The organism is Kribbella sp. NPDC056345 (assembly GCF_042262745.1).
Classification (GTDB): Bacteria; Actinomycetota; Actinomycetes; order Propionibacteriales; family Kribbellaceae; genus Kribbella.
Genome location: NZ_JBHJQQ010000004.1, coordinates 392,495 through 447,848 on the forward strand (window position 1 = coordinate 392,495; position 55,354 = coordinate 447,848).

General features: G+C 67.0%; 63 protein-coding genes and 1 pseudogene (2 of these 64 cut by a window edge). 56 read left to right on the plus strand and 8 right to left on the minus strand.

The window, feature by feature from the left end; all coding sequences use genetic code 11:
• The 39 genes and pseudogenes from ACFCV3_RS16765 to ACFCV3_RS16955 all read left to right on the plus strand — a co-directional run.
• Positions 1–157, plus strand: the final stretch of a protein-coding gene (locus ACFCV3_RS16765) for an MCE family protein (protein ID WP_376030901.1). 854 nt of this gene lie to the left of the window's left edge; only the last 157 of its 1,011 coding nucleotides appear in the window; the start codon falls outside the window, past its left edge; it ends in the stop codon at positions 155–157.
• The gene (locus ACFCV3_RS16770) at positions 154–1,353 is read left to right on the plus strand and encodes an MCE family protein (protein WP_376030902.1); all 1,200 of its coding nucleotides are present in this window, start codon (positions 154–156) and stop codon (positions 1,351–1,353) included. The genes ACFCV3_RS16765 and ACFCV3_RS16770 overlap by 4 nt, the downstream gene beginning before the upstream one ends.
• Positions 1,350–2,561, plus strand: coding sequence for an MCE family protein (locus tag ACFCV3_RS16775; protein WP_376030903.1), 1,212 nt, complete (start codon positions 1,350–1,352; stop codon positions 2,559–2,561). The genes ACFCV3_RS16770 and ACFCV3_RS16775 overlap by 4 nt, the downstream gene beginning before the upstream one ends.
• On the plus strand, positions 2,558–3,847 hold the full coding sequence (locus ACFCV3_RS16780; protein ID WP_376030904.1) for an MCE family protein: 1,290 nt from the start codon (positions 2,558–2,560) through the stop codon (positions 3,845–3,847). The genes ACFCV3_RS16775 and ACFCV3_RS16780 overlap by 4 nt, the downstream gene beginning before the upstream one ends.
• A 32-nt stretch (positions 3,848–3,879) precedes the next feature.
• Positions 3,880–4,344, plus strand: coding sequence for a hypothetical protein (locus tag ACFCV3_RS16785; protein ID WP_376030905.1), 465 nt, complete (start codon positions 3,880–3,882; stop codon positions 4,342–4,344).
• Positions 4,344–4,985: a hypothetical protein gene (locus tag ACFCV3_RS16790; RefSeq protein ID WP_376030906.1), complete on the plus strand. Its 642-nt coding sequence runs from the start codon at positions 4,344–4,346 to the stop codon at positions 4,983–4,985. Before ACFCV3_RS16785 ends, ACFCV3_RS16790 begins: the two co-directional genes overlap by 1 nt.
• Positions 4,986–5,260: 275 nt before the next feature.
• On the plus strand, positions 5,261–8,746 hold the full coding sequence (rpoB, locus tag ACFCV3_RS16795) for a DNA-directed RNA polymerase subunit beta (RefSeq protein WP_376031357.1): 3,486 nt from the start codon (positions 5,261–5,263) through the stop codon (positions 8,744–8,746).
• Positions 8,747–8,813: 67 nt separating this feature from the next.
• A complete protein-coding gene (locus ACFCV3_RS16800; RefSeq protein WP_376030907.1) occupies positions 8,814–12,674 on the plus strand; it encodes a DNA-directed RNA polymerase subunit beta' in 3,861 nt (1,286 codons plus the stop codon).
• A 169-nt stretch (positions 12,675–12,843) separates the two neighbouring features.
• Positions 12,844–14,175, plus strand: coding sequence for a nuclear transport factor 2 family protein (locus ACFCV3_RS16805; protein WP_376030908.1), 1,332 nt, complete (start codon positions 12,844–12,846; stop codon positions 14,173–14,175).
• 409 nt (positions 14,176–14,584) lie between these two features.
• On the plus strand, positions 14,585–14,959 hold the full coding sequence (gene rpsL, locus ACFCV3_RS16810) for a 30S ribosomal protein S12 (RefSeq protein WP_012923692.1): 375 nt from the start codon (positions 14,585–14,587) through the stop codon (positions 14,957–14,959).
• The gene (rpsG, locus tag ACFCV3_RS16815; protein WP_344144583.1) at positions 14,959–15,429 is read left to right on the plus strand and encodes a 30S ribosomal protein S7; all 471 of its coding nucleotides are present in this window, start codon (positions 14,959–14,961) and stop codon (positions 15,427–15,429) included. The genes rpsL and rpsG overlap by 1 nt, the downstream gene beginning before the upstream one ends.
• A gap of 122 nt (positions 15,430–15,551) precedes the next feature.
• Entirely contained in the window at positions 15,552–17,612 is a 2,061-nt protein-coding gene (fusA, locus tag ACFCV3_RS16820; protein WP_376031359.1) for an elongation factor G, read from the plus strand.
• 72 nt (positions 17,613–17,684) lie between these two features.
• Entirely contained in the window at positions 17,685–18,878 is a 1,194-nt protein-coding gene (tuf, locus tag ACFCV3_RS16825) for an elongation factor Tu (RefSeq protein ID WP_132402666.1), read from the plus strand.
• Positions 18,879–19,269: 391 nt separating this feature from the next.
• Positions 19,270–19,578, plus strand: coding sequence for a 30S ribosomal protein S10 (gene rpsJ, locus ACFCV3_RS16830; RefSeq protein ID WP_012923688.1), 309 nt, complete (start codon positions 19,270–19,272; stop codon positions 19,576–19,578).
• Between the two features lie 16 nt (positions 19,579–19,594).
• Entirely contained in the window at positions 19,595–20,251 is a 657-nt protein-coding gene (rplC, locus tag ACFCV3_RS16835; protein ID WP_376030909.1) for a 50S ribosomal protein L3, read from the plus strand.
• Complete coding sequence (rplD, locus tag ACFCV3_RS16840) at positions 20,248–20,943, plus strand: 50S ribosomal protein L4 (RefSeq protein WP_132402660.1); 696 nt, start codon at positions 20,248–20,250, stop codon at positions 20,941–20,943. Before rplC ends, rplD begins: the two co-directional genes overlap by 4 nt.
• A complete protein-coding gene (rplW, locus tag ACFCV3_RS16845; RefSeq protein WP_329003464.1) occupies positions 20,940–21,245 on the plus strand; it encodes a 50S ribosomal protein L23 in 306 nt (101 codons plus the stop codon). The genes rplD and rplW overlap by 4 nt, the downstream gene beginning before the upstream one ends.
• A complete protein-coding gene (gene rplB / locus ACFCV3_RS16850; RefSeq protein WP_132402654.1) occupies positions 21,245–22,078 on the plus strand; it encodes a 50S ribosomal protein L2 in 834 nt (277 codons plus the stop codon). The genes rplW and rplB overlap by 1 nt, the downstream gene beginning before the upstream one ends.
• 15 nt (positions 22,079–22,093) lie before the next feature.
• Positions 22,094–22,375, plus strand: coding sequence for a 30S ribosomal protein S19 (gene rpsS, locus ACFCV3_RS16855; protein ID WP_130441496.1), 282 nt, complete (start codon positions 22,094–22,096; stop codon positions 22,373–22,375).
• 51 nt (positions 22,376–22,426) lie between these two features.
• Positions 22,427–22,903 (plus strand): annotated as a pseudogene (rplV, locus tag ACFCV3_RS16860) (50S ribosomal protein L22); the annotation flags it as partial.
• A 124-nt stretch (positions 22,904–23,027) separates the two neighbouring features.
• On the plus strand, positions 23,028–23,879 hold the full coding sequence (gene rpsC, locus ACFCV3_RS16865) for a 30S ribosomal protein S3 (RefSeq protein ID WP_376030910.1): 852 nt from the start codon (positions 23,028–23,030) through the stop codon (positions 23,877–23,879).
• Positions 23,880–23,882: 3 nt separating this feature from the next.
• Positions 23,883–24,302: a 50S ribosomal protein L16 gene (gene rplP / locus ACFCV3_RS16870; protein WP_376030911.1), complete on the plus strand. Its 420-nt coding sequence runs from the start codon at positions 23,883–23,885 to the stop codon at positions 24,300–24,302.
• The gene (rpmC, locus tag ACFCV3_RS16875; RefSeq protein WP_376030912.1) at positions 24,302–24,595 is read left to right on the plus strand and encodes a 50S ribosomal protein L29; all 294 of its coding nucleotides are present in this window, start codon (positions 24,302–24,304) and stop codon (positions 24,593–24,595) included. The genes rplP and rpmC overlap by 1 nt, the downstream gene beginning before the upstream one ends.
• Positions 24,592–24,888 (plus strand): 30S ribosomal protein S17, encoded by a 297-nt coding sequence (rpsQ, locus tag ACFCV3_RS16880; protein ID WP_132402639.1) that lies wholly within the window; start codon positions 24,592–24,594, stop codon positions 24,886–24,888. The genes rpmC and rpsQ overlap by 4 nt, the downstream gene beginning before the upstream one ends.
• A gap of 95 nt (positions 24,889–24,983) precedes the next feature.
• Complete coding sequence (gene rplN / locus ACFCV3_RS16885) at positions 24,984–25,352, plus strand: 50S ribosomal protein L14 (protein ID WP_077019238.1); 369 nt, start codon at positions 24,984–24,986, stop codon at positions 25,350–25,352.
• Between the two features lies 1 nt (position 25,353).
• Positions 25,354–25,743, plus strand: a complete 390-nt coding sequence (rplX, locus tag ACFCV3_RS16890) for a 50S ribosomal protein L24 (protein ID WP_132402636.1) — start codon at positions 25,354–25,356, stop codon at positions 25,741–25,743.
• Positions 25,743–26,312 carry a 50S ribosomal protein L5 gene (gene rplE, locus ACFCV3_RS16895; protein WP_132402633.1) on the plus strand — a complete coding sequence of 190 codons (570 nt, stop codon included), beginning with the start codon at positions 25,743–25,745 and terminating at the stop codon, positions 26,310–26,312. The genes rplX and rplE overlap by 1 nt, the downstream gene beginning before the upstream one ends.
• A 1-nt stretch (position 26,313) precedes the next feature.
• Complete coding sequence (locus tag ACFCV3_RS16900) at positions 26,314–26,499, plus strand: type Z 30S ribosomal protein S14 (protein ID WP_132167346.1); 186 nt, start codon at positions 26,314–26,316, stop codon at positions 26,497–26,499.
• A 91-nt stretch (positions 26,500–26,590) separates the two neighbouring features.
• The gene (gene rpsH, locus ACFCV3_RS16905) at positions 26,591–26,998 is read left to right on the plus strand and encodes a 30S ribosomal protein S8 (protein ID WP_132402631.1); all 408 of its coding nucleotides are present in this window, start codon (positions 26,591–26,593) and stop codon (positions 26,996–26,998) included.
• 27 nt (positions 26,999–27,025) lie between these two features.
• Positions 27,026–27,568 (plus strand): 50S ribosomal protein L6, encoded by a 543-nt coding sequence (gene rplF, locus ACFCV3_RS16910; RefSeq protein ID WP_132402628.1) that lies wholly within the window; start codon positions 27,026–27,028, stop codon positions 27,566–27,568.
• 2 nt (positions 27,569–27,570) lie between these two features.
• Positions 27,571–27,954, plus strand: a complete 384-nt coding sequence (gene rplR / locus ACFCV3_RS16915) for a 50S ribosomal protein L18 (RefSeq protein WP_132402625.1) — start codon at positions 27,571–27,573, stop codon at positions 27,952–27,954.
• Positions 27,955–27,985: 31 nt separating this feature from the next.
• The gene (rpsE, locus tag ACFCV3_RS16920; RefSeq protein ID WP_132402622.1) at positions 27,986–28,585 is read left to right on the plus strand and encodes a 30S ribosomal protein S5; all 600 of its coding nucleotides are present in this window, start codon (positions 27,986–27,988) and stop codon (positions 28,583–28,585) included.
• On the plus strand, positions 28,585–28,767 hold the full coding sequence (rpmD, locus tag ACFCV3_RS16925; RefSeq protein ID WP_132167341.1) for a 50S ribosomal protein L30: 183 nt from the start codon (positions 28,585–28,587) through the stop codon (positions 28,765–28,767). Before rpsE ends, rpmD begins: the two co-directional genes overlap by 1 nt.
• Position 28,768: 1 nt before the next feature.
• Positions 28,769–29,209 (plus strand): 50S ribosomal protein L15, encoded by a 441-nt coding sequence (gene rplO, locus ACFCV3_RS16930; RefSeq protein WP_132402619.1) that lies wholly within the window; start codon positions 28,769–28,771, stop codon positions 29,207–29,209.
• Positions 29,210–29,344: 135 nt separating this feature from the next.
• A complete protein-coding gene (gene secY, locus ACFCV3_RS16935) occupies positions 29,345–30,646 on the plus strand; it encodes a preprotein translocase subunit SecY (RefSeq protein WP_376031360.1) in 1,302 nt (433 codons plus the stop codon).
• Entirely contained in the window at positions 30,646–31,218 is a 573-nt protein-coding gene (locus tag ACFCV3_RS16940; protein ID WP_376030913.1) for an adenylate kinase, read from the plus strand. Before secY ends, ACFCV3_RS16940 begins: the two co-directional genes overlap by 1 nt.
• Before the next feature lie 7 nt (positions 31,219–31,225).
• Entirely contained in the window at positions 31,226–32,050 is an 825-nt protein-coding gene (map, locus tag ACFCV3_RS16945; protein WP_376030914.1) for a type I methionyl aminopeptidase, read from the plus strand.
• A 59-nt stretch (positions 32,051–32,109) separates the two neighbouring features.
• A complete protein-coding gene (locus tag ACFCV3_RS16950) occupies positions 32,110–32,559 on the plus strand; it encodes a DUF1707 domain-containing protein (protein WP_376030915.1) in 450 nt (149 codons plus the stop codon).
• Positions 32,556–33,338, plus strand: coding sequence for a hypothetical protein (locus tag ACFCV3_RS16955; protein WP_376030916.1), 783 nt, complete (start codon positions 32,556–32,558; stop codon positions 33,336–33,338). The genes ACFCV3_RS16950 and ACFCV3_RS16955 overlap by 4 nt, the downstream gene beginning before the upstream one ends.
• Here the strand turns inward: ACFCV3_RS16955 and ACFCV3_RS16960 are convergent.
• Positions 33,322–34,182: an NAD(P)-dependent oxidoreductase gene (locus ACFCV3_RS16960; RefSeq protein WP_376030917.1), complete on the minus strand. Its 861-nt coding sequence runs from the start codon at positions 34,180–34,182 to the stop codon at positions 33,322–33,324. The two genes, ACFCV3_RS16955 and ACFCV3_RS16960, sit on opposite strands and share 17 nt — an antisense overlap.
• A gap of 191 nt (positions 34,183–34,373) precedes the next feature.
• On the opposite strand from ACFCV3_RS16960, the gene infA reads away from it, so the two are divergent.
• The 13 genes from infA to ACFCV3_RS17025 all read left to right on the plus strand — a co-directional run bounded on the left by infA (position 34,374) and on the right by ACFCV3_RS17025 (position 44,530).
• The gene (infA, locus tag ACFCV3_RS16965) at positions 34,374–34,595 is read left to right on the plus strand and encodes a translation initiation factor IF-1 (protein ID WP_012923661.1); all 222 of its coding nucleotides are present in this window, start codon (positions 34,374–34,376) and stop codon (positions 34,593–34,595) included.
• 35 nt (positions 34,596–34,630) lie between these two features.
• On the plus strand, positions 34,631–34,744 hold the full coding sequence (gene rpmJ / locus ACFCV3_RS16970) for a 50S ribosomal protein L36 (protein WP_008361054.1): 114 nt from the start codon (positions 34,631–34,633) through the stop codon (positions 34,742–34,744).
• Between the two features lie 187 nt (positions 34,745–34,931).
• A complete protein-coding gene (rpsM, locus tag ACFCV3_RS16975; RefSeq protein WP_132402604.1) occupies positions 34,932–35,303 on the plus strand; it encodes a 30S ribosomal protein S13 in 372 nt (123 codons plus the stop codon).
• Between the two features lie 38 nt (positions 35,304–35,341).
• Positions 35,342–35,749 (plus strand): 30S ribosomal protein S11, encoded by a 408-nt coding sequence (gene rpsK / locus ACFCV3_RS16980; RefSeq protein ID WP_012923659.1) that lies wholly within the window; start codon positions 35,342–35,344, stop codon positions 35,747–35,749.
• Positions 35,750–35,774: 25 nt separating this feature from the next.
• Positions 35,775–36,383: a 30S ribosomal protein S4 gene (rpsD, locus tag ACFCV3_RS16985; RefSeq protein ID WP_132402601.1), complete on the plus strand. Its 609-nt coding sequence runs from the start codon at positions 35,775–35,777 to the stop codon at positions 36,381–36,383.
• A gap of 100 nt (positions 36,384–36,483) precedes the next feature.
• Positions 36,484–37,509 carry a DNA-directed RNA polymerase subunit alpha gene (locus ACFCV3_RS16990; protein WP_132402598.1) on the plus strand — a complete coding sequence of 342 codons (1,026 nt, stop codon included), beginning with the start codon at positions 36,484–36,486 and terminating at the stop codon, positions 37,507–37,509.
• Positions 37,510–37,557: 48 nt separating this feature from the next.
• The gene (gene rplQ / locus ACFCV3_RS16995) at positions 37,558–38,229 is read left to right on the plus strand and encodes a 50S ribosomal protein L17 (RefSeq protein ID WP_376030918.1); all 672 of its coding nucleotides are present in this window, start codon (positions 37,558–37,560) and stop codon (positions 38,227–38,229) included.
• A gap of 65 nt (positions 38,230–38,294) precedes the next feature.
• The gene (gene truA, locus ACFCV3_RS17000) at positions 38,295–39,107 is read left to right on the plus strand and encodes a tRNA pseudouridine(38-40) synthase TruA (RefSeq protein WP_376030919.1); all 813 of its coding nucleotides are present in this window, start codon (positions 38,295–38,297) and stop codon (positions 39,105–39,107) included.
• A complete protein-coding gene (locus tag ACFCV3_RS17005) occupies positions 39,100–39,711 on the plus strand; it encodes a class I SAM-dependent methyltransferase (protein WP_376030920.1) in 612 nt (203 codons plus the stop codon). Before truA ends, ACFCV3_RS17005 begins: the two co-directional genes overlap by 8 nt.
• Before the next feature lie 17 nt (positions 39,712–39,728).
• Entirely contained in the window at positions 39,729–40,250 is a 522-nt protein-coding gene (locus ACFCV3_RS17010) for an RNA polymerase sigma factor (protein WP_238176013.1), read from the plus strand.
• Positions 40,243–41,019, plus strand: coding sequence for a hypothetical protein (locus ACFCV3_RS17015; protein ID WP_376030921.1), 777 nt, complete (start codon positions 40,243–40,245; stop codon positions 41,017–41,019). The genes ACFCV3_RS17010 and ACFCV3_RS17015 overlap by 8 nt, the downstream gene beginning before the upstream one ends.
• A 48-nt stretch (positions 41,020–41,067) precedes the next feature.
• Complete coding sequence (locus ACFCV3_RS17020) at positions 41,068–42,750, plus strand: ABC-F family ATP-binding cassette domain-containing protein (protein ID WP_376030922.1); 1,683 nt, start codon at positions 41,068–41,070, stop codon at positions 42,748–42,750.
• Positions 42,751–42,790: 40 nt separating this feature from the next.
• Positions 42,791–44,530, plus strand: a complete 1,740-nt coding sequence (locus ACFCV3_RS17025; protein ID WP_376030923.1) for a hypothetical protein — start codon at positions 42,791–42,793, stop codon at positions 44,528–44,530.
• On the opposite strand, the gene ACFCV3_RS17030 is transcribed toward ACFCV3_RS17025, so the two are convergent.
• The 3 genes from ACFCV3_RS17030 to ACFCV3_RS17040 form a co-directional block, all read right to left on the minus strand.
• Positions 44,527–45,498, minus strand: a complete 972-nt coding sequence (locus ACFCV3_RS17030) for a hypothetical protein (protein WP_376030924.1) — start codon at positions 45,496–45,498, stop codon at positions 44,527–44,529. The genes ACFCV3_RS17025 and ACFCV3_RS17030 overlap by 4 nt on opposite strands.
• Entirely contained in the window at positions 45,495–46,043 is a 549-nt protein-coding gene (locus tag ACFCV3_RS17035) for a TetR/AcrR family transcriptional regulator (protein WP_376030925.1), read from the minus strand. Before ACFCV3_RS17035 ends, ACFCV3_RS17030 begins: the two co-directional genes overlap by 4 nt.
• Before the next feature lie 225 nt (positions 46,044–46,268).
• The gene (locus ACFCV3_RS17040) at positions 46,269–47,555 is read right to left on the minus strand and encodes a citrate synthase (RefSeq protein WP_376030926.1); all 1,287 of its coding nucleotides are present in this window, start codon (positions 47,553–47,555) and stop codon (positions 46,269–46,271) included.
• Positions 47,556–47,843: 288 nt separating this feature from the next.
• Between ACFCV3_RS17040 and rplM the strand changes: the two genes are divergently transcribed.
• The 3 genes from rplM to glmM are packed head-to-tail and all read left to right on the plus strand — an operon-like array spanning position 47,844 to position 50,198.
• Positions 47,844–48,287, plus strand: coding sequence for a 50S ribosomal protein L13 (gene rplM / locus ACFCV3_RS17045; protein WP_131360941.1), 444 nt, complete (start codon positions 47,844–47,846; stop codon positions 48,285–48,287).
• Positions 48,288–48,322: 35 nt separating this feature from the next.
• The gene (gene rpsI, locus ACFCV3_RS17050) at positions 48,323–48,844 is read left to right on the plus strand and encodes a 30S ribosomal protein S9 (protein WP_376030927.1); all 522 of its coding nucleotides are present in this window, start codon (positions 48,323–48,325) and stop codon (positions 48,842–48,844) included.
• 7 nt (positions 48,845–48,851) lie between these two features.
• Positions 48,852–50,198: a phosphoglucosamine mutase gene (glmM, locus tag ACFCV3_RS17055; RefSeq protein WP_376030928.1), complete on the plus strand. Its 1,347-nt coding sequence runs from the start codon at positions 48,852–48,854 to the stop codon at positions 50,196–50,198.
• Between the two features lie 47 nt (positions 50,199–50,245).
• Here glmM and ACFCV3_RS17060 read toward each other — a convergent pair whose 3' ends face one another.
• A complete protein-coding gene (locus tag ACFCV3_RS17060) occupies positions 50,246–51,706 on the minus strand; it encodes a ketol-acid reductoisomerase (RefSeq protein ID WP_376030929.1) in 1,461 nt (486 codons plus the stop codon).
• Positions 51,707–51,780: 74 nt separating this feature from the next.
• Between ACFCV3_RS17060 and ACFCV3_RS17065 the strand changes: the two genes are divergently transcribed.
• On the plus strand, positions 51,781–52,617 hold the full coding sequence (locus tag ACFCV3_RS17065) for a LysR substrate-binding domain-containing protein (protein WP_376030930.1): 837 nt from the start codon (positions 51,781–51,783) through the stop codon (positions 52,615–52,617).
• Here ACFCV3_RS17065 and ACFCV3_RS17070 read toward each other — a convergent pair.
• The 3 genes from ACFCV3_RS17070 to ACFCV3_RS17080 all read right to left on the minus strand — a co-directional run.
• Entirely contained in the window at positions 52,586–53,491 is a 906-nt protein-coding gene (locus ACFCV3_RS17070) for an alpha/beta fold hydrolase (RefSeq protein ID WP_376030931.1), read from the minus strand. The two genes, ACFCV3_RS17065 and ACFCV3_RS17070, sit on opposite strands and share 32 nt — an antisense overlap.
• Positions 53,491–54,651: an alginate lyase family protein gene (locus tag ACFCV3_RS17075; protein WP_376030932.1), complete on the minus strand. Its 1,161-nt coding sequence runs from the start codon at positions 54,649–54,651 to the stop codon at positions 53,491–53,493. The genes ACFCV3_RS17070 and ACFCV3_RS17075 overlap by 1 nt, the downstream gene beginning before the upstream one ends.
• A gap of 448 nt (positions 54,652–55,099) precedes the next feature.
• Positions 55,100–55,354 carry the final stretch of a LacI family DNA-binding transcriptional regulator gene (locus ACFCV3_RS17080; RefSeq protein WP_376030933.1) on the minus strand. 759 nt of this gene lie beyond the right edge of the window, so the window shows 255 of its 1,014 coding nt (coding positions 760–1,014); its start codon lies off the right edge, out of view — the gene reads right to left on this strand; the stop codon is at positions 55,100–55,102.

A 55,354-nucleotide genomic window follows, 5' to 3' on the forward strand; every position in this document is an offset into this window, starting at 1 on the left:
CATCAAGGGGCTCGCGCCGTTCGTCAAGCTCTTCACCAACACGCTCGGCACCGGGCCCTGGTTCGACGTCTACCTGCAGAACCTGGTGCCGGTGCCCGAGGTGCCGCTGCCGAAGGTCGACCTCGGCCTGCCACCGATCCTGGGAGGCACCCGATGACGAAGGTTTCGTCGTTCTCCCGGCTGATCGCGATCGCGGTGGTCGTGGTGATCCTCGCGGTCAGCGTGATCACGCTCTGGCCGAACCCCGAGCGGGTGTCGGCGACGGCGTACTTCCCGCGGGCGGTCTCGGTCTATCCCGGTTCCGACGTCCGGATCCTCGGTATCAAGGTCGGCGAGGTGGAGAGCGTCACCCCGGCCGGGCGGACGATCCGGGTGAAGTTCTGGTGGGAGGCCAAGCACAAGGTGCCGGCCACGGCGAAGGCCGTGATCGCGGCGCCGTCGATCGTCGCCGACCGGTACGTGCAGCTCACCCCGGTGTACTCCAAGGGCGATGTGATGACCGACGGGGCGCAGATCCCGATCGAGCGCACCGCCGTCCCGCTGGAGCTCGACCAGATCTACCAGAGCCTGAACGATCTGTCCGTCGCGCTCGGTCCGAAGGGCGCCAACGACCAGGGCGCGCTGTCGCGGCTGCTGGACGTCTCGGCGAAGAACCTGAACGGTCAGGGCGCGAAGCTCAACCAGACGATCACCGACGTCTCCAAGCTGACCGGGACGCTGGCCGGCAACTCGCAGAGCCTGTTCGCGACGATCCGGCAGCTGCAGACCTTCGTCTCCGCGCTCGCCGCGAACGACGCCCTGGTCAAGCAGTTCAACACCAACTTCGCCGCGACGTCGACGACACTGGCCGGTGAGCGCAAGGACCTGACGTCTGCGCTGTCGCTGCTGGCGACCGCGCTCGGCGAGGTCGCGACGTTCGTGAAGGAGAACCGGGCCCTGGTGAAGAACACCATCTCCGGCGCGACCGAGATCTCCCAGATCCTGGTCAAGGAGAAGGCGGCACTGGCCGAGATCCTCGACACCGCGCCGCTGGGCCTGGGCAACCTGGCCCGGATCTACAACCCGCAGTACGGCACGCTGGACCAGCGGATCAACCTGGCCCAGCTCGACAACCCGTCGTCGTTCATCTGCTCGCTGCTGCTGCAGGTGAACCAGCCACTCTCGACCTGCTCACTGCTCAAGCCGGTGCTGGACTCACTGCCGAAGCTGCCGCTACTCAGCCAGCTGACCGGCAGCGCGCCGGCCAGTGGCGGACCGGCCGGTACGCCGTGGGCCGCGGCCGGTGGCGTCGAGAAGCCCAAGCCGACCAGCCCGGACCCCGTTGACCCGACTCTCGGGGGGCTGGTCAGATGAGACGCCGTACGGCGATTGTGGCCGGAGCGCTCGCGATGGCGATGGCGCTGACCGGGTGTGACTTCAGCGTGTACTCGTTGCCGTTGCCCGGTGGCGCGAAGATCAAGGGGCCGTCGTACACGGTCACCGTCGAGTTCACCGACGTCCTGGACCTGGTGCCGAAGTCGACGGTCAAGGTCGACGACGTCACGGTCGGCACGGTCGAGAAGGTCTGGCTCGAGGGGTACGTCGCCAAGGTGCGGATCCGGTTGCCGAAGAGTCTCGAGCTGCCGGACAACGAGCGGGCGACGATCCGCCAGACCAGCCTGCTCGGCGAGAAGTTCGTGTCGCTGGCGAAGCCGACCGGTCAGGAGGTCCCGCGCGGCCGGCTCGACGACGGCGAGGTCATCCCGCTGTCCCGGACGACCAGCAACGTCGAGGTCGAAGAGGTGCTGTCCGCGCTGTCGCTGCTGCTGAACGGCGGCGGTGTCGCGCAGCTGCAGATCATCACCCAGGAGCTGAACAAGGCGCTGACCGGGAACGAGCCGGCCATCAAGAGCGTGCTCACCCAGCTCGACACCTTCGTCGGCACCCTGGATCAGAACAAGCAGAAGATCGTCACCGCGATCGCCGCAGTGGATGCGCTGGCCAAGAAGCTGAACGCCCAGAAGGAGACGCTGGCAACCGCGATCGATTCGCTGCCGAAGTCGATCGCGACCCTGGACAAGCAGCGGGCCGCACTGGTCAAGACGCTGCAGGCCCTGTCGACACTGGGCAGTACGGCGACCCGGGTGATCACCTCCGCCCAGAAGGACCTCGTGGCGAACCTGCAGTCGCTGTACCCGATCCTGACGAAGCTGGCCGAGGCGGGGGAGAACCTGCCGAAGTCGCTCGAGCTGCTGTTCACCTACCCGTTCCCGGATGCCGCCGCACGAGGCGTCCAGGGTGATTACACGAACCTCGGGATCACCTTGGACATCAACACCCAGAAGCTGCTGAAGGGCCTGATCGGGCTGGACCTGCCGACTGTCGGGCCGACCGCACTGCCGACCGGCAACATCAGTCTGCCGGTGCACAACCCGACAACGACCAAGCCGGGCACCAAACCGACCGGGATCGCCACCACCTGTGTGACGGTGCTCCTGCTGCCGGTCTGTGGCCCGAAGCTCAACCGGGCCGGGTTCGATCCCGACCTGGCCCGCGCACTGATGCCGGGGGTGGTGAAGTGATCACCAGGGGAGTCCGGATCCAGCTGATGGTGTTCCTGCTGATCACCGTCGTCGGGATCGCGTTCGTCGGCGCGAGGTACGCCCAGATCGACAAGCTGCTGTTCGACCAGGACTACACGGTCAGCGCCAGCTTCGCCGAGTCCGGCGGCATCTTCGAAGGCGCCGAGGTGACGTACCGCGGCCAGCCGGTCGGCCGGGTCGGCGAGCTGAAGCTGCTGCCCGACGGCGTACTGGTCGCGCTCGACATCGACAAGAAGGTCAAGGTCCCGAACGACCTGCTCGCCGTGGTGGCGAACCGGTCCGCGATCGGTGAGCAGTACGTCGACCTGCAGCCGCGCCGCGACGAGGGCCCGTACCTGAAGGACAACTCGCGGATCGACCGGGAGAACACCGCGATCCCGATCGACACCACCGAACTGCTGCTGAATCTCGACCAGCTGGTCAACTCGGTGAACCAGGACAGCCTGCGGACCACGGTCAAGGAGCTCGGGGCCGCGCTGAAGGGCCGCGGGACCGATCTGCAGCGGATCATCGACAGCTCCGGCCGGCTGATCGACGACGCGGACGCGAACATCCTGCAGACGATCAAGCTGATCAACGACGGCGACACCGTGCTGGCCACCCAGGTGGCCAGTGGTGACGCGATCAAGACCTGGGCGAAGAACCTCGCGCTGCTGTCCGACGCCCTGGTCGGCTCGGACGCGAACCTGCGCAAGGTGATCGACCAGGGTTCGGCCGCATCCACCCAGATCACCGGCCTGATCCAGGACAACCGCGCCGACATCGCGGTGCTGCTGGGTAACCTGCTGACGGTGAACCAATTGACCGCGGTCCGGCTCGACGCCGTCGAGCAGCTGCTCGTGGTGTATCCGGCGGTCTCCATGGGCGGGTACGTCGTACCGGCCAAGGACCCCGGGACCGGGCACTACGACGCCCACTTCGGGCTGGTGCTCGGGGTTTCACCACCGGCCTGCCGGGCCGGCTACTCCAAGGACAACTGGCGGGTGCCGCAGGACACGGCGGACACCAAGGTCAAGAACGCATCCTGTACGGCGCCGCCGTCGAGCGGGGTCAACGTCCGGGGCGCGCAGAACGCGCCGAGCCCGTCGTCGCGCCCGGACCGGAACCGGACCGGGTACGGCATCGGCTACGACCCGGAGACCGGCGCGGCGGGAGGCTCGGGCGGGATGCCGGAGATGATCCTCGGCTCGACCGGCGGACAGCAGGACCTGCTCGGCAGTGATTCCTGGAAGGCTCTCATTCTCGGACCGGTGACCGGCAAGTGACTTCGGGCAACTCCCGGCGGGGCAGACTGATCGTGGCATGGGCGCTGAGCGTCCTGCTGGTGTTCGCCCTGGCCGCCGCGACCCTCTCGGTGATCGCGCTGCAGAAGCAGCGCCAGGACCAGGCGCTGCGCGAGGGCGCGATGAAGTCCGCGCGGCAGCTCGCGCTGGACTTCACCACCTACGACTACCAGACCTGGGACGCGGACTCGAAGCGTGTGCTCGACAACTCCACCGGGCAATTCCGGCAGGAGTTCGAGTCCGGCATCCAGGCGGTGAAGGCCGACGTGGCCGCCAACAAGGCGACCTCGAAGGGCGACGTGAAGGAGGCCGGGGTGGTGTCCGGGGACAAGGACTCGGCCGAGGTCCTGGTGATCGTGAACGCGCTCGTCACCAACACCGCGTCGACCGACGGGGTCGAGCGCCGGTACCGGATCAAGCTGGACATGGTCCGGGAGAAGGACCGCTGGCTGACGGCCGACCTGCAGGTGGTGGGCTGATGCCGGACCGGCCACGGAACCGCCCGCGGATCGCCGGCCAGCGCCGTACCGGCGTGGTTCCTGCCACTGAAGCTGTGACTCAGGACACAGAAGAGGCTGTCGAGGCCCCTGTTGAAGCGCCTGAGGAAAGCGAAACGGTTACCGAAAGTAGCGAAAAGGCCCCGGTCGGCGGCGTTCTGTACGCCGTCCTCGGCGTCCTGATCGTGCTCGTGCTGACCGTGGCCGCGGTGCTCGGGGTGCAGGCCTGGCAGGGCAAGCAGGCCGAGGACGCCCGGGGGCAGGCGGCCGCCGCCGGGCGGAAGGCGGCCGAGACCGCACTCAGCTACGACTACCGGGACCTGGACAAGAGTTTCGCGGCGGCGCGGGCGACGATGACCCCGGAGTTCGCCGGGAAGTTCGACGAGACCGCCAAGGTGGCCGGCGAGCTGGCGGCCAAGTCCAAGGCGACCGTGAAGGCCGAGGTCCGCGAGGTGGGGGTTCGTGACGGCGACGCCGACCGGGTCACGCTGATCATCTTCGTGAACCAGACCACCACCAGCACGATCACGCAGGGTAAGCCCCGGGTCGATCTGAACCGGACCCGGTTCACGATGGTCCGAAAAGACGGCCGATGGCTGGTCCAGGAGATCGCCGGACTGTAGTCTCTTTGTGACTCCGCACCAGAAGGACGCCGGGAGTCTCGTGGGTGATCTACCCACTGGAGACACCGGGTCGGTCCTTGACGGAAAGGGTGGTCCGAGGCAACCTATCGGACCCCATTGGACAGGCTTGCCTGTATCGGGTAGCCTATTGCTTTGCGCTGCCTTTCTCCCACCTCGGCTCGGGTCTCGACTTGACTGGGGTGGTTTGGCCTGCGCTCTCCAGCACCGCAAGTGCCACAAAGAAGTTACTTTGCGAGCCCGTGGAAGGACGCCCCTTGGTCGCCTCGCGCAACCCCCAGTCCGACAGCATTTCCGACGTTTCCGGCTCTCCCCGCCGTATCTCCTTCGCGAAGATCGCGCAGCCTCTCGAGGTTCCCGATCTGCTCGCGCTACAGGTGGACAGTTTCGACTGGCTGGTCGGTAACGAAACCTGGCAGGCCCGCGTGGCCGCCGCCGAGGCCGAGGGGCGGACCGAACTGTCCGGCCCCTCCGGCCTGGAAGAGATCTTCGAGGAGATCTCCCCGATCGAGGACTTCAGCGGCACCATGTCGCTGTCGTTCCGCGACCACCGTTTCGAGCCGCCGAAGAACACGGTCGACGAGTGCAAGGAGCGGGACGTCACCTACTCGGCGCCGCTCTTCGTCACCGCCGAGTTCATGAACAACGAGACCGGCGAGATCAAGAGCCAGACCGTCTTCATGGGCGACTTCCCGCTGATGACGCGCAAGGGCACCTTCGTGATCAACGGCACCGAGCGTGTCGTCGTCTCGCAGCTGGTCCGCTCGCCCGGTGTGTACTTCGAGCGCACGCCGGACAAGACCTCCGACAAGGACATCTTCACCGCCAAGGTGATCCCGTCACGCGGTGCGTGGCTGGAGTTCGAGGTCGACAAGCGGGACATGGTCGGGGTCCGGCTGGACCGCAAGCGCAAGCAGAACGTCACCGTGCTGCTGAAGGCCCTGGGCTGGACCGACGCGCAGATCCTCGAGGAGTTCGGCGAGTACGAGTCGATCCGCCTCACCCTGGAGAAGGACCACACCTCCGGGCAGGACGACGCGCTGCTGGACATCTACCGCAAGCTGCGTCCGGGCGAACCGCCGACGCGCGAGGCCGCCCAGGCGCTGCTGGAGAACTACTACTTCAACGGCAAGCGCTACGACCTGGCCAAGGTCGGCCGCTACAAGATCAACAAGAAGCTGGGTCGCGACGAGACCCACGACACGGCCGTGCTGACGATCAACGACATCGTCGCCACGATCAAGTACCTGGTCGCCCTGCACGAGGGCAAGACCGAGCTGCCCGCGCCGACCGGTGAGATCGTCGTCGAGGAAGACGACATCGACCACTTCGGCAACCGGCGGCTGCGTACGGTCGGCGAGCTGATCCAGAACCAGCTGCGCACCGGCCTGGCCCGGATGGAGCGCGTGGTCCGGGAGCGGATGACGACCCAGGACGTCGAGGCGATCACGCCGCAGACCCTGATCAACATCCGTCCGGTGGTTGCGGCGCTGAAGGAGTTCTTCGGAACCTCGCAGCTGTCGCAGTTCATGGACCAGACGAACCCGGTTGCGGGTCTGACCCACAAGCGTCGTCTGAACGCGCTCGGCCCGGGTGGTCTGAGCCGTGAGCGGGCCGGCTTCGAGGTCCGCGACGTGCACCCGTCCCACTACGGCCGGATGTGCCCGATCGAGACCCCGGAAGGCCCGAACATCGGTCTGATCGGCTCGCTCGCGTCGTACGGCCGGGTGAACCCGTTCGGATTCGTCGAGACGCCGTACCGCAAGGTCGTCGAGGGTCTCGTCACCGACCAGGTCGACTACCTGACCGCGGACGAGGAGGACCGGTTCGTCATCGCGCAGGCCAACGCCGCGCTGACCGACGACAGCCGGCTCGCCGAGGACCGCGTGCTGGTCCGTCGCCGGCACGGTGAGGTCGAGCTCGCGCTCGTCGCGGACGTGGACTACATGGACGTCTCCCCGCGCCAGATGGTGTCGGTCGCGACGGCCCTGATCCCGTTCCTCGAGCACGACGACGCCAACCGCGCGCTGATGGGTTCGAACATGCAGCGCCAGGCGGTGCCGCTGATCACCTCGGACGCGCCGCTGGTCGGAACCGGTATGGAGTACCGCGGTGCGGTCGACGCCGGTGACGTGGTCGTGTCCGAGAAGGCTGGTGTGATCAAGGAGGTCTCGGCCGATCTGATCGAGATCGCCGCCGACGACGGCACCTACCAGACCTACCGGCTGCAGAAGTTCCGTCGCTCGAACCAGGGCACCTGCATCAACCAGCGTCCGCTGGTCGACGCCGGTCAGCGGGTCGAGGTCGGTTCACCGCTGGCCGACGGTCCGTGCACCGACGAGGGCGAGATGGCCCTCGGCCGGAACCTGCTCGTGGCATTCATGCCGTGGGAGGGTCACAACTACGAAGACGCGATCATCCTGTCGCAGCGCGTCGTGCAGCAGGACCTGCTGACCTCGATCCACATCGAGGAGCACGAGGTCGACGCCCGCGACACCAAGCTGGGTCCGGAGGAGATCACCCGGGACATCCCGAACGTCTCCGACGAGATGCTGGCCGACCTGGACGAGCGCGGCATCATCCGGATCGGCGCCGAGGTCACCACCGGTGACATCCTGGTCGGGAAGGTCACGCCCAAGGGCGAGACCGAGCTGACCCCGGAGGAGCGGCTGCTGCGCGCGATCTTCGGTGAGAAGGCGCGCGAGGTCCGCGACACGTCGCTGAAGGTTCCGCACGGCGAGCAGGGCACCGTCATCGGGGTCCGGGTCTTCGACCGGGACAACGGCGACGAGCTGCCGCCGGGTGTCAACCAGCTGGTCCGCGTCTACGTGGCCCAGAAGCGCAAGATCTCCGTCGGTGACAAGCTCGCCGGACGCCACGGCAACAAGGGCGTCATCTCGAAGATCCTGCCGGTCGAGGACATGCCGTTCATGGAGGACGGCACCCAGGTCGACATCATCCTGAACCCGCTGGGCGTGCCCGGCCGGATGAACGTCGGTCAGGTCCTCGAGACGCACCTGGGCTGGGTGGCCAGCCGCGGCTGGAAGGTCGACCCGGACAGCAAGGAGGAGTGGGCCCAGCGGCTGATCAAGATCGGCGCCGGCGAAGCTCCCCCGATGACCAACGTCGCGACCCCCGTCTTCGACGGTGCTCGTGAGGAAGAGGTCACCGGCCTGCTCGGCTCGACACTGCCGAACCGCGACGGCGACCGGATGGTCAACAGCACCGGCAAGGCGCGGATGTTCGACGGTCGTTCGGGTGAGCCGTTCCCGGAGCCGGTCGGCGTCGGCTACATGTACATGCTGAAGCTGCACCACCTGGTGGACGACAAGATCCACGCCCGCTCGACCGGTCCGTACTCGATGATCACGCAGCAGCCGCTGGGTGGTAAGGCGCAGTTCGGTGGTCAGCGGTTCGGCGAGATGGAGGTGTGGGCCCTCGAGGCCTACGGTGCCGCCTTCGCGCTGCAGGAGTTGCTCACGATCAAGTCGGACGACGTGGTCGGTCGGGTCAAGGTCTACGAAGCGATCGTCAAGGGCGAGAACATCCCGGAGCCGGGTATCCCGGAGTCCTTCAAGGTTCTGGTCAAGGAAATGCAGTCTCTGTGTCTGAATGTCGAGGTCCTCTCGTCCGACGGAAGCCGGGTCGAGATGCGCGACAGCGAAGAGGACGTCTTCCGCGCTGCGGAGGAACTGGGTATCGACCTGTCCCGGCGCGAGCCGAACAGCGTCGAAGAGGTCTGAGCGGGTTGCCGCTCCTGATCAACAGCCAACTTTTCTCAGACCAACTTTTTACGGGAGATAACACATCGTGCTCGACGTGAACTTCTTCGACGAGCTTCGGATCGGCCTGGCCACCGCGGACGAAATCCGCCAGTGGTCGCACGGCGAGGTCAAGAAGCCGGAGACGATCAACTACCGGACGCTCAAGCCCGAGCGTGACGGTCTGTTCTGCGAGAAGATCTTCGGTCCCACCCGGGACTGGGAGTGCTACTGCGGTAAGTACAAGCGCGTTCGCTTCAAGGGCATCATCTGCGAGCGGTGTGGCGTCGAGGTCACCCGTTCCAAGGTGCGCCGTGAGCGGATGGGCCACATCGAGCTGGCCGCGCCGGTCACCCACATCTGGTACTTCAAGGGTGTCCCGTCGCGACTCGGTTACCTGCTCGACCTCGCCCCGAAGGACCTCGAGAAGGTCATCTACTTCGCGGCGTACATGATCACCGACGTCGACGACGAGGCACGGCACCGTGACCTCGCGTCGTTGGAGGGCCGGACCGACGTCGAGCGCAAGCAGCTCGAGAACCGGCGCGACAACGACATCGAGACCCGGATGAAGAAGCTCGAGGAGGACCTCGCGCAGCTCGAGTCCGAGGGCGCGAAGGCCGACGTCCGCCGCAAGGTGAAGGAAGGCGCCGAGCGTGAGGTCAAGCAGCTGCGCGACCGTGCGCAGCGCGAGATCGACCGTCTCGACGAGGTCTGGACCCGGTTCAAGAACCTGAAGGTCCAGGACCTCGAGGGTGACGAGATCCTCTACCGCGCCATGAAGGAGCGTTTCGGCAAGTACTTCGCCGGAGCGATGGGCGCGGCCGCGATCCAGCGCCGGCTCGAGACCTTCGACCTGAAGGCCGAGGCGGACAACCTGCGCGAGACGATCAAGACCGGTAAGGGCCAGCGCAAGACCCGCGCCCTGAAGCGGCTCAAGGTCGTCACCGCGTTCCTGGCCACCAACAACAGCCCGATGGGTATGGTCCTGGACTGCGTCCCGGTCATCCCGCCGGACCTGCGGCCGATGGTCCAGCTCGACGGTGGCCGGTTCGCCACCTCCGACCTGAACGACCTGTACCGCCGGGTGATCAACCGGAACAACCGCCTCAAGCGGCTGCTCGACCTCGGTGCGCCCGAGATCATCGTCAACAACGAGAAGCGGATGCTGCAGGAGGCCGTCGACGCGCTGTTCGACAACGGCCGTCGTGGCCGTCCGGTCACCGGCCCGGGCAACCGGCCGCTGAAGTCGCTGTCCGACATGCTCAAGGGCAAGCAGGGTCGTTTCCGTCAGAACCTGCTGGGCAAGCGAGTCGACTACTCCGGCCGCTCGGTCATCGTGGTCGGCCCGCAGCTGAAGCTGCACCAGTGCGGTCTGCCGAAGGCGATGGCGCTGGAGCTGTTCAAGCCGTTCGTGATGAAGCGGCTGGTCGACCTCAACCACGCGCAGAACATCAAGTCCGCCAAGCGGATGGTCGAGCGTCAGCGCGCCCAGGTCTGGGACGTGCTGGAAGAGGTCATCACCGAGCACCCGGTGCTGCTGAACCGTGCGCCTACCCTGCACCGGCTGGGTATCCAGGCGTTCGAGCCGCAGCTGATCGAGGGCAAGGCGATCCAGATCCACCCGCTCGTCTGCTCGGCGTTCAACGCCGACTTCGACGGTGACCAGATGGCGGTGCACCTGCCGCTGTCGGCCGAGGCCCAGGCCGAGGCGCGGATCCTGATGCTCTCGACGAACAACATCCTGAAGCCGGCCGACGGCCGTCCGGTCACGATGCCGACGCAGGACATGATCATCGGCATCTACTTCCTGACGATGCTGAAGGACGACGCGCTGGGTCAGGGCCGGGCGTTCAGCTCGGTGGCCGAGGCCATCATGGCCTTCGACCGCAACGAGCTGTCGCTGCAGGCCAAGATCACGCTGCGGCTCACCGGCGCGGGTGCGCCGGAGGGTTCGGACGAGCTGTCGAACGGCGGATTCTCGCTGGAGACCACGCTCGGCCGGGCGCTGTTCAACGAGACGCTGCCGGCGGACTACCCGTTCGTCAACCTCGAGGTCGGCAAGAAGCAGCTGGGCGGGATCGTCAACGACCTGGCCGAGCGCTACACGAAGGTCGAGGTCGCCAACGCCCTCGACGCGTTGAAGGACCTCGGTTTCCGCTGGGCCACCCGGTCCGGTGTCACCGTGTCCATCGACGACTTCAGCACGCCGCCGTCCAAGCCGGAGATCATGGCGCGGTACGAGTCGCAGGCCGAGAAGGTCCAGAAGCAGTTCGAGCGGGGTCTGATCACCTCGTCCGAGCGGCGTCAGGAGCTGATCGAGATCTGGACCGGAGCCAACGCCGAGGTCGGCAAGGCGATGGAGGAGAACTTCGAGAAGCACAACCCGATCTGGATGATGGTCCACTCGGGTGCGCGCGGCAACATGATGCAGATCCGGCAGATCGCCGGTATGCGTGGTCTGGTGGCCAACCCGAAGGGCGAGATCATCGCCCGTCCGATCAAGGCCAACTTCCGCGAGGGCCTGTCGGTGGTCGAGTACTTCATCGCCACCCACGGTGCTCGTAAGGGTTTGGCCGACACCGCGCTGCGGACCGCCGACTCGGGGTACCTGACCCGTCGTCTGGTGGACGTGTCGCAGGACGTCATCATCCGCGAGGAGGACTGCGGCACCGAGCGCGGTCTGCCCAAGCAGATCGGTGAGGACGGTCCGGACGGCCGCGTCGTACACGCCGAGAACGTCGAGACCAGCGCGTACGCACGGACGCTGGCCACCGACACGGCCGGGGCCGACGGCAGCATCGTGCTGACCGCGGGCGCCGACCTGGGCGACGTCTCGATCGCGAAGCTGATCGAGGCCGGGGTCAAGGAGGTCAAGGTCCGCTCCGTGCTGACCTGTGACGCCAAGACCGGTACCTGCGCCAAGTGCTACGGCCGTTCGCTGGCGACCGGCAAGCCGGTCGACATCGGTGAGGCCGTCGGTATCATCGCGGCCCAGTCCATCGGTGAGCCGGGCACGCAGCTGACGATGCGTACCTTCCACACCGGCGGTGTCGCGGGTGATGACATCACCCACGGTCTGCCGCGTGTCGTCGAGCTGTTCGAGGCCCGGCAGCCGAAGGGCAAGGCGCCGATCTCCGAGGCGGCCGGCCGGATCTCGATCGAGGACACCGACAAGACCCGGAAGCTGGTGCTCACCCCGGACGACGGTTCCGAGGAGGTCGCCTACCCGGTGTCGAAGCGTGGTCGCCTGCTGATCGAAGAGGGTCAGCACGTCGAGGTCGGCCAGCAGCTCATGCAGGGCACGCCGGACCCGCAGGAAGTGCTGCGGATCCTGGGTGTGCGCAAGGCGCAGGAGCACCTGGTGGACGAGGTCCAGGCCGTGTACCGGTCGCAGGGTGTGGCCATCCACGACAAGCACATCGAGATCATCGTCCGGCAGATGCTGCGCCGGGTCACGGTGATCGAGTCCGGTGACGCGAACCTGCTGCCGGGTGAGCTCGCCGACCGGATCCTGTTCGAGGGCGAGAACCGCCGGGTGGTCTCCGAGGGTGGGACGCCGGCTTCCGGCCGTCCGGTCCTGATGGGTATCACCAAGGCCTCGCTGGCCACCGAGTCCTGGCTGTCGGCCGCCTCCTTCCAGGAGACGACCCGGGTCCTGACCGAGGCCGCGATCCACGGCAAGTCCGACTCCCTGGTCGGTCTGAAGGAGAACGTCATCATCGGAAAGCTGATCCCGGCGGGTACCGGCATGGACCGTTACCGCAACATCCGGGTGGAGCCCACCGAGGAGGCGAAGGCCGCGATGTACTCGATGGTCGGCTACGAGTCGTACGACTACGACTTCGGCCCGTCCGCCGGGCAGTCGGTCCCGCTCGACGACTTCGACCTCGGTTCGTACCAGAACTGATCAGAGTCACCCGCAACGGCGGTATCCCTTCGGGGGTGCCGCCGTTGCGGCGTTTTCGGGGTGGTTCAAACGCTTTGCCGGTAAGGGAAATCGGACGTTTCGGATCGTGATCACCAGGACACTCGGGGTGGTGGTCCGAAGTGTCGGGGGCATGGTCCAAGATTGGGTCATGACGGATCTTCCGGCCTACCTGCGGCCCTTCGTCCTAGGTGAACTGGGCGGGCCTGAAGTCAGGGTCGACAGGCTTGGGAAGCTCGACATCTACCGGCCCACCGGCAGTGCCCGGACCGGTGCGATTCTCTTTGTGCACGGTGGTCCTGCACCTCCCGATCTCGCGGCGACGCCGCGGGAGTGGCCGGTGTTCAAGGGCTATGCGACCGCCGCCGCTCGCCGTGGAGCGGTGGCCGCCGTCGTCGATCACAGCCTCATCGGTGGCCTGGACAAGCTGTCCACGGCCGCGGACGAGGTGGAGGCAGCGATCGGCGTACTGCGTTCTGATCCGCGCGTCGACCCGGACCGGGTCGTGCTGTGGTTCTTCTCCGGTGCCGGTCTGCTGGCGGGGGAGTGGCTGGACAGCCGCCCCGACTGGCTGCGCGGCGTCGCCCTCACCTATCCGCTGCTCGCCACCCCGCCCGGTGTCGACGATCTGGTCAACGCTGCCGAAGTCATCGGCAAACACAAGGACCTGCCGGTGCTGCTCACCAGGGCCGGGCTGGAGCGCGCTGAGCTCGCCGGCCCCGTTGCGGAGTTCGTCTCCGCGGGTGGCACCGCGCTGGACATCATCGACGTACCGAAAGGGCACCACGGGTTCGACATGCTCGACCACACCGAAGAATCACGCGCCGCCGTCACCAAGGCTCTGGACTGGGCGATCGCCCACCTGGGCGAAGAGCCGGGGACCCAGGGCGACCTCCTCGTCCCGCCACCGAAGGCCAGGACCACCACCACCCGACGTACGACGGCTGCCACCAAGCCGAAATCCGAACCGGTCAAGGAAGAACTCCCCGTCGCGGCCGAGCCCCTGCCGGTAGTCACAGAGCCGGTTGTCACGGAGTCGGTCGAGACTGAGCCGGTCGAGACCGCTCCGGTGAAGCCGGTAGCTGCCGCGCCCGCCAGTGCGCAGCTGCCGGAGACCGCCGACCTGCTCAGCAGCATCTCCAGCTCCTTCAGCGGCAGCGACACCGCGGCCGCGCGGGTGGTCGGGCGTGAGCACGCGGCCTACGCAGCGCACGATCTGGAGGCGTTTCTGGCGATGTACGCGCCGACTGCGCGGATCTCGTTCGCCGACGGCACCGAACTGAAGGGCCGCCGGTTCCTCCGCGAGCTCTACCGGCCGCTGTTCGACGCCGGCCGGTGCAAGACCGAGGTGGTGCAGAAGCTGATGGTCGGCGAGTGGGTGGTCGAGCACCAGGTTGCGCACGACAGCGGTGAGCCGATGGCCCGGCTCGGGCTCTACCGGGTCTCCGAAGGCCTGATCACGGACGTCGAATTCCGCTCCTGAGCCGGTCCGGATGAGACGGTGATCCGCCTGCTGGACGTTCTGCGGCGCCGCGCGAGCGGCGCCGATCCAGGGGCCCACTGGTCTTGCGGAGATACCTGCCGCGGGCGCGGTGAGAGGTACGCCGGGAAGCCTGTAGACTGGACCAGCGGTTCAGCCTCACCGTAGTACAGCCGGTCATTTTGACCGTGCTGGAGGCAGCCGCTAGTCTTAACGATCGTGCCCGGGTCATCCTGGGCCGTCATGCGTGCCCCTCGTGACATTCAGGGTGTGCGCGCGTGGCATGGGACTCCTGCCGACAGTCTGAAAGATTACGGCTCCGGTACGCCCGTGTGCACGCGACACACCCGACCGCGGGGGTCAGGCACAACAGCATGAGCAGAAAGCCGGACGACAGAAAGAGACCTACGCGGTGCCCACCATTCAGCAGCTGGTCCGCAAGGGCCGCCAGGACAAGGTGTCCAAGAACAAGACGCCCGCCCTGAAGGGTTCCCCTCAGCGTCGCGGTGTGTGCACGCGCGTCTACACCACCACGCCGAAGAAGCCGAACTCGGCCCTTCGCAAGGTCGCGCGTGTCCGCCTGACCAGCGGCATCGAGGTCACCGCGTACATCCCCGGCGTCGGCCACAACCTGCAGGAGCACTCGATCGTGCTCGTGCGTGGCGGTCGTGTGAAGGACCTGCCCGGTGTCCGGTACAAGATCATCCGCGGTTCGCTCGACACCCAGGGTGTGAAGAACCGGAAGCAGGCTCGTAGCCGTTACGGCGCGAAGAAGGAGAAGAGCTAATGCCGCGCAAGGGTCCCGCCCCGAAGCGGCCGGTCATCATCGACCCGGTCTACAGTTCGCCGCTCGTCACCCAGTTGATCTCGAAGATCCTGGTGGACGGCAAGAAGCAGATCGCGCAGAGCATCGTCTACACGGCCCTCGAGGGCACGCGGACGAAGACGGGTACCGACCCGGTCATCACGCTCAAGCGCGCGCTCGACAACGTGAAGCCGAGCATCGAGGTGAAGAGCCGCCGCGTCGGTGGTGCCACCTACCAGGTGCCGATCGAGGTCAAGCCGGGCCGTTCGAACACGCTGGCCCTGCGCTGGCTGACGACGTACTCCCGCGCCCGCCGCGAGAAGACGATGTCGGAGCGCCTGATGAACGAGATCCTGGACGCCTCCAACGGTCTGGGTGCTTCGGTCAAGCGTCGCGAGGACACGCACAAGATGGCCGAAGCCAACAAGGCTTTCGCCCACTACCGCTGGTGATCCGGGGTCCGCTCCGGGCCCCCGCACTCACACTTTTTACGCAGCACAGAATCGAGAGGTAGACCACCGAGGTGGCCGTACAAATCACCACCGACCTGGCCAAGGTCCGCAACATCGGGATCATGGCGCACATCGACGCCGGCAAGACGACGACGACCGAGCGGATCCTCTTCTACACCGGTATCACGTACAAGATCGGTGAGGTCCACGACGGCGCTGCCACGATGGACTGGATGGAGCAGGAGCAGGAGCGCGGCATCACGATCACGTCCGCCGCGACGACCTGCACCTGGAAAGACCACACCATCAACATCATCGACACCCCGGGCCACGTCGACTTCACCGTCGAGGTGGAGCGCTCGCTGCGCGTCCTCGACGGTGCCGTCGCGGTGTTCGACGGTGTCGCCGGTGTCGAGCCGCAGTCCGAGACCGTGTGGCGTCAGGCCGACCGGTACGGCGTACCGCGGATCTGCTTCGTCAACAAGCTGGACCGCACCGGCGCCGAGTTCATGCGCTGTGTCGACATGATCGTCGACCGGCTGGCCGCGACACCGCTGGTGCTGCAGCTGCCGATCGGCGCCGAGTCCGACTTCATCGGCGTCGTCGACCTGGTCGGCATGCGGGCGCTCACCTGGCGTGGCGAGACCACGATGGGTGAGGACTACGCGGTCGAGGAGATTCCGGCCACCCACACCGAGATCGCGGCCGAGTGGCGCGACAAGCTGATCGAGACGCTGGCCGAGGCCGACGACGAGATCATGGAGATGTACCTGGAGGGCACCGAGCCCACCCAGGAGCAGATCGTGGCCGGCATCCGCCGCGCGACGATCGCCTCCAAGCTGACCCCGGTGCTGACCGGTACGGCCTTCAAGAACAAGGGCGTCCAGCCCCTGCTCGACGCGATCAACGCGTTCCTGCCCAGCCCGCTCGACGTTCCGGCCATCGAGGGCCACGACGTCAAGGACGGCGAGCTGGTCGTGCTGCGCAAGCCGGACGACAGCGAGCCGTTCTCGGCGCTGGCGTTCAAGATCGCGGCCGACCCGCACCTGGGCAAGCTCACCTTCATCCGGGTGTACTCCGGCAAGCTCGAGACCGGTACGCAGGTCCTGAACCCCACCAAGGGGCGCAAGGAGCGGATCGGCAAGATCTACCGGATGCACGCGAACAAGCGTGAGGAGATCGCCTCGATCGGCGCCGGCCACATCGTCGCCGTGATGGGTCTCAAGGACACCACCACCGGTGAGACGCTGGCCGACCCGGCCAAGCCGGTCGTGCTCGAGTCGATGCAGTTCCCGGCACCGGTGATCTCGGTCGCCATCGAGCCGAAGTCGAAGGGCGACCAGGAGAAGCTGGGCGTCGCGATCCAGCGGCTCGCCGAGGAGGACCCGACCTTCCAGGTCCGGACCGACGAGGACACCGGCCAGACGATCATCGCCGGGATGGGTGAGCTGCACCTCGAGGTGCTGGTCGACCGGATGAAGCGCGAGTTCCGCGTCGAGGCCAACGTCGGCAAGCCGCAGGTCGCCTACCGCGAGACCATCAAGAAGAAGGTCGAGAAGGTCGACTACACGCACAAGAAGCAGACCGGTGGTTCGGGTCAGTTCGCGCGTGTGATCATCAACATCGAGCCGACTTCGGTCGAGGCCGGTGGCGAGGGCGGTTACGAGTTCGTCAACGCCGTCACCGGTGGCCGCATCCCCCGGGAGTACATCCCGTCGGTGGACGAGGGCGCGCAGGAAGCGATGGAGTTCGGCGTTCTGGCCGGCTACCCGATGGTGGACGTCAAGGTCACGCTGACCGACGGCGCCTACCACGACGTCGACTCCTCCGAGCTCGCGTTCAAGATCGCCGGTTCGATGGCCTTCAAGGATGCCGCCCGCCGGGCGAATCCGGTCATCCTCGAGCCGATGTTCGCGGTCGAGGTGATCACTCCCGAGGACTACATGGGTGAAGTGATCGGCGACCTCAACTCCCGCCGTGGCCAGATCCAGTCGATGGACGAGGGCCCTGGTGGCAGCCGGGCGATCAAGGCCTCTGTGCCGCTGTCCGAGATGTTCGGGTATGTCGGTGACCTGCGGTCGAAGACCCAGGGCCGCGCGTCGTACTCGATGCAGTTCGATTCCTACGCCGAGGTTCCGAAGAACGTGGCGGAAGAGATCATCAAGAAGGCCCGCGGCGAGTAATCTCGCTCCGGTCCAACCAACCCACAGCGCGTCGGCGTACGGCGTAAGTCAACACTTTCCAGGAGGGCCCCAGTGGCTAAGGCGAAGTTCGAGCGGACTAAGCCGCACGTCAACATCGGCACCATCGGTCACATCGACCACGGTAAGACGACTCTTACCGCGGCGATCACCAAGGTGCTGCACGACAAGTACCCGACCCTGAACGAGGCGTCGGCCTTCGATCAGATCGACAAGGCGCCGGAAGAGCGTCAGCGCGGTATCACCATCTCCATCGCGCACGTCGAGTACCAGACCGAGGCCCGGCACTACGCCCACGTCGACTGCCCGGGTCACGCCGACTACATCAAGAACATGATCACCGGTGCGGCCCAGATGGACGGTGCGATCCTGGTCGTCGCCGCCACCGACGGCCCGATGCCGCAGACGCGTGAGCACGTGCTGCTCGCCCGTCAGGTCGGCGTGCCGGCGATGGTCGTCGCGCTGAACAAGTGCGACATGGTCGACGACGAGGAGATCCTGGAGCTCGTCGAGCTCGAGGTCCGCGAGCTGCTCTCCGAGCAGGAGTTCGACGGCGACAACGCGCCGATCGTCCGCGTCGCCGCTCACCCGGCGCTGCAGGGCGACGCCAAGTGGGGCGAGTCGATCATCGAGCTGATGGACGCGGTCGACTCCTACATCCCGCAGCCGGAGCGCGAGGTCGACAAGCCGTTCCTGATGCCCGTTGAGGACGTCTTCACGATCACCGGTCGTGGAACCGTTATCACCGGCCGTATCGAGCGCGGCATCGTCAAGGTCAACGAGACCGTCGACATCGTCGGCATCCGGGAGACCAAGCAGACGACCACCGTCACCGGTATCGAGATGTTCCGCAAGCTCCTCGACGAGGGCCAGGCGGGCGAGAACGTCGGTCTGCTGCTTCGTGGCACCAAGCGCGAGGACGTCGAGCGCGGCATGGTTGTCATCAAGCCGGGCACCACGACCCCGCACACCTCCTTCGAGGCTTCGGTCTACATCCTCTCGAAGGAAGAGGGCGGCCGGCACACGCCGTTCTTCCAGAACTACCGCCCGCAGTTCTACTTCCGCACCACGGACGTGACCGGCGTCGTCACCCTCCCCGAGGGCACCGAGATGGTCATGCCGGGCGACAACACCGACATGAACGTCGAGCTGATCCAGCCGATCGCCATGGAAGAGAACCTGAAGTTCGCGATCCGTGAAGGTGGCCGCACCGTCGGCGCCGGCCGGGTCACCAAGATCCTCAAGTGATCTCACGAGGTCCGCGAGGGCTCGCAGTCTGAGCCCCGCGGACCTCTGCTTTGCCTCCGATCCCCGCTCAGGTGGGCGGGAGATCGGGGTCAGAGCCACCCGATTGGCGTTTCGGCGCCGATCTCTGGCACAATATTCAGGTTGCTCAGGCGAGGTTGCCGGGGCGCGCCCCAGAGGCCGATTTCCTTCAAGGAACTGCCTCGGGCTGGTGCGCCGGACCGGAGACCATGCCGAGGCCCGGTCCGAGACCGAGCCCCGATCCCCAAGCCCTGGTCGAAGAAGCGGTGAGTCACGCGCGTTCCGCGCAGTTTTTTCGGAACACGGCGACACACCCGACCGCGGGGGTCGGAGCAGCGTAGACGTTGACGATAGAGAAGGACGAAGCGAAGCGATGGCGGGACAAAAGATCCGCATCCGGCTGAAGGCCTACGACCACGAGGTCATCGACAGCTCGGCACGCAAGATTGTCGACACGGTGACGCGTACTGGTGCGAAGGTTGCTGGCCCGGTGCCGTTGCCGACGGAAAAGAACGTGTTCTGCGTCATCCGCTCGCCGCACAAGTACAAGGACAGCCGCGAGCACTTCGAGATGCGCACCCACAAGCGGCTCATCGACATCATCGACCCCACGCCGAAGACCGTCGACTCGCTGATGCGGCTCGACCTGCCGGCGGGCGTCGACATCGAGATCAAGCTCTGAGGGACGCGAACAGCTGATGAGCAATCACAAGAACACGAAAGGGCTGCTGGGCACCAAGCTCGGCATGACCCAGACCTGGGACGAGAACAACCGAGTCGTCCCCGTCACCGTGATCCAGGCCGGCCCGTGTGTCGTCACCGGTGTGCGTACCGCGGCCGACGCCGGGTACGACGGCGTCCAGATCGCCTTCGGTGACATCGACCCCCGCAAGGTGACTTCGCCGATGCGCGGCCACTTCGAGAAGGCCGGCGTGACTCCTCGCCGCCACCTGCTCGAGCTGCGGACCGCCGACGCGAGCGAGTACACGCTGGGCCAGGAGATCAACGCCGAGGCGTTCGCCGCCGGCGAGCTGGTCGACGTCTCCGCCACCAGCAAGGGCAAGGGCTTCGCCGGTGTCATGAAGCGGCACGGCTTCCACGGTCTGCGCGCCAGCCACGGTGTCCACAAGAAGCACCGCTCGCCGGGTTCCATCGGCGGCTGCGCCACCCCGGGTCGCGTCTTCAAGGGAATGAAGATGTCCGGCCGGATGGGCCACGAGAAGGTCACCACGCAGAACATCACCGTGCACGCCATCGACGCGGACCGCGGCCTGATCCTGCTCAAGGGTGCCGTTCCCGGTCCCAAGGGCGGCCTGGTGCTGATCCGCAACGCCGCGAAGGGGGCTGCCAAGTGAGCACCGTCGACGTCGTCGCCGTGAAGGGCGACAAGGTCAGCAAGAAGGGTTCCGCCGAGCTTCCGGCCGAGCTGTTCGACGTGCAGGTCAACATCCCGCTGATCCACCAGGTCGTGGTGGCGCAGCTGGCCGCGGCCCGTCAGGGCACGCACAAGGTCAAGCGCCGGGGCGAGGTGTCCGGTGGTGGCGCCAAGCCGTACCGCCAGAAGGGCACCGGTCGCGCCCGTCAGGGTTCGACCCGCGCGCCGCAGTTCACCGGTGGTGGCGTCGTCCACGGCCCCACGCCGCGTGACTACAGCCAGCGGACCCCGAAGAAGATGATCGCTGCCGCGCTCCGCGGTTCGCTGTCGGACCGGGCCCGGGACGGCCGGATCTACGTGGTCGAGAGTTTCCTCGACGGCGACACCCCGTCCACCAAGGGCGCGCTGAACGTCCTGGCCCAGGTCACCGACCCGGGTAAGGCGCTCGTCGTCGTGGACCGGGCCGACGAGAGCACCTGGCTGAGCCTGCGCAACGTGCAGCACGTGCACCTGATCGCAGCCGACCAGCTGAACGCGTACGACGTGCTCTGCAGCGACGCGGTCGTGTTCACCAAGGCCGCCCTCGACAGCTTCGTCGCCGGCGCCCCGAAAGGTAAGTCCGTGAAGGCCGTCGCAACGTCGACCGAGGCCGAGCAGGAGGTTGAAGCATGAGCCACGGAGTGAACAAGGACCCGCGGGACGTGCTGCTGCGGCCGGTCGTGAGCGAGAAGAGCTACGGCCTGCTGGACGAGCAGAAGTACACGTTCGAGGTCGCCCCCGACGCCAACAAGACCGAGATCAAGCTCGCGGTCGAGAAGGTGTTCAAGGTCAAGGTCAACGACGTCAACACGCTGAACCGCAAGGGCAAGCGTCGCCGGACCCGCGCGGGCTGGGGCAAGCGCCCCGACACCAAGCGCGCGATCGTCACCCTCAAGGGCGATGACCGCATCGATATCTTCGGAGGCCAGTCGTAATGGGTATCCGCAAATACAAGCCGACAACGCCGGGCCGTCGTGGCTCGAGCGTGGCCGACTTCGTCGAGCTCACCCGTTCGACCCCCGAGAAGTCGCTGCTGCGTCCGCTGCCGAAGAAGGGTGGCCGCAACAACAGCGGCAAGATCACCACTCGGCACCAGGGCGGCGGCCACAAGCGTGCGTACCGCCTGATCGACTTCAAGCGGTACGACAAGGACGGCGTTCCGGCCAAGGTCGCAGAGATCGAGTACGACCCGAACCGCACCGCACGGATCGCACTGCTGCACTACGTCGACGGCGAGAAGCGCTACATCCTCGCCCCGACCAACCTGAAGCAGGGCACGATCGTCGAGAACGGTCCGGCCGCCGACATCAAGATCGGTAACAACCTGCCGCTGCGCAACATCCCGGTCGGCTCCACGATCCACGCGGTCGAGCTGCGTCCGGGTGGTGGCGCCAAGATGGGCCGCTCCGCCGGTACCAGCATTCAGCTGGTGGCGAAGGAGGGTCGGATGGCAACCCTGCGGATGCCGTCCGGCGAGGTCCGGATGGTCGACGTACGCTGCCGCGCCACCCTCGGTGAGGTCGGCAACGGCGAGCAGTCGAACATCAACTGGGGCAAGGCCGGCCGGATGCGCTGGAAGGGCAAGCGCCCGACCGTCCGTGGTGTCGCGATGAACCCGGTCGACCACCCGCACGGTGGTGGTGAGGGTAAGACCTCGGGTGGACGCCACCCGGTGTCCCCGTGGGGCAAGCCCGAGGGCCGTACCCGTACCCGCAAGGAAAGCGACCGCATGATCGTCCGGCGCCGCAAGGCCGGCAAGAAGCGCTGATAGGAGCCGGCCAGAATGCCACGCAGCTTGAAGAAGGGCCCGTTCGTCGACCACCACCTGGCAAAGAAGGTGGAGGTGCAGAACGAAAAGGGCACCAAGAATGTCATCAAGACCTGGTCCCGCCGATCGATGATCGTGCCGGACATGATCGGCCACACGATTGCGGTGCACGACGGCCGCAAGCACGTGCCGGTGTTCGTGACGGACGCGATGGTCGGGCACAAGCTCGGCGAGTTCGCCCCGACCCGGACGTTCAAGGGTCACGAGAAGGACGACCGGAAGTCACGGCGTCGCTGACCGCTGGTCAGTTGACGACGCGAAAGCAACCTACGGAGAGATTCGAACATCATGAGCGTTCAAGAGCGTAGGGCCGTCAGTGCCCGTCGCGAGAGCCTGTTGGGCGAGCAGCCCGGGGCCTTCGCGGTCGCGCGCTTCGTCCGCGTGACGCCGATGAAGGCGCGTCGCGTGGCCGATCTGGTGCGCGGTGTGGGCGTCGACGACGCACTCGCCACTCTGAAGTTCGCCCCGCAGGCCGCTGCCGCGACCGTGTACAAGGTCGTGGACAGCGCCGCGGCGAACGCCGAGGGCACCGAGCACCTGAGCCGGGACGAGCTGATCGTCTCGAAGATCCTGGTCGACGAGGGACCGACGCTGAAGCGTCACCGCCCCCGCGCCCAGGGTCGGGCCACCCGGATCGACAAGCGGACCAGCCACATCACTGTCGTGGTGCAGCCGCGAGTCATCGAGGAGCCCGTCGCGAAGGCGCCGGCCAAGAAGACCGCCAAGAAGGCGGACGAGGCCTCGGCATCCACTGCCAAGAAGGCCCCGGCCAAGAAGACGGCGAAGAAGGCTGCCGAGAAGTCGGACGCAGCCGAGAAGCCGGCCAAGAAGGCCACCGCCAAGAAGGCGGCAGCCAAGAAGGCCACCGCTGAGAAGAAGGAGTCCTGACGTGGGACAGAAGGTTAACCCGCACGGGTTCCGTCTCGGCATCAGCACCGATCACAAGAGCCGTTGGTACGCCGACAAGCTGTACAAGGACTACGTCGGCGAGGACGTCAAGATCCGCAAGCTGCTGAGCAAGGGCATGGAGCGCGCCGGTATCTCCCGAGTGGAGATCGAGCGCACCCGTGACCGGGTCCGGGTGGACATCCACACTGCTCGTCCGGGCATCGTCATCGGTCGCCGCGGCGCCGAGGCGGACCGGATCCGGGGCAGCCTGGAAGAGCTCACCGGCAAGCAGGTGCAGCTGAACATCCTCGAGGTGAAGAACTCCGAGGTGGACGCTCAGCTGGTCGCACAGGGTGTGGCCGAGCAGCTGTCCGGCCGCGTGGCGTTCCGCCGCGCGATGCGCAAGGCGATGCAGACCACCATGCGTGGCGGCGCCCTGGGCATCCGGATCCAGTGCTCCGGCCGTCTTGGTGGCGCCGAAATGTCGCGGTCGGAGTTCTACCGCGAGGGTCGGGTGCCGCTGCACACGCTGCGCGCCGACATCGACTACGGCTTCTACGAGGCCCGCACGACCTTCGGCCGGATCGGCGTGAAGGTCTGGATCTACAAGGGTGACGTGGCCGGCTCCCGGGCCGAGCGCGAGGCGCAGGCCGCGGCCCGCGCCGCCACCCAGCAGCGTCGGCCGGCCCGTCGCGACGACCGTGGTGGCCGTGGTGGCGACCGCGACCGTGGCGGCGACCGTGGTGGCCGTCGTGACGGTGGCCGGGACAACGCCCGCGCCGCGGCTCCGGCCGCGGAGGCGACTGCTCCGGCGGCCGACAAGCCCGCCGAGACGACCGGAACGGAGAGCTGAACCGTGCTCATCCCCCGCAAGGTCAAGCACCGCAAGCAGCACCACCCGAAGCGCTCCGGCGCTGCCAAGGGCGGTACCACGCTGGCGTTCGGTGAGTTCGGCATCCAGGCCCTGGAAAGCCACTACATCACCAACCGGCAGATCGAGTCGGCGCGTATCGCGATGACCCGCCACATCAAGCGTGGCGGAAAGGTCTGGATCAACATCTACCCGGACCGCCCGCTGACGAAGAAGCCGGCCGAGACCCGGATGGGTTCCGGTAAGGGTTCGCCCGAGTGGTGGATCGCGAACGTGAAGTCGGGTCGCGTGATGTTCGAGCTCTCCGGTGTGCCGGAGGACGTCGCTCGCGAGGCCATGCGCCGCGCGATCCACAAGTTGCCGATGAAGTGCCGCTTCATCACCCGAGAGGCAGGTGAGAACTGATGGCTACCCTGACCGCCGCCGAGCTGCGGAACCTGGGCCGGGACGAGCTGCTGAGCAAGCTCGGAGAAGCCAAGGAGGAGCTGTTCAACCTCCGGTTCCAGGCTGCCACCGGACAGCTGGAGTCACACGGCCGGCTGCGTGCCGTCCGTAAGGACATCGCCCGCATCTACACGGTGCTGACCGAGCGTGCGCTCGGCATCACCGAAGAGGTCGAGACGACGGTGGCCGCGGAAGCGGACGCCGAGGTCGTGGAGACCGCGGACGACAGCGAGAAGGCCGAGGCGAAAGCATGACCGAGAACGTGAAGGACGAGACCGTGAGCACGACCCCCGAGGCGCGCAGCAGCCGCAAGACCCGTGAGGGCCTGGTGCTGAGCGACAAGATGGACAAGACCGTCACCGTCGAGGTCGAGGACCGGGTCAAGCACAAGCTCTACGGCAAGGTCATCCGCCGCACGAGCAAGCTCAAGGCACACGACGAGCAGAACGCCGCCGGTATCGGCGACCGGGTCCTCCTGATGGAGACCCGGCCGCTGTCGGCGACCAAGCGCTGGCGCGTCGTCGAGATCCTCGAGAAGGCCAAGTAAGCGGTCCCGGTCCCCGACCGGGAAACCAATCGAAATTATTCGTTCCGCAAGGCTCATGTGAATGAGAACCAGCGAGACAACCAGGAGATCAACAGATGATCCAGCAGGAGTCGCGACTGAAGGTCGCCGACAACACGGGCGCAAAGGAAATTCTTTGCATCCGCGTTCTCGGTGGCTCCGGTCGGCGCTACGCCGGTGTCGGTGACACGATCGTCGCCACCGTCAAGGACGCGATCCCGGGTGGCGGCGTCAAGAAGGGCGACGTCGTCAAGGCCGTCATCGTTCGCACCGTGAAGGAGCGCCGGCGTCCGGACGGCTCCTACATCCGGTTCGACGAGAACGCCGCCGTGATCCTCAAGGCCGATGGCGAGCCGCGCGGCACCCGCATCTTCGGGCCGGTCGGCCGGGAGCTGCGCGAGAAGCGCTTCATGAAGATCATCTCGCTCGCACCGGAGGTGCTCTGAGATGGCTGCCCAGCGCAAGTTGCACGTGAAGAAGGGCGATCAGGTCCGCGTGATCGCCGGTAAGTCCAAGGGTCTCGAAGGCAAGATCATTCAGGTCCTGCCCGATGCCGAGAAGGTCATCGTCGAAGGCGTGAACCGGGTCAAGAAGCACACCAAGGTGCAGCAGGCCCAGCGCGGCGGCACCACGGGTGGCATCGTCACCCAGGAAGCCCCGATCCATGTCTCCAACGTGATGCTTCTGGTCGAGGTCGAGAAGGACGGCAAGAAGCAGAAGGTGACCACCCGCGTCGGCTACAACCGCGTCGAGGTGCAGAAGCGGCGCCCCGACGGTTCGACGTACGCCGGTTTCCGGAGTGTGCGGATCGCTCGGCGTACCGGCGAGGAGATCTGATGACCGAGACAGTGACCGAGCGGGTTCTGCCGCGGTTGAAGACCAAGTACCGCGAGGAGATCGTCGGCAAGCTGAACGAGGAGTTCAGCTACGCCAACGTGATGCAGGTCCCCGGCCTGACCAAGATCGTGGTGAACATGGGCGTCGGCGAGGCGGCCCGTGACTCCAAGCTGATCGAGGGTGCCGTCAAGGACCTGGCCGCGATCACCGGCCAGAAGCCGCAGGTGACCAAGGCCCGCAAGTCGATCGCCCAGTTCAAGCTGCGTGAAGGCATGCCGATCGGCGCGCACGTCACGCTGCGCGGCGACCGGATGTGGGAGTTCCTGGACCGGCTGCTGTCGCTGGCGCTGCCCCGGATCCGCGACTTCCGCGGTCTGTCCCCGAAGCAGTTCGACGGCACCGGGAACTACACCTTCGGCCTGACCGAGCAGGTGATGTTCCACGAGATCAACCAGGACCGCATCGACCGGGTCCGCGGCATGGACATCACCGTGGTGACCACCGCCAAGAACGACGACGAGGGCCGGGCCCTGCTGCGGGCACTCGGCTTCCCGTTCAAGGAGAACTGACGTGGCGAAGACAGCACTGAAGGTCAAGCAGGCCCGGACGCCGAAGTTCGCGGTGCGCGGTTACACGCGTTGCCAGCGCTGCGGCCGGCCGAAGGCGGTCTTCCGCAAGTTCGGCCTCTGCCGGATCTGCCTGCGGGAGATGGCGCACCGGGGCGAGCTGCCCGGTGTGACCAAGTCCAGCTGGTGACCGTCTCCACCCCCGATCTTTTCTCCCTTCACCATCTAGTCACCGTAGGTCGCCGGCCGGCGAAACCACGGCGGGAAAGAGGCCCCAGGCCATGACAATGACCGACCCGATCGCAGACATGCTGACGCGTCTGCGCAACGCCAACCAGGCGTACCACGAGTCGACCTCGATGCCGTACAGCAAGATCAAGCAGGGCATCGCCGACATCCTTCAGCAGGAGGGCTACATCTCCTCCTACAAGGTGGAGGAGCCCAAGGAGGGCGCCGTCGGCAAGACCCTGATCGTCGACCTCAAGTTCGGCCCGACCCGGGAGCGTTCCATCGCGGGCGTCCGCCGGATCTCGAAGCCGGGCCTGCGGGTCTACGCGAAGTCGACCAACCTGCCGAAGGTCCTCGGTGGCCTGGGTGTCGCGATCATCTCGACCTCCCAGGGACTGCTGACCGACCGTCAGGCCAAGCACAAGGGCGTTGGCGGGGAAGTCCTCGCCTACGTCTGGTGACGAAGAACCGGAAGGAGGACCACTCTCATGTCTCGCATCGGTAAGCTCCCGATCACGGTCCCGTCCGGCGTCGACGTCACGATCGACGGCCAGACGGTCACCGTGAAGGGTCCCAAGGGCCAGCTCTCGCACGTTGTTGCGGAGCCCATCGCGGTCGCTCGCGACGAGGACGGCACGATCGCCGTCTCGCGTCCGGACGAGCAGCGTAAGAGCAAGGAACTGCACGGTCTGTCCCGCACCCTGATCGCCAACCTGGTGACCGGCGTGACGGACGGCTACGAGAAGAAGCTCGAGATCGTCGGCGTCGGGTACCGCGTCCTGTCCAAGGGACCGACCCAGCTGGAGTTCTCGCTCGGGTACAGCCACACCATCACGGTGGACGCTCCCGAGGGCATCACGTTCAACGTCGAGGCCCCGACCCGCTTCTCGGTCGTCGGGATCGACAAGCAGTCGGTCGGCGAGGTCGCTGCCAACATCCGCAAGCTGCGTAAGCCCGAGCCGTACAAGGGCAAGGGTGTGCGGTACGCCGGCGAGCAGGTCCGCCGCAAGGTCGGAAAGGCTGGTAAGTAACCATGGCGATCGGACTGCGTCACAACAAGCACTCCGCCAAGAAGACGGCGTCGCGTCTGCGTCGCCAGATCCGCGTCCGGAAGAAGATCAACGGAACGCCGGATCGCCCGCGCCTGGTGGTCACCAAGTCGTCGAAGCACCTGTTCGTTCAGGTCATCGACGACGTGGCCGGCAAGACGCTGGTCTCCGCCTCCACCATGGAGGCCGACCTGCGCGGTGCGTCGGACAACAAGACCGACAAGGCCAAGACCGTCGGCGGCCTGATCGCCGACCGCGCCAAGGCCGCGGGCATCGAGGCGGTCGTCTTCGACCGCGCCGGGAACAAGTACCACGGACGGATCGCGGCCCTGGCCGACGCCGCTCGTGAGAACGGACTCGGGTTCTGATGGCGACACACAAGAGGGAAGGTAGTTCGAAATGAGCGGAGGCCAGCAGCGTCGCGGAGGCGGCGCCGGTGGTGAGCGCCGCGGCCGCGACGGTGGTCGTGGTGCGGCAGCTGACAAGACCGCCTACATCGAGCGCGTGGTTGCCATCAACCGTGTTGCCAAGGTCGTGAAGGGTGGTCGTCGCTTCAGCTTCACCGCCCTCGTGGTCGTCGGCGACGGTGAAGGCACCGTCGGTGTGGGTTACGGCAAGGCCAAGGAGGTGCCCGCGGCGATCGCCAAGGGTGTCGAGGAGGCCAAGAAGTCGTTCTTCAAGGTGCCGCGGATCCAGGGCACCATCCCGCACCCGGTCCAGGGCGAGAAGGCCGCAGGCGTTGTCATGCTGCGTCCGGCCGCTCCCGGTACCGGTGTGATCGCGGGTGGCTCGGCACGCGCCGTACTGGAGTGCGCCGGGATCCACGACATCCTGAGCAAGTCGCTGGGTTCCTCCAACGCGATCAACGTGGTGCACGCCACGGTGGCCGCGCTGCAGGCCCTGGAGACTCCGGAGGCTGTGGCCGCGCGCCGTGGCCTGCCGGTCGAGCACGTCGCCCCGGCGGCACTGCTGAAGGCGCGGGCGGAGGCGGCATCCTGATGGCACGCTTGAAGGTGACGCAGACCCGTTCCGGCATCGGTGGCAAGCAGAACCAGCGCGACACGCTGCGGACCCTGGGCGTCAAGCGGATCGGCGACAGCGCCGTCCACGAGGACCGTCCCGAGGTGCGTGGCATGGTGCGCGCGGTTCGCCACCTCATCACCGTCGAAGAGGTTGACTGACATGGCGCTCAAGGTTCACCACCTGCGTCCGGCGCCCGGAGCCAAGACCGCCAAGACCCGCGTGGGTCGTGGTGAGGGTTCCAAGGGTAAGACGGCCGGCCGCGGTACCAAGGGCAGCAAGGCCCGTAACAACATCCCCGAGTACTTCGAGGGTGGCCAGATGCCGCAGCACATGCGGCTGCCGAAGCTGAAGGGCTTCAAGAGCAGGAACCGAGTGGAGTTCCAGGTCGTTAACCTGGACAAGCTCGGACAACTGTTCCCCGAAGGTGGCGAGGTCGGCATTGCCGAACTGGTCGCCAAGGGCGCGGTCCGTCGTGGTCAGCCGGTGAAGGTGCTGGGTGACGGCGAACTGACCGTTGCTCTGCAGGTCTCGGCGCACAAGTTCTCGAAGTCGGCTCTGGACAAGATCCAGGCCGCCGGGGGGACCACCACCGAGGTGTGACATGCGGTCCAGGGCTCGTAACGCCCGGTGCTTGATACTCTGCACCGGTCGGACGGGCCCTGGTTCGTCTCTTGCCCGGCTGCTATGCCAGACCCCTGCCCTGCCCGGGGCAGAGGAAACATGTGGGAGGACAGGGTGTTAGGCGCCTTTGCCAACGCGTTCAAGACTCCGGACCTGCGCCGGAAGATCTTGTTCGTGCTCTTCATCGTCGTGATCTTCCGGATCGGCTCCGTCGTGCCGGCCCCCGGCGTGAACGTCCAGTCGCTGCAAACATGTATCAAGGGTGCGGAGAACGGCGCGAACGCCAATCTCTACAACTTGATCAACCTGTTCTCCGGCGGTGCGCTGCTGCAGCTCGCGATCTTCGCGCTCGGCATCATGCCGTACATCACCGCCAGCATCATCCTGCAGCTGCTCACCGTGGTGATCCCGCGGCTGGAGTCGCTGAAGAAGGAAGGCCAGGCGGGCCAGGCCAAGATCACCCAGTACACCCGTTTCCTGACCGTCGGTCTGGCGATCCTGCAGTCGACGGCCTTCGTGGCGCTCGCCCGGACCCCGGGCCGGCTGTTCACCGGCTGCCTCGAGCCGCTGCTGTACAAGGACGACTGGTTCCACGTCTCCATCATGGTGCTGACCATGACCGCCGGTACCGGCGTGATCATGTGGCTGGGTGAGCTGATCACCGACCGTGGTGTCGGTAACGGTATGTCGATCCTGATCTTCACCCAGATCGTCGCCACCTTCCCGACCAGCCTGTGGAGCATCCGCAAGCAGAAGGGCCTCGGCACCTTCTTCGTCGTGATCGCCGTCGGTCTGGTCATCATGGCCGCGGTCATCTTCATCGAGCAGGCGCAGCGCCGGATCCCGGTGCAGTACGCCAAGCGGATGGTCGGCCGCAAGATGTTCGGCGGTACGTCGACCTACATCCCGCTGAAGGTGAACCAGGCCGGGGTCATCCCGGTCATCTTCGCCTCCAGCCTGATGTATCTACCTGTCCTGATCAGTCAGTTCCAGGCTGACAAGGGATGGGCGATCTGGATCCAAGGACACCTGGTCAAGGGCGACCACCCGATCTACATGGCTACGTACGTCGCTCTGATCGTGTTCTTCACCTACTTCTACGTCTCGATCACCTTCAACCCGAAGGAAGTCGCGGACAACATGAAGAAGTACGGCGGCTTCATCCCGGGCATCCGGGCCGGCCGGCCGACCGAGGAATACCTGAGTTACGTGCTGAACCGCATCACTCTGCCGGGTGCCGTCTACCTGGCCGTGCTGTCTCTGATTCCGCTGATCGCGCTGGTCCTGGCCGGCGCAAACCAGAACTTCCCGTTCGGTGGTACGTCGATCCTGATCATGGTCGGCGTGGGCCTGGACACGGTGAAGCAGATCGAGTCTCAGCTGCAGCAACGTAACTACGAAGGGTTCTTGCGCTGATGAGAATGTTGCTGATGGGTCCGCCCGGGGCGGGCAAGGGCACGCAGGCAAAGGTGCTTGCGGAACGCCTGAATATCCCGGCCGTATCCACCGGCGACATCTTCCGAGCGAACGTGAAGGACGAGACGCCGCTCGGGCTCGAGGCCAAGCGCTTCATGGACGCCGGGGACTATGTCCCCGACGAGGTCACCAACGCGATGGTGCGCGACCGGCTGTCGGAGGCCGACGCCGGTGACGGGTTCCTGCTCGACGGGTACCCGCGCACCCTCGCCCAGGTGGGCACGCTGGACGAGATCCTGGCCGATCACGGCCACAAGCTGGACGCGGTGGTGGCGCTGGTCGCCGACATCGACGTGCTGGTGGACCGGATGACGAAGCGGGCCCACACCGACGGCCGCACGGACGACTCCGAAGAGGTCATCCGGCACCGTCAGGACGTGTACACCGCCGAGACCAAGCCGCTGCTGGCCGTCTACGGCCAGCGCGGTCTGCTGGTCGAGGTGGACGGCGTCGGCGAGATCGACGAGGTCAGCGAGCGCGTCATCGCGGCGCTCAAGTCGCTGACCGACTGAAGGACCGATGATTTTCAAGGACCGCGGGATCGAGATCAAGACCCGCGAGCAGATCCTCGCCATGCGTGCGGCCGGCCTCGTGGTCGGCCGCACGCTGGAGCTGCTCCGCGACGCCGTCAAGCCCGGGATCACCACCGGTGAGCTGGACGCGATCGCCGAGGACAACATCCGCTCCTCCGGCGCGACGCCGTCGTTCAAGGGCTACCACGGTTTCACCGGCTCGATCTGTGCGTCGGTGAACGACGAGATCGTGCACGGCATCCCCGGTGCACGGGTGCTCGCCGAGGGCGACCTGATCTCGATCGACTGCGGTGCGATCGTGAACGGGTGGCACGGCGACGCCGCGATCACGGTGCCGGTCGGCACGGTCGGCGACGACCTGCTCGAGCTGGCCCGGATCTGCGAGGAGTCGATGTGGCGGGGGTTCGCCGCCGCCAAGCTCGGTGGACGGTTGACCGACATCTCGGCCGCGGTCGAGGCCCACGTGCGCGCCAATTCGTCGTACGGGATCGTCGAGGACTTCGTCGGGCACGGGATCGGGTCGGCGATGCACCAGCCGCCGAACGTGCCGAACTTCGGCAAGCCGGGTCGTGGCCCGAAGCTGGTCGAGGGCCTGGCGCTCGCGGTCGAGCCGATGCTGACCCTGGGCAAGCAGGACAACCACACGCTCGACGACGACTGGACCGTGGTGACCGACGACGGTCGCGCGGCCGCTCACACCGAGCACACGTTCACTCTCACTCCGCAAGGGCCGTGGGTGCTGACCTCCCTCGACGGCGGTGCGGCCAAGCTCGCCGAGCTCGGGATCACCTGCGGCGCACTCGCCGACTGACCTTTCGGGTCCGTCCATCGGGGGACGCGCAGGCCCTGCGGCTGAGGCACACTTGAGACATGCCTCAGTACCAGCCGCATCAGCGATTCACCGAAGCCGACCGGGAAAAGATTGCCGGCCGGTTGCGGGATGCATTCGCCGACGGGCGGCTGGACCAGCCTGAGTTCTCGTCGCGGCTGGACCAGCTGTACGTCGTCCAGACGTACGGCGAGCTCGAGCCGCTGGTGCGCGACCTGCCGCCGATGAAGACGTACCAGACACCTGCTGTTGTCCAGGATCAGAAGCCGGCGCCCGCGCCGGGGGAGTTCCCGACGAAGGAGGTGCAGCCGCGCCGCAACGGCGGGCTGCTGGCGCTGGGTGGTGGCTTCACCGGCGTTGTCGCGATCAACGTGGTCATCTGGTTCGTGATCGGGCTCGCGCACAACGGGCAGTGGCCGCACTTCTGGCCGGTGTGGCTGCTGATCCCGTGGGCGATCATCGCTCTGGGCAATCTCGGAAAGCGCCGTTGACCCGGCGACTCCGGCCGGCGCTGGTCTGGCAGCTGCGGCAGGGATCCGTCCTGGTCTACGTGATCTGGTTCGCCGTCGCCATTCCGCTGGTGATCGTCGGTCTGCTGGTCGAACCGCGCTGGGTGGGCTGGTTCATGCTCGGCTGGTTCGCGGTGCTGCTGGTGTTCACGCTGGCGATGCGGGCGGCCGACGTACGGCTGCAGAAGGCATGGGCGCGGGCGGCCCGTGAGCTCGGCTGGCGGATCTCGGTGGCCGGTCCGGAGGTGCTGCAGCGGTGGCCGTTCCCGCCGTTCGACCTGGATCCGCACGCCGAGGTGGGCGAGGTGACCACCGGGCGGCACCGCGGCCGGGAGTTCTTCACGGGTGAGTTCCGGCACCGCGTCCGGCGCCGCAACCTCGGCTTCGACTTCCTCGATCTCCAGGTCGACCGCCCGCTGCCGCCGCTGCAGGTGCTGCCGTCCGGACTGGCGCCGGTGGCGGCCGCCGGCCTGCTGCCGCTGCCTTTGGACATTGACGGCCTGCCTGGGCACTACAACCTCTTCAACGGCCGCGAGGACCACGCTCAGGCCCTGTTGCACCCGCGTGCGGTCGAGGTACTGACCGGCGTCACCCCGTTCGGGTTCAGTTGTGAGGGACGCCGGTTCGTTGCGATCCTCCCGGCGTACCGGGACACCACCACAGCACTCGCCCACCTCGATGCTGCCTGCGACCTGCTGGACCTGATGCCCGAGCAACTGTGGCGCGAGGGTGAGCAGTGGGCGGCTACGCGTTCGTCTTGAGCACTCGGATCATCGCGGCCAAGTCCTCGTCGCCATGACCAGCGGCAACAGCCTTGTTCAGTACGTCGCCTACTGGCACCAGGAGACTGGGGTCGACTCCCTGCGCGACCGCGGTGTCGATCAGGTTGTCGAACGCGGCAGCCTGCATGGCCAGGTTCGATCCGGCCGTTCCGGGTGCCGGCGGGTTGTCGAGGTCGGCCGCCATCCCGGAGACCGTGCCCAGCATGGCGGTCAGCCAAGGGATCAGGAACTGCTCGGCGAACTCGACGGCCGGGATCTCCTCGCTCTGCATCAGCGCCAGCGCGTGCTGGGCGCCGGCGAACATTCCGTACATCCCGCTCAGCAATGCGATGTCGTACAACGCGGCCAGGCCCGCGTCCTTGCCGACGTACACCGGGCGAGCCAGCGGAGCGAGGTCGGCCTGGTGGCGTTCGTAGGCAGCGGAGTCGCCGCTGTAGAAGATGAAGGCGGCCGGGCCGCCGATCATCGCCGGGACCGCCATGATGCCGCCGTCCAGGTACGACGCTCCCCGGGCGACGAACTCGTCGGACAGCGCACGAGCCTGGTCCGGGGTGCTGTTGGTGAGGTTGGCGACCACCTTGCCGGTGAGATCGATGCCGTCGAGGGTGTCGCGCACCGTGGTGTCGACGAGCAGGCAGACGACTACGAGCGGGCTGGCAGCGACCGCCTCGGCGGCGGTGGCCGCGCGGACGGCGCCTTCGAGTTCGGGGGAGCGGCCGGGGGTGCGGTTCCAGACGGTGGTCGGGTGGCCGGCGGCCAGGAAGGCCTGGGCGAGGGCGGTTCCCATCGCTCCCAGGCCGAGGACGGTGACTGGTGTCTTCATGTCTGCAACCCTGCTGGCAGGGCTGTGGAGCGGACAAGTACCCACTAAATAGTTGGGTACTTCCCGAACGGTAAGTACCCTGGCTGAGGGCCGAGAGAGGCCCGATTGGGTTTCGGGTGTGGTACTGACGTACACTCGGTTGTTGGCTCTTTTCGAGCCATAGTCAGTCACGTCTACAGAAGTGCGAGGACATGCCCAAAAAAGAGGGAGTTATCGAACTCGAGGGCACCATCGTCGAGGCCCTGCCGAACGCGATGTTCCGTGTTGAACTGTCCAATGGGCACAAGGTGCTCGCGCACATCAGCGGCAAGATGAGGCAGCACTACATCCGGATCCTCCCCGAGGACCGGGTCGTTGTGGAGCTGTCGCCGTACGACCTCACCAGAGGCCGCATCGTCTATCGGTACAAGTAACACGACCACCAACACCTGTCGAAGAAAGAAGCTCGATGAAGGTCAATCCGAGCGTCAAGAAGATCTGCGACAAGTGCAAGGTGATCCGCCGTCACGGCCGGGTCATGGTGATCTGCGAGAACCCGCGGCACAAGCAGCGGCAGGGCTGACCAGCTCTTTCTCAGCAGGACACGGCACTTTCGCACCACAGCGCGCACGCTCGTCCAGCACCGGTAACACGCTGGACGCTGCCCCCGGAACAGAGGCCGGGGCCTTGCCGGTGAGCACGACCGTCACCGAGGCGGGCAAGGACGCGGCGCGCCACCACACCTCTGCCGACGAAAGGAACACCGCCACATGGCACGCCTCGTAGGAGTCGACCTGCCGCGCGACAAGCGCATCGAGGTCGCACTCACCTACATCTTCGGAGTAGGCCGCACCCGCGCCCTCAAGACGCTCGAAGCCACCGGGATCTCCGGTGACAAGCGCGTCCACGAGCTGGGCGACGAGGAGCTGGTCAAGCTTCGCGACTGGATCGAAGGCAACTACCAGATCGAAGGTGACCTCCGCCGTGAGGTGACCGCGGACATCCGCCGCAAGATCGAGATCGGGTCGTACCAGGGCCGCCGGCACCGCAGCGGTCTGCCGGTGCGCGGTCAGCGCACCAAGACGAATGCCCGCACCCGCAAGGGTCGCAAGAAGGCAATCGCCGGCAAGAAGAAGAAGTGACCCGGATGACCCTCGATTTTGCCAGGAGCAACTGACTTATGCCTCCCAAGAGCCGCACTGCGGCCGGCGCCAAGAAGGTGCGCCGCAAGGAGAAGAAGAACGTGGCCGCCGGCCACGCGCACATCAAGAGCACGTTCAACAACACGATCGTGACGATCACCGACCCGACCGGCGCGGTCATCTCGTGGGCTTCCGCGGGCACCGTCGGCTTCAAGGGTTCGCGCAAGTCCACCCCGTTCGCCGCGCAGATGGCCGCCGAGGCCGCCGGACGCCGCGCGATGGAGCACGGCATGCGCAAGATCGACGTGTTCGTGAAGGGTCCCGGCTCCGGCCGTGAGACCGCGATCCGTTCGCTGGGTGCCGTCGGCCTCGAGGTCGGCACCATCCAGGACGTCACCCCGACCGCACACAACGGCTGCCGCCCTCCCAAGCGGCGCCGGGTCTGACCCAGAGAGAGGCAGGTAACTAACAATGGCCCGTTACACCGGACCCATGACCAAGAAGTCGCGCCGTCTCGGGGTCGACCTCGTCGGTGGCGACAAGGCGTTCGAGCGTCGTCCGTACCCCCCGGGTATGCACGGCCGCGGCCGTCCGAAGGAGAGCGAGTACCTGCTCCAGCTGCGCGAGAAGCAGAAGGCCCGCTTCTCGTACGGCGTGCTGGAGAAGCAGTTCCGCCGGTACTACGAGGAGGCCTCGCGGCGCTCCGGCAAGACCGGTGACAACCTGCTGATCATCCTGGAGTCCCGTCTCGACAACGTGGTCTACCGCTCGGGCCTGGCCCGGACGCGTCGGCAGGCCCGTCAGCTCGTGACGCACGGGCACTTCACCGTGAACGGCATCAAGGTGAACATCCCGTCGTACCGCGTCTCGGCCCACGACATCATCGATGTCAAGGCCAAGTCCGTCGAGACGACGCCGTTCATCATCGCCCGGGAGACGCACGCCGAGCGTGTGGTCCCGGCCTGGCTCGAGGTGATGCCGGAGCGTCTGCGCATCCTCGTCCACCAGCTGCCGACCCGGCAGCAGATCGACACCCAGGTCTCCGAGCACCTGATCGTCGAGCTCTACTCGAAGAACTGATCCGGTTCCGGCCGGTGGCTCAGGCCGCCGGCCGGATCGGTCGTCTTCAGTCCTCGCGGCCTCAAATAGTGGTCGTCGCGAACAGTGAAGGAACACGAAGTTGCTTATCGCACAGCGTCCCACCCTGACCGAAGAGGTCGTCGACGAGCACCGCTCGCGGTTCGTCATCGAGCCGTTGGAGCCGGGTTTCGGCTACACCCTCGGTAACTCGATCCGCCGGACCCTGCTGTCCTCGATCCCCGGCGCCGCCGTCACCAGCATCAAGGTCGACGGTGTCCTGCACGAGTTCTCGACCGTTGCCGGGGTGAAGGAGGACGCGACCCAGCTGATCCTGAACCTCAAGGACCTGGTCGTCTCCTCCGAGCACGACGAGCCGGTCACCATGTACCTGCGCAAGCAGGGCCCCGGTGACGTCACCGCCGCGGACATCGCGCCGCCGGCCGGTGTCGAGGTGCACAACCCGGACCTGAAGATCGCCACCCTGAACGAGAAGGGCCGGCTCGAGATGGAGCTGGTCGTGGAGCGTGGCCGCGGTTACGTGTCCGCGATCCAGAACAAGTCCGCGGACGCCGAGATCGGCCGGATGCCGGTCGACTCGATCTACTCCCCGGTCCTCAAGGTCACCTACAAGGTCGAGGCGACCCGTGTCGAGCAGCGCACCGACTTCGACCGTCTCGTGGTCGACGTCGAGACCAAGCCGTCGATGCTGCCCCGCGACGCCGTCGCGTCGGCCGGTAAGACGCTGGTCGAGCTGTTCGGCCTGGCCCGCGAGCTGAACGTCGAGGCCGAGGGCATCGACATCGGCCCGTCGCCGGTGGACGAGCAGATGGCCGCCGACCTGGCACTGCCGGTCGAGGACCTGCAGCTCACCGTCCGGTCGTACAACTGCCTCAAGCGTGAGGGCATCCACACCGTGGGTGAACTCATCTCGCGCAGCGAGCAGGACCTGCTGGACATCCGCAACTTCGGCTCCAAGTCGATCGACGAGGTCAAGCTGAAGCTGGCCGAGATGGGCCTGTCGCTGAAGGACTCGCCTCCCGGCTTCGACCTGCGTGCGGCCGCCGAGGCCTACGGCACGGAGTCCGAGGACGACGACGAGAGCTTCGCCGAGACCGAGCAGTACTGACACCCACCCCGGGCCTGCTTCCGGGCCTGAATCCTTCTGGAGTAAGAGATGCCTACCCCCACCAAGGGTGCCCGGCTGGGCGGCAGCCCGGCGCACGAGAAGCTGATCCTCAGCAACCTCGCGACGTCGCTGTTCGAGCACGGCGCCATCACCACCACCGCGGCCAAGGCCAAGCGCCTGCAGCCGCTGGCCGAGTCGATGATCACCAAGGCCAAGCGTGGTGACCTGAACTCCCGCCGCCAGGTGATGAAGCGGATCCGGGACAAGAGCGTTGTGCACGTGCTCTTCACCGAGATCGGCGAGCGGTACGCCGACCGTCCGGGTGGTTACACCCGCATCATCAAGCTCGGCCCGCGCAAGGGTGACAACGCGCCGATGGTGAAGATCGAGCTCGTCGAGGCGCTGTCGGACTCGCCGAAGGCGAAGAAGACCGCCAAGAAGGCCCCGGCCAAGAAGGCCGAGCCGAAGGTTGAAGACAAGGTTCAGGACGAGAAGGTCCAGGACGTCGTCGCCGGCAAGTTCGAGAACTCGGCCGCACCGCTGGCCGACGACTCGGCGCCGGAGGGCTTCACCATCAAGGGCAACGAGAACTCGATGAAGTACCACACCACCGAGTCCCCGTGGTACGCCCAGACGGTCGCCGAGGTCTGGTTCAAGACCGAGGAAGACGCCGTCGCCGCGGGCTTCGCCAAGGCCGGCGAGACCGAGGACGACAAGTAAGTCTCAGCACTGCAGCAGCGCCCCGCACTTCACGGTGTGGGGCGCTGTTTGCGTTAGATTGCCGTGTGCGTTGGCGGATTGACCTCAAGTACGACGGGACGGCCTTTCATGGCTGGGCGCGTCAGGATGGTCTCCGGACCGTGCAGGGATCGCTCGAGGATGCGCTCCAGACCGTGCTGCGGCTGCCCGAGCGCGTTGCCGTGACCTGCGCCGGGCGGACGGACACCGGCGTACACGCTCGTGGTCAGGTCACGCACTTCGACTCAGAAGCCGCTGTGGAGCCGTTCAGGCTCCTGAGAGCGCTGAATGGCGTCCTGCCTGCGGATGTAGTCGTCAAGGCCGTGACGGCGGCTCCAGAGGGCTTTGACGCGCGGTTCTCCGCGCTTGCCCGCCGGTATGTGTACCGGTTGTGCGATGAGCAGGCCGGCTGGGATCCGCTGACGCGAGGACATGTACTGCGGGTGAGTCGTCCGCTGGACGTGGATCGGATGAATGCGGCGGCAACCCAGCTGTTGGGCGAGCACGACTTCGCGGCGTTCTGTAAGAAGCGGGAGGGCGCCAGCACAGTGCGAGCCCTGCTGGACTTCTCGTGGCAGCGCACGGGACCCGGGCTCCTGGAGGGCACTGTGATCGCAGACGCCTTCTGCCACTCGATGGTGCGGGCTCTGGTGGGTTCGATGATCCCGGTGGGTGACGGGCGTCGAGAGGTGGACTGGCCGGGCGGAGTGCTGGCCGGCAAGGTGCGGGACTCGGCGGTGGCGGTAGTGCCGGCGCATGGGCTCACACTGGAAGAAGTGCGGTATCCGGCGGACAACGAGCTGGCCGCGCGGGCCCTGGAGGCCCGGCAGGTCAGGGGAGAGGTACACCAGCGTGGCTGACCACTACTTCTCGGCGGAGCCCGGTTCGGCGGACGTCCGCCGTACTGTCGAGGGCCGGATCTGGGGACGGGACTACACGTTCACCACGGCGACCGGAGTGTTCTCCAGAGACCGCCTCGACATCGGTACGGCGGTGCTGTTGCGCGAGGTGCCCGCACCGACGGGCTCGGGGACTTTCCTCGACCTGGGGACGGGCTACGGGCCGATTGCCTGCGCACTGGCGGTGGAGTCGAGTGCTGTGGTGTGGGCGGTCGATGTGAACAACCGGGCGCTGGAGCTGACCGCCGAGAACGCGAAGGCGGCCGGGGTCGCGGACCGCGTGCACACCGCACTGCCTGACGACGTACCGGAGGACCTGGTCTTCGACCAGATCTGGTCGAATCCGGCGATCCACATCGGCAAGCCCGAGCTGCACAAGATGTTGTTGCGCTGGCTTGCTCGCCTTGCGCCCGGCGGCGTGGCATGGTTCGTGGTCGGCAAGAACCTCGGTGGTGACTCGCTGCAGCGCTGGATGACCGAGCAGGGCTACCCCTGCGAGCGCGTCGGCAGCGCCAAGGGGTTCCGGGTACTGCGTGCAACGAACGCGGGTCCGACGCCGTCCTGAGGGTTATGGAGGCAGCCTTGGCGGCAGCGGAGGCGCGATCGGAGTCGATCGAGTTCGAGCAGTGGGTCGGTCAGAAGGCCGACGCACTGATGCGGTTCGCCTATGTGCTCACCGGGGACCGCACGCTGGCCGAGGACGCCGTCCAGGACGCCCTGACGACCGCCTGTGCCCGCTGGGCACGGGTCAGCCGGGCCGACGACCCGGAGGCCTACGTGAAGCGGATGGTGGTGAACGCGCACATCTCCTGGTGGCGGCGCTTCCGCCGCCGCGAGGCACCTGTCGAGGACCCGGTCCGCAGTGCGCCCGCCGCGCCGGACGGTGCGGCGGCCAGGGCCGAGTCCGAGGAAGTCTGGGCGCTGTGCGCGACGCTGCCGGACAAACAACGCGCAGCCGTCGTACTGCGCTTCTACGAAGAGCTTTCGTACGCCGAGATCGGTGTGCTGCTGCACTGCGCGGAGGCCACGGCCAGATCGCATGTGCACCGCGCACTGGCCGCCCTGAAGACCACGCTGAGCAAGGAAGGAGCCGAGGATGCCTGAGCACGACCCTGAGCAGGAGCTCGGCCCCAAGTTCGCTTCGGCGTTCCAGAACCGTGCCGACGCAACGGAGGTGTCGAGCGGTCGGTTGGCGGCGGTTGCGCGTGGGCGCGTTCGGCGGCGTCGGCAGGCCTTGCTGTCGAGCGCTGCGGTGGTGCTGGTCGTTGTAGCGATCGGTGGCTCCTGGAACGTGTTCACCGGCTCCTCTTCGTCGAACTCCGAGTCGACCGCGGGCGTGGCAGACAGTGGCGGCAAGGCCGTGTCCGGCGGTGCCAGCAAGACGCTGGAGGCAGTGCCCAGTCAGCCGACCGCTATCGCTGCGGGGTGTCCGGCGGCTCATCCGATCCTCCAGGCCCCAGCGACGAACGCCGTACCGGCTGGGACCGGTCTGGACGTCGGTACGCCGGTGTCGGGGTTGATGGCCTGCCGCTACGACCTCAAGGGCGGTGCACTGCTCGGGCAGCAGACGTACAGTCCGGCAATCGCGCAGCAGGTGGTCGATGCGATCAAGGTGCTGCCCGAGATGAACCCACAGCTGCCCGTTTTCAAGTGCGCACCACCGACCGCTCAGCCGAGTGAGGCGATCGTGCTGCGGTTCACCACCGCGGCCGGTATCCGGGAGATCTGGGTGGAGTACACCGGCTGCAACACTCCGGGCTTCTTCACCGGCTCACACACCTACGGCCTGTTCGCGGCACCGCTGATGCTGTTCATGACCGGTCCGGTCAGGCCGGCCGGGAGCCCCTACCTGGATGCCCTGACGGGCTGGTGACGCGATATCCGTTCGCCTGCTGACGGGTCCGCCGGTCAGACTGGGGGAATGGGTCACGTAGAAGTCGCCGGCATCGGGTTCGAGCTGCCGGACGGGCGGGTGCTGCTGGACGACGTCACGTTCCGGGTGGGGGACGGTGCGAAGGTCGCACTGGTCGGAGCGAACGGTTCGGGCAAGACCACGCTGACCAAGATCATCGCGGGCGACCTGAAGGCGCACAGCGGCAGTGTCGCGCGCTCCGGCGGTCTCGGAGTGATGCGCCAGTTCGTCGGGTCGGTCCGCGACTCGTCGACCGTGCGGGATCTCCTGCTCGGTGTCGCGCCGGAGGCGATCCAGCAGGCGGCCGAGACGCTGGAGAAGGCCGAGCTGGTGATGATGGAAGACGAGAGCGAGAAGAGCCAGCTCAAGTACGCGCAGGCGATCTCCGACTGGGGTGAGGTCGGCGGGTACGACGCAGAGGTTCTGTGGGATGTCTGCACGATGTCCGCGCTCGGCGTGCCGTTCGAGAACTGCCGCTGGCGTGAGGTGAAGACGTTGTCCGGTGGTGAGCAGAAGCGCCTGGTGCTCGAGGCCCTGCTGCGTGGGCCGGACCAGGTGCTGATGCTGGACGAGCCGGACAACTACCTCGACGTACCGGCGAAGCGGTGGCTCGAGGAGCAGCTGCGCACCAGCGACAAGACGGTGCTCTACATCAGCCACGACCGTGAGCTGCTGGCCAACACTGCGACCCGGATCATCACTGTCGAGCTCGGTGCGGCCGGCAACACCGCGTGGACGCATGGCGGTGGATTCCGCACGTACCACGAAGCCCGGCAGCACCGCTTCGAGCGGTTCGAGGAGTTGCGCCGGCGCTGGGACGAGGAGCACGCCAAGCTCAAGGCTTTGGTCCAGATGTACAAGGTCAAGGCGGCGTACAACGACGGCCTTGCCTCGCGCTACAAGGCCGCACAGACCCGGCTGCGCAAGTTCGAGGAGGTCGGCCCGCCGCAGGAGTTGCCGCGCGAGCAGAAGGTCAGCATGCGGCTGACCGGCGGCCGCACCGGCAAACGGGCAGTGGTGGCCACCGGGCTGGAGCTGACTGGCCTGATGAAGCCTTTCGACCTGGAGGTCTGGTATGGCGAACGGGTCGCCGTACTGGGATCCAACGGGTCCGGGAAGTCGCACTTCCTTCGCCTGCTCGCCAATGGCGGTACCGACCCGGATATCGAGCACCAGCCGATCGGTGAGGTCCCGATCGCACCGGTCGCTCACAGCGGTGTCGTGAAGCTCGGTGCGCGCGTGCGACCGGGCTGGTTCGCCCAGACCCACGAGCACCCGGAGCTGGTCGGCAAGACGCTGCTGGAGATCCTGCACCGCGGTGACGAGCACCGCGACGGCATGGGGCGGGAGCTGGCGTCTCGCAAGCTCGACCGCTACGAGCTGGCGCACGCCGCCGAGCAGACCTTCGACAGCCTCTCCGGTGGTCAGCAAGCGCGCTTCCAGATCCTGCTGCTGGAGCTGTCCGGTGCGACCCTGCTGCTGCTCGACGAGCCCACCGACAACCTGGACGTCGAGTCTGCCGAGGCGCTCGAAGAGGGCCTGGACTCCTTCGACGGCACGGTTCTCGCCGTCACCCACGACCGCTGGTTCGCCCGCGGCTTCGACCGCCACCTCGTCTTCGGCGCCGACGGCACCGTCTACGAGTCCGCCGAGCCGGTGTGGGACGAGGGTCGGGTGCAGCGAGCTCGGTGACGCCTAGAGTTCTCCCCACCTGACCGGTGGGGGGACTTCGATGACAGGCGAGCTCGCGACGCGATGGGCCGGCAGCGTCGTACCTAGCTGGATCTACCGCTGGCTGCTGCCGGTGGGCTGGGCCGTGGCCATTGTGGTGTCGATGGTCGCGGGGGACGAGCAGCCATGTTCGGTCGCAGACCCGGCGTTCTGTGGGCCGGACCGGCTGTTCTCGGTGGTGATGGTCGTCTGCCTCGCAGCGGTAGTGCTGCTGTGGTGGCAACCGATCGCTGCCGCGGCTGCCGGCGTGCTCTTCGTCGTCTTCGAGCTCCAGTTCGACGACCTCGCGGAGGCACAGGTCGTCTGGACGATCTACGGTGCCGCCTGTGCTGCGTTGCTCTACTGGATGCTGACGGCTCGCCAGAAGCAGCGGTCGTTGGCCTTGCGGGCGCAGCGCCGTCAGGTGCAGGTCCCCGCGGCCGCCTCGGTCGGAGTCACCGCTCGTCTCCTCGTTGCCGGCGCACTGGTCCTTGCCGGGGTCGCTGTGCTGTTGCTGATGCGCTGGCAGGACGGTCGGGAGGCGGAGCATCTGCAGCGCGCTGTTGAGCAGACAGCCGTGGTGAAGGCCCATGGCGAGGAGGACGACCTCATCCTGGAGCTGCCGGACGGCAGCACCCACACCGTGACCATGTACGACGACTACGAGGTTGGCGCTCAGATCCCGGTCTTCGTGGACCCTGCCGACCGGGACTGGGTCAGGCCACTCGCCGAACCCGCTGACTACAGCCACTGGATCACAGTGGCCGGCGGAGCCTGCCTCGTGGCTGGTCTGTTCGTGCTGCAGGACGCACGGCTGCGACGGGCGCGGCCGCGAAGGGCCTGGCTGGCGCAGGGGCTGCCGGTATGGATCGAGCCGGACACTTCCTCGGCGTTCGCGCTGTACTCCGCTGACGGCGCCGTACTGCTGGGGTTCGCCTACCTGGAGCTGGACGACGAGGACGCCGATCTGGAGCTGCTGGAGGCTTTCGACGTGCTCGGCGACGAGGAGGTACCGCCGAAGTACCGGGATGAGCTCCTGGCGAGGCTGCAGCAGTACCGCGGTGAAGCGTTGCTGGTCGGCGATCTGGCGGAGCGGGCGTGGCCGACGATTCTGATCGGTGCGCACGTCTTACGGCCCGCCCGGCCGTTCCGGACCCCACGGCAGCTGCCGTGGCAGCGTGAGACGGCTGAGGGGGTGGATGGCAGTCCGCGTGTGCAGGATCTGCCACCCGCGCCGGAGATCGAGCCGGCCACCGACTTGCCCGTGCTGCCGTGGGAGGCGCCGCTGGAGCCGCGCTACTGGTGGGCCAAGCCGGCGCTGGTCGCGCTGATGGCCGGATTGCCGGTCGCAGCCGGGCTCTTCGCCCTTTGGGACGATTGGTACGTCGCCATCGGAATCGTCCTCTTCGGCACCGAGCTGATCCATCTCGCGGCGGTCCCGGTGTTCTTCCGGGTGACCGCGACCGCGACACAGCTGTGGGTCCGCAACGGCTGGGTTGAGCAGCTCCTGCCGTGGCACTCCGTGACAGCCGTCGACATCGACGCGGACCGGCTGAATATCGAGACGGACGACGACTGGCATGTGCTCAAGGGAGTGTCGACCGACCAGATGAAACGGGTCGCCGCAGTGTTCGAGGCGCTCCGGCTGCGGGCCGTTGCGACCGCTGAGAAGCAACGGCGGCGGCCGGCCCCGGCGCTGTGGCTGGAGATCGGGTTCCTGGTCATCGGTGGGCTGACCCTCGCGGTGGTCCGGTTCGCCTAGACCCAGCCGTCGCGATAGGCCGCCCAGTCGGCCTCAGTGGCGGTGAAGTCGACGTACAGGGCCAGGCCGAAGTTCTGGCGGGTTGAGTCGCCCAGTCCGAGGCGGGCGCCGCGGACTGCGGCGGCGACGGTCTCTGCGTGCCCCCAGTGGGACGGGTTGCTCTCCCAGTACGCCGGGAGGCCCATCAGGAGGTCCGTGCCGGGTGGGGTGACCTCCAGGGCCAGCTTCGTCTGCTTGGCGACGTAGCCGCCGTACAGGGACTCCAGTGGCATGGCTGTGTCGTAGGACATCACTGCGATCTGGTTGACGCGTTCAGCGACCTGGCGGAAGTAGTCCTGGGACCACCACTTGTCGACCGGGATCCGGTGCAGGTGCCAGAGCGGGTCGATCTGGTGCGCCGCTACCGACAGCGGCGCGCCCAGAGCGCGGGTCTCATCCAGTACGGCGAGGTAGCCGCGCGAGCCGGACCGCACTGGCTCGAAGTCGTAGTGGATGCCCTGAAACCCTTGCGCCAGCACGGTTTTCGCGGAGGCGACCACCTGCTGGCGGACAGCCGCGTCCTCAAGATCCATGCCAGGGTTCTTGCCCGGCTGTACGACGTCACCGAGCCAGGCCTGCACCCGTACGTCGGGTGCCGCCGCCCGCATGGCAGTCGTGAACCAGCGTGCGCGTGGTGACACCTTCGCCAGGTCCAGCGTGCCGTCGTGTTCCAGCGGGCCGGTGTGCACGTACAGCTCCCGGATACCGGTGCCCTGCAGTCGCTTGGCGAGCGCAGTGACATCGGCTGCGGTTCTACGGCCGTCGACCCAGGCATGGCCGAGCCAGAACGCGTCATGGTTCCGAGTGCGTGCCGACGACTCCCCGTCGTACTGGATGCGCAGTGAGAGCGCGTAGGCGCCGAGTGGTACCGGAATCAGCAGTGCGAAGACCAGGAGGACCAGCAGGACGACCCTGCGCCGGCGTCTCACGCAGCCGGGCGCAGACCGGCGTACACGAGGCCGAGCATCCGGTTGCGGACCTCTGGGTCGACGTTGCGCGTTGTGGCACCCCGGGAGGCGCCGATCAGCAGTGCGTAGACCTCCGGCAGGCGTGCATCACCCCGTACGGCGCCCGTGCGCTGTGCCTCGGACAGCAGGGACCCGAAGGCCTCCCGCAGCCCGGCGGCCGCCTTCCGGGCGTCCTCACCGGCCGCGACCCCGGCTGACGTCAACGCCTCACCGATCGCGAGCTTGGCCGAGGACTCCGCCACCACCTGGCTGAAGAAGGCATAGAACGCCCGCCCCGCGTTCTCCCCGGCGGCCAGCGTCAATGCCTGGTTCCGCAACCGCTCCAGCCGCTGGGTGAGCACAGCCTCCAGCAGGTCGGTCTTGGTCGGGAAGTGCCGGAAAACGGTCGCGATACCGACCCCCGCCAGTTTGGCGACCGCATCCGTCGAAGCATGTGGCGACTGCCCGAACACCTCGTCCGCCGCCGTCAGAATTCGCGCCCGATTGTCCCGCGCATCAGCTCGCACCCCAGACCCCTCTCCTCGTGGCAACCCCCGTGCCTCCCTAAAAGAGACGTCCGAGCAGGCCCATTTGGTTGTAACCGAAGTGAACTCTCCGTATTTGGGCTCGGCGAAATCACCGCGGAGCGGGCGGAACCGGCGCCGGGAGGTGCTGCGTCGTAGGGCCAGAAGCGCAGAAACGGCCCCGGTCCCAGGCGATGAAGCCGGACCGGGGCCGTTCCCAATTCAGTTCTAGCGGTCGCCCATGGGGACGTACTGGACGCCGCGGGCGCCGGTGTAGATCTGCTTCGGGCGCGCGATCTTCTGGTCGGTGTCGCCGAGCGACTCCAGCCACTGCGCCAGCCAGCCCGAGGTGCGCGGGATGGCGAACAGCACCGTGAACATCTCCGGCGGGAACTGCAGGGCCTCGTAGATCAGGCCCGAGTAGAAGTCGACGTTCGGGTAGAGCTTGCGGGAGACGAAGTACTCGTCCTCCAGCGCGATCTTCTCCAGCTCGACGGCGATCTTCAGCAGCGGGTTGATCCCCGTCACCTCGAACACGTCGTCGGCGGCCTTCTTGATGATCTTGGCGCGCGGGTCGTAGTTCTTGTAGACCCGGTGGCCGAAGCCCATCAGCCGCTCTTCGCCGTTCTTCACGCCCTCGATGAACGACGGCACGTTGTCGACCGAGCCGATCCGGCGCAGCATCTTCAGCACCGCCTCGTTGGCGCCACCGTGCAGCGGGCCGTAGAGGGCGGCGATGCCACCGGTCACCGCGGAGTACGGGTCGACCTGGGTGGAGCCGATCGCGCGGACCGCGTTGGTGGACGCGTTCTGCTCGTGGTCGGCGTGCAGGATGAACAGGATCTCCAGTGCGCGCACCAGCCGGTCGTCGGCGGCGTACTTGGGCTCGCTCATCTTGAAGAGCATCGACAGGAAGTTGGCCGCGTAGCTGAGCTCGTTGTCCGGGTAGACGTACGGCTTGCCCTGCGCGTGCCGGAACGAGAAGGCGCCGAGCGTCGGCATCTTCGCGATCAGGCGGCGGATCTGCAGTGCGCGGGACTCCTCGTCGAAGATCTCCCGCGACTCCGGGTAGAACGTCGACAGGGCGCCGACCGAGGCCAGCAACATGCCCATCGGGTGCGCGTCGTACCGGAAGCCCTGCATGAAGGTCTTCAGGTTCTCGTGCACGAAGGTGTGATATGTCACGTCATGCACCCAGGCTTCGTACTCCGCCTTGTTCGGCAGCGCGCCGTTCACCAGCAGGTACGCGACCTCGAGGTAGTTCGACTGCTCGGCGAGCTGCTCGATCGGGTAGCCCCGGTATTCCAGGATGCCCTTGTCGCCGTCGATGAAGGTCACCGAGGACCGGGTCGAGGCGGTGTTGACGAAGCCGGGGTCGTAGGTGGCCAGGCCACCGTCTCCGTCGGATGCACTGATCTGCTTGAGATCTGCGGCACGGATGGTGCCATCGGTGATGGCAAGGTCGTAGTCCTTGCCGGTCCGGTTGTCCCGGACGGTGAGCGACTGTTCGGTCACGATGCCCTCTTCGGAAGCTGGCGTCATCGCCCGGGTGAGTGAGGGTGTATATCAGCCGGCGGGACGCGATTCGGACTGCAATCTTCACCGCTAAACTAGTGCGGTCCGCAGCTCGTTCCAAGCCGGGGTGCCCGACCCGTTCGGTCTCACTTTGACCCCGGGTGGCGTACGCCGGTATTCTGGGCTGCTGTTGTGCGTTTCAGGTCCCGAAGAGGTTCAACCCTGTCCGGCGGACCGCTCGCCGACGTACTTGTTTTGTCAACCTCTGAGAAACGAAGGTCAACGACCGTGCGCACGTACAGCCCGAAGCCTGCGGACGTCACTCGCGAGTGGCACGTGATCGACGCTACCGATGTGACGCTCGGTCGGCTCGCCGTTCAGATCGCCACTCTTCTGCGCGGCAAGCACAAGCCGACGTTCGCTCCGCACGTCGACGGCGGCGACTTCGTCGTCGTCATCAACGCCTCCAAGGTCGCCCTGTCCGGCACCAAGCGCACGGACAAGCTGGCCTACCGCCACTCGGGTCACCCGGGTGGTCTGACGGCCACGCCGATCGGCGAGATCCTCGACAAGGATCCCCGCAAGGCCGTCGAGAAGGCTGTCTGGGGGATGCTCCCGAAGAACCGTCTCAGCCGGAAGCTGCTCACCAAGCTGAAGGTCTACGCCGGTCCGGAGCACCCGCACACCGCCCAGCAGCCGAAGCCGTTCGAGATCACCCAGATCGCCCAGTAAGCGATCGACGAGCCAGGTAAACGAGGATTTTCAGCGTGAGCGACATCACCACCGAGACTGCAGAGTTCGACCCCGAGGTCCCCATCGAGACCGACGGCCCGGTTGCCTACACCTCCGAGACGAACCCGTCGCCGGAGCAGCGCGCCGAGACGGGCCGCGTCGCGGTGATCAACCCGGCCGGCGCCACCGGCCGCCGCAAGGAGGCCGTCGCCCGCGTCCGCCTCGTGCCCGGCACCGGCAACATCACCGTCAACGGCAAGCCCATTGACGTCTACTTCCCGAACAAGGTTCACCAGCAGCACGTGAACGAGCCGTTCGTCGTCGCGGGCCTCGAGGGCTCGTACGACGTCATCGCCCGGATCAACGGCGGTGGCATCACCGGCCAGGCCGGTGCGCTGCAGCTCGGGATCGCCCGCTGCCTGAACGCCGCCGACGAGGAGGCGAACCGTCCGGGCCTGAAGAAGGCCGGTCTGCTGAGCCGCGACGCGCGGATCAAGGAGCGGAAGAAGGCCGGTCTCAAGAAGGCCCGCAAGGCTCCTCAGTACAGCAAGCGCTGATCACCTGATGGGGCGTTTGTTCGGTACGGACGGAGTCCGTGGCCTGGCAAACGTGGACCTGACCGCAGAGCTGGCGCTCGACCTTTCGGTCGCGGCAGCTCATGTACTCGGCGAGGCCGGTGCCTTCGAAGGGCACCGGCCACGCGCCGTTGTGGGGCGGGATCCACGCGCCAGTGGAGAGTTCCTGGAAGCCGCTGTGGTGGCCGGACTGGCCAGCGCCGGCGTCGACGTGTTCCGGCTCGGCGTGCTGCCGACCCCGGCCGTCGCCTATCTGACCGGTGCGACCGGTGCCGATCTCGGCGTGATGCTGTCCGCGAGCCACAACGCGATGCCCGACAACGGCATCAAGTTCCTGGCCCGCGGCGGGATCAAACTCGACGACAAGATCGAGGACGCCATCGAGGTCCGGATGAACGAGGACTGGCAGCGCCCGACCGGCGCGGCCGTCGGTCGCGTTCTCGACGACGGGCAGGGTTTCGAGACGTATGTCTCGCACCTGGTCCGCTCGGCACCGAACCGGTTCGACGGGGTCAAGGTCGTCATCGACTGCGCGAACGGCGCCGCCTACGGGACGGCTCCGGAGGCGCTGCGCCGGCTCGGCGCCGAGGTGATCACCTACGCCGCCGCACCGGACGGCCTGAACATCAACCTGAACTGCGGATCCACCCACCTGGAGGGTCTGCAGCGTGAGGTGATCGGGCACCGCGCCGACCTGGGCATCGCCCTGGACGGCGACGCCGACCGCTGCCTGGCGGTCGACGCCAACGGTGAGCTGGTGGACGGCGATCAGATCCTCGCGATCCTGGCGCTGTCGATGCGGGACAGCGGCCGGTTGTCCAACGACACCGTGGTCGCGACCGTGATGAGCAACCTCGGGTTCGTCCAGGCGATGGTCCGGGAGCAGATCGCGGTCGAGCAGACCAAGGTCGGCGACCGGTACGTGCTGGAGGCGATGAAGGCCGGCGGGCACAAGCTCGGCGGTGAGCAGTCCGGGCACGTGATCCTGTCCGACCACGCCACCACCGGTGACGGCACGCTGACCGCGGTCATGCTGCTGGCCCGGATCGCCCAGACCGGGAAGACGCTGGCCGATCTGGCCGGCGTGATGACCCGGCTGCCGCAGGTCCTGGTCAACGTCAAGAACGTAGCCAAGGACCGCGCCGGCACCGATGCCGCCGTACAGGCTGCTGTCGCCGAGGCGACCAAGCGGCTCGGCGACACCGGCCGCGTGCTCCTGCGCCCCTCCGGCACAGAGCCGCTCGTCCGGGTCATGGTCGAGGCCGAGTCCTCGGACACCGCCGACGAGATCGCTCACTCCCTCGCCGACGTGGTCGCGGCTTCGCTGAAGCTCTGAAGTTGTTGGAATGGCCCCGGACCTGTTTGAGGGTTCGGGGCCATTTTCTATGAGACCGAGATGTCGACCGACGGGCGCAGCTTGGCGGCTACGGCTAGGGCTTCGTGGACTGGGTTGTGGAGGAAGGACTCGATGGCTTTCGGGTCGGCGGGGGTGGTGAGGGCGGGGAGGGCGAGCTGCTCGTACGCCGCCTGGAAGCGCGGGCCCCAGCGCCGGGTTCCGAGGCGGGCGGTGCGGGAGCAGTTGTCGACCATGTAGGCGACGTCGCGGGCGTGCATGTAGGGGAGTAGCGAGTCGACCGCCTCGATGATCGACTCGTTCACGATCTCCGACCACACGTGTCCCCGGGCCGCGAACTCGTCCACCTGAGCAGTCATCGTGGCGACGAAAAGTCCTGCAGTGACAGGATCAATGGTTGTTTCTGTGGTTCGGCGGGCGTGGACCTCGGCGCTGTGGGACCACATCTCGCTGCCCGCGATCGCGGTCATCGGGCGGGTGGCGAGGCGGCTCTCGGCCAGGATGACGCTGCGGAGTTCGGTGCCCTCGGCAACTTCATCGTAGATCTCGGCGACCAGATCGCGCGCCGGCTGGTAGGTCGAGCTGTAGGCACGATCGAACAGCTCCTGGTCCGCACCGGACAGAGCAGCCCGTACGGCGGGCAGCCCGGCGGCCGAGATCGTCCGCGCGATCGGCCCGGTCACCGCCTCGGTGGACCGCTCGTACGCCGTGACCGGGTCGGCCCCTTCGAGCCGGAAGTACCGGTAGAGCGCCTCGACCAAGCCGTGGACCGCGCCGAGCAGGATCGCGCGCTCACCGACGATGTCCGAGCGGTACTCGGACGACAGCGTGGTGGCGAACGTGTACGGCGACCCGAGGGCGACCGACCACGCCAGTGCCCGGTCGGTCGCATGCCCGTCCGGGTCGGCGTGAACCGCGATACTCGCGTTGATCCCGGCACCGTTGACCGTCGCGCCCTGCTGGTAGAGACGCCGTACCGAATCGCCCATGCCCTTCGGGCAGACCGCGATCACCGGGTGGCCCGGCGGGAAGTCCTGGCCGCTGGCCTGCAGGTGGCCGAGCAGGAAGCCGTGCGACAGGCCGATCGTGGCGCCGGGCTTCAAGGCCTGGAAGATGGTCTCGTGCTGGGCGGCCAGTGCGGCGTCGGCGATCAGCAGGATCACCAGGTCGGAGGCGGCTGCGACGCTCAGCAGCTCGCCGAGTGTCCCGTCCTCCTCGGTGAACCCGTTCGCCCGGGCGTCGTCCGCCGACGTCGAGCCAGGCCGGAGGCCGACCGAGACCGTGATGCCGGTCCCGGCGAGCGAGTCGCGGAGGTTGAGGGCCTGGGCGCGGCCCTGCGGGCCCCAGCCGAGGATGCCGATGCGCTGGATGCCGTGGAAGGCCTCGGGGAGCAGCGGGAACAGGTCGCGGCCGCCGCGAAGGATCGTCTCGGATCCCCCGGGCACCGTCATGGTCTCGGTCGTGAAGACCGAGGAGTCGATGGTGGTCATGTCTTTCAGTGAAGACCGGAGCTACTCTTGCAGCAAGCGCAAGATCTGCACCGCGGCGTTGCAAAAGGTGAAACATGGATCATCGCGAGCTCGAACTGTTCCTGCACCTGGCCCGGACGCTCAACTACGGCCGCACCAGCCTGGAGTGTCACGTCAGTGCCGCCACGCTGACCCGGACCATCCAGCGCCTGGAGCTGCGCACCGGGAGCAGGCTCTTCGACCGCGGTCCGCGCGGTGTGGTGCTGACCGCCGACGGTCGCCGGTTCACGTCGTACGCCGAGCAGGTGCTGGGGCTGTGGAGCGACTACCGCGCGGGGACCGACGTACCGGCGGACCTGACCGGTGAGCTGCGCATCTTCGCCACCGTCACAGCCTGCGAGGCGCTGCTGCCGGACCTGCTGGCCCCACTGCACGTTGCGCACCCGCAGATCCGCCTGGACATCCGCACCGGCGACGCTGCGATGGCACTGGCGCGTTTGGACGAGGGGGAGGTGGACGCTGCCGTGGCCGGCATCCCACCGCGCCTCCCCGGCACTCTGGTCAGCCGCACCATCGCCACCACTGACCTGATCCTGGTCAGTGCGCCCGGAGTGCCGTCAGACAGCCCGTACGTCGTTCCGGCGCGCGGGCTGGTGCGTGAGGCCGCGTTCCGGTGGTTCCGGGCCAGGGGGTTGCGTCCGTCGATTGCGGCGGAGCCGGACGGCCATGAGGCGCTACTGGCCCTGGTCGACCTCGGGTTCGGGATCGGCATCGTCCCGCGGCTGGTGCTCGACACTTCGACCTTCTCCGGCCGCCTGGTCGAGCGCCGCGTCCATCCGCCGCTCGACCCGCTTCCGATCGGGCTGTGCGTCCGCCGTACCGACCTGCACCGCCCGCTCGTCACCGCGCTATGGAACGCACCAGCTCGTTGAACTTCGCCGGCTCCTCGTGCGGGATCAGGTGCCCCGACTCCTCGAACCAGTGCAGCTCTTTGCTCGGCGCCGACAACAGCTCGAACCACTCGACCGCCAGCTCCGACGGCGTGTTCTGATCGTGCCGCCCGAGGATCACATGCACCGGTACGTCGATGGTGCGCGCGGTCCGGGTGAGATCGGCAGCCATCAGTTCTGGCAGCAGGTGCTCCCAGCAGAACTCCTGAGCCGTCGCCAGCGCTCTGCCGAAGTACTCGTCCCGCAGGTCAGCCGGGACACCGTTGATCAACGCACCCAGGTCGGAGTGCGTCACACCGCCGTACTCCGCGAGTAGTCCGCGCTGCACGATCAGGTCGAGGTAGCGGAAGTTGCCCGAGTACCGCGACTCGATCTCCCGCAGGATCCGCAACGCTCCGGTGTCCCCAGCTTCCGTTGCCTTGCGCAACGTAAACGCGTACGACGCCCGCTCGTTCCGGATCCCTGCGACCAGTGGTGCGACCCCGATGAAGCTGTGCAGCCGGTCGGGGTGTTTGGCGGCGACCGATGCGCCGAGCTGACCGCCCCACGAGTGCCCGAGCAGGTGGACCTTCTCCTGCCCGTAGCGGCCGGTCAGCCAGTCGATCAGCTCGACGGCGTCGGCGACGTACTGCGCGATGGTCATCGACGCTGCCGGAGTGTCCGGTGTGTACGTCCGCCCGGCGCCACGCTGGTCCCAGTGCACGACGTGGAAGTCCTTCTCGAGCTCCGCGTTGTAGGTGGTGAACAGCGGCAGGCCGGCGAAGCCTGGGCCACCGTGGAGGATCAGCAGCAGCGGGTTCTCGGCGGACCCGCGGGTGAGGACGTGCTGCGGGAGTCCGCCGAGAGTGACCTTCATCAGCGCGGGTTGTTCGCGTGGGTGAGGGTCTCCCAGGCCAGGAAGCGCGCGATACCGACCGGGCGCTTCTGCTTCACCCATGTCTCGGTCCGCGGCAGGTTGTATCCGAGCCGCTGGTGCAGCGCGTTGTAGCCGACTTCGAGGTTCGCTCCGAGACCGCGCTCGGGCGCTCCGCCGCACAGCCACGATGGGGCGTCCGCGCCCAGTTGCAGGTTGGCGTGGAACTCCATCGCGTGTCGCAGCCGGTTCTTGGCCGTGTCGTACAGGTCCACACCCTGATGACGGGCCGTCTCCGCGACATGGGACATGGCCGCGAGCCCCCATCCGGTGTGGCCGAAGTCGCGGCAGGTTTCCTGGGTCAGGCCGTTCACGAACGTGGTCTGCTGGTGCCAGTACTCGATGAGCTCGGCTTTGGTGTTGTGCTTGCTGTTCGGTGGCGCTTTGGGCAGCGCGCCGTCGCTCTCGAGGTAGATGTAGGCAGGCAGCCGGCCGCGCCAGGTCGTGACCGCCTGGTTGAAGGAGGCGCGGTCGTCGAGGTGCACGGCGATGCCGATCGCGGCGTCGGTCATGATCAGTTCCCAGTTGCCCTGGTGGTTGGGCGCTCCGGCGATCACGGTCGGGAGGTACACCGTGCGGAGCTTGTTGGCGAACCGCCCGGCCTGGGTCCAGCCGGTGTAGGTGTGCTTGATGAGCTCGGCAGCGCGGGAGAAGTTGGCGCCGGCAAAGCCGGCCTGCAGCGGCGCGTTGGTCCCGGTGTGCTTGCTGATCACGGCTGACCAGGCATCCATGATCTGGATCGCCTTCTGGGCGTAGCGGGCGTCCTTGGTGAGGTACCACCGCAGGGCGTGTGTGTACGCCGCATTGGCGTCCTCGCGCTCCTCCGAGCACCCGTGGTCGGGATCCCCGTACATGCCGCAGTCCACGACGGCACGGGGCGTGGCCGTATAGGTCAGGGAGGCCTCGGGACTGCTTTTCAGAGCCTCCCAGGCAGACTTCCACGGTTCCTTGCCGAGGTTGGCTTTGACGAAGTCGAGCTGAGAGCGGCTGACCAGAACACCGGGGTGCTCGAACTCGGCCGCCTGTGCAGGCCGCGCGGCGGGCAAGGTTGCGGCCACGAGGAGGGTGGCGGCGAGAAGGCGAGCGAGTTTTCTTCCAGACACGGACGCCCATTCAGTCAGCCGCCCACGCGGCTGTCAACGTATTCGCCGGCACGCGCGGTACGGGTGCGGTACGGGCAGAGAGACGTCAGCGACAACGCCTATCGTTCGCGTGCGCGACCCGATTTGGACCTCCGTCAGTGGCGGGCTGCGGCGGGCCGCACGCTCAGCAGGTTGCTGGGGAGAGGCTTGGGGTCGACTAGTACGTGTCCTTGGCTTCGTTGCCGACCAGGGATCGATGCTTGCCGCAGCACGTCGCCCCCGGCGCTCGCTTCACCCCATCGGCGTGTACCTGCCGCAGGAGCGGGCTTAGCGGCGGCGACCTGTGCGAAATGAACCTCCCCCGGAGCACGTCCTCGAAGGGAAGCGGCGGTAGCCGCGCGAGAGGGGCGTGCCTGGGAGCGAGGGCTGGGGGCGACGGGCTGGTGCGGCGGTGGGCCTGGGGTGAGGGCTAGTGGGGTGGTGGGCCGACGGTGCCGCCGGCGGTGAGGGTGGCGGGGACCAGTTGGGGTGGGAGGGGGGCTGCGCCGTCGAGTTGGCGGATGAGGGCTTCGATGCCCAGGCGGCCGAGTTCGTGGCCTGGGGTTCGGAGGAAGGTGAGCTCGGGGTCGCTGAGGGCGGCGACCTCCGGGACCATCAGGAGCGACAGCACGGAGATGTCGCGGGGGACGTCGCGGCCTTGGCGCTTGAGGGCGGATACGACGCC

Excerpts from the sequence above, each read along its gene's own strand:
- ACFCV3_RS16770 (WP_376030902.1), top strand. The coding sequence starts at position 154 with ATGACGAAGGTTTCGTCGTTCTCCCGGCTGATCGCGATCGCGGTGGTC.
- ACFCV3_RS16775 (WP_376030903.1), top strand. The coding sequence starts at position 1,350 with ATGAGACGCCGTACGGCGATTGTGGCCGGAGCGCTCGCGATGGCGATG.
- ACFCV3_RS16790 (WP_376030906.1), top strand. The coding sequence starts at position 4,344 with ATGCCGGACCGGCCACGGAACCGCCCGCGGATCGCCGGCCAGCGCCGT.
- ACFCV3_RS16805 (WP_376030908.1), top strand. The coding sequence starts at position 12,844 with ATGACGGATCTTCCGGCCTACCTGCGGCCCTTCGTCCTAGGTGAACTG.
- rpsG (WP_344144583.1), top strand. The coding sequence starts at position 14,959 with ATGCCGCGCAAGGGTCCCGCCCCGAAGCGGCCGGTCATCATCGACCCG.
- fusA (WP_376031359.1), top strand. The coding sequence starts at position 15,552 with ATGGCGCACATCGACGCCGGCAAGACGACGACGACCGAGCGGATCCTC.
- rpsJ (WP_012923688.1), top strand. The coding sequence starts at position 19,270 with ATGGCGGGACAAAAGATCCGCATCCGGCTGAAGGCCTACGACCACGAG.
- rplC (WP_376030909.1), top strand. The coding sequence starts at position 19,595 with ATGAGCAATCACAAGAACACGAAAGGGCTGCTGGGCACCAAGCTCGGC.
- rplW (WP_329003464.1), top strand. The coding sequence starts at position 20,940 with ATGAGCCACGGAGTGAACAAGGACCCGCGGGACGTGCTGCTGCGGCCG.
- rplB (WP_132402654.1), top strand. The coding sequence starts at position 21,245 with ATGGGTATCCGCAAATACAAGCCGACAACGCCGGGCCGTCGTGGCTCG.
- rpsS (WP_130441496.1), top strand. The coding sequence starts at position 22,094 with ATGCCACGCAGCTTGAAGAAGGGCCCGTTCGTCGACCACCACCTGGCA.
- rpmC (WP_376030912.1), top strand. The coding sequence starts at position 24,302 with ATGGCTACCCTGACCGCCGCCGAGCTGCGGAACCTGGGCCGGGACGAG.
- rpsQ (WP_132402639.1), top strand. The coding sequence starts at position 24,592 with ATGACCGAGAACGTGAAGGACGAGACCGTGAGCACGACCCCCGAGGCG.
- rplN (WP_077019238.1), top strand. The coding sequence starts at position 24,984 with ATGATCCAGCAGGAGTCGCGACTGAAGGTCGCCGACAACACGGGCGCA.
- rplX (WP_132402636.1), top strand. The coding sequence starts at position 25,354 with ATGGCTGCCCAGCGCAAGTTGCACGTGAAGAAGGGCGATCAGGTCCGC.
- rplE (WP_132402633.1), top strand. The coding sequence starts at position 25,743 with ATGACCGAGACAGTGACCGAGCGGGTTCTGCCGCGGTTGAAGACCAAG.
- rpsH (WP_132402631.1), top strand. The coding sequence starts at position 26,591 with ATGACAATGACCGACCCGATCGCAGACATGCTGACGCGTCTGCGCAAC.
- rplF (WP_132402628.1), top strand. The coding sequence starts at position 27,026 with ATGTCTCGCATCGGTAAGCTCCCGATCACGGTCCCGTCCGGCGTCGAC.
- rplR (WP_132402625.1), top strand. The coding sequence starts at position 27,571 with ATGGCGATCGGACTGCGTCACAACAAGCACTCCGCCAAGAAGACGGCG.
- rpsE (WP_132402622.1), top strand. The coding sequence starts at position 27,986 with ATGAGCGGAGGCCAGCAGCGTCGCGGAGGCGGCGCCGGTGGTGAGCGC.
- rpmD (WP_132167341.1), top strand. The coding sequence starts at position 28,585 with ATGGCACGCTTGAAGGTGACGCAGACCCGTTCCGGCATCGGTGGCAAG.
- rplO (WP_132402619.1), top strand. The coding sequence starts at position 28,769 with ATGGCGCTCAAGGTTCACCACCTGCGTCCGGCGCCCGGAGCCAAGACC.
- ACFCV3_RS16940 (WP_376030913.1), top strand. The coding sequence starts at position 30,646 with ATGAGAATGTTGCTGATGGGTCCGCCCGGGGCGGGCAAGGGCACGCAG.
- map (WP_376030914.1), top strand. The coding sequence starts at position 31,226 with ATGATTTTCAAGGACCGCGGGATCGAGATCAAGACCCGCGAGCAGATC.
- ACFCV3_RS16950 (WP_376030915.1), top strand. The coding sequence starts at position 32,110 with ATGCCTCAGTACCAGCCGCATCAGCGATTCACCGAAGCCGACCGGGAA.
- ACFCV3_RS16960 (WP_376030917.1), bottom strand. The coding sequence starts at position 34,182 with ATGAAGACACCAGTCACCGTCCTCGGCCTGGGAGCGATGGGAACCGCC.
- infA (WP_012923661.1), top strand. The coding sequence starts at position 34,374 with ATGCCCAAAAAAGAGGGAGTTATCGAACTCGAGGGCACCATCGTCGAG.
- rpmJ (WP_008361054.1), top strand. The coding sequence starts at position 34,631 with ATGAAGGTCAATCCGAGCGTCAAGAAGATCTGCGACAAGTGCAAGGTG.
- rpsM (WP_132402604.1), top strand. The coding sequence starts at position 34,932 with ATGGCACGCCTCGTAGGAGTCGACCTGCCGCGCGACAAGCGCATCGAG.
- rpsK (WP_012923659.1), top strand. The coding sequence starts at position 35,342 with ATGCCTCCCAAGAGCCGCACTGCGGCCGGCGCCAAGAAGGTGCGCCGC.
- rpsD (WP_132402601.1), top strand. The coding sequence starts at position 35,775 with ATGGCCCGTTACACCGGACCCATGACCAAGAAGTCGCGCCGTCTCGGG.
- rplQ (WP_376030918.1), top strand. The coding sequence starts at position 37,558 with ATGCCTACCCCCACCAAGGGTGCCCGGCTGGGCGGCAGCCCGGCGCAC.
- ACFCV3_RS17015 (WP_376030921.1), top strand. The coding sequence starts at position 40,243 with ATGCCTGAGCACGACCCTGAGCAGGAGCTCGGCCCCAAGTTCGCTTCG.
- ACFCV3_RS17020 (WP_376030922.1), top strand. The coding sequence starts at position 41,068 with ATGGGTCACGTAGAAGTCGCCGGCATCGGGTTCGAGCTGCCGGACGGG.
- ACFCV3_RS17025 (WP_376030923.1), top strand. The coding sequence starts at position 42,791 with ATGACAGGCGAGCTCGCGACGCGATGGGCCGGCAGCGTCGTACCTAGC.
- glmM (WP_376030928.1), top strand. The coding sequence starts at position 48,852 with ATGGGGCGTTTGTTCGGTACGGACGGAGTCCGTGGCCTGGCAAACGTG.
- ACFCV3_RS17060 (WP_376030929.1), bottom strand. The coding sequence starts at position 51,706 with ATGACCACCATCGACTCCTCGGTCTTCACGACCGAGACCATGACGGTG.
- ACFCV3_RS17065 (WP_376030930.1), top strand. The coding sequence starts at position 51,781 with ATGGATCATCGCGAGCTCGAACTGTTCCTGCACCTGGCCCGGACGCTC.
- ACFCV3_RS17070 (WP_376030931.1), bottom strand. The coding sequence starts at position 53,491 with ATGAAGGTCACTCTCGGCGGACTCCCGCAGCACGTCCTCACCCGCGGG.